Here is a 55,626-nt window from a genome sequence, read left to right on the forward strand (position 1 = left end):
CGAGTCCGGTCAGCAGCGCGGGGGCGAAGACGACCCAGATCGCGCTGTTGCGGATGGCCCGGAGGGTGGCCGGGTCCTGGAACATCTGGGTGTAGTTGCCGACCCCGACGAAGGTGTCACCCGAGGCGTCGTACAGGCTGCGGATGACCGAGAACACGATGGGGTACGCGACGAGCGCCCCCAGCAGCAACAGCGCGGGGAAGAGGAACACCGCGGCGATCCGGCGGCGGCGCCGGACGGCGCGCCGCGCGGGGGCGGCGGCCGTCCGGCGGGGAGTGCCGCCCGGGGGGAGGGGCGGGCCGCCGCGCGTGGTGGCGGGCGGCACCGCTGAAGTGGTGGCAGGCATGGCTGGAGCCTCGGTCCTTACTTTCCGTACGCCTTGGCCGCGGCGGCTTCGAGCTTCCCGGCCGTGCCCTTGGGGTCGGACGGGTCACGCAGGAAGTCCTGCAGCAGCTTCCACTCGCCGGCGCCCTGGGTGCCGCCGAAGGCCGCCGGTGCCTGGTCGGACATGTCGAAGCGGACCGAATTCCCGGCGCCGGTCAGCGACTTGGCCGCATTGCGGGTGACCTCGTCGTGGTAGGCGGACGCCGGCACCTTCTTGTTGGGCGAGATGTACCCGCCCGCCTTGGCCCAGATCGCCGAAGCCTCGGGCGTGCCCAGGTACTTGACCAGTTCCATGGCGGCCTTCTTGTTCTTCCCGGCCTTGAGCACCACCGCGGCGTCACCACCGCTGACCACCGGCGCCTTGCCGCCGTCGACCGACGGGAACGGGAAGAACTTGGCGTCCTCGCCGACCTTCTTGTGCAGCTCGTCGGTGACCAGGGCGCTGACGAAGTCGCCCTCGTAGACCATGGCGGCCTTCTGCTCGGGGCCGAAGACCTGCTGGACGGACTCGGGGAAGTCGGTGCGCAGCGCGCCCGATCCGCCGCCGGCGACCAGGTTCTTGTCGCCGAAGAGCTTGCCGAGCGTGGTCAGCGCCTTGACCACGGAGGCATCGGTCCACGGGATCTTGTGGGCGGCCAGCTGGTCGTACTTCTGCTGTCCGGCCTGGGAGAGGTAGATGTTCTCGAACCAGTCGGTGAGCGGCCAGCCGGCCTCACCGGCGACCGAGAAGGCCGGCACACCCGAGTCGGAGAGGGTGCGGCCGGACTTCAGCATCTCCTGGTACGTCTTCGCGGGCTTCACGCCGGCCTGCGAGAACGCCTCCGGGCTGTACCAGACCGTCGACTTGTGCGACGCCTTGAAGTACAGGCCGTAGTACGTCTTGTCGACCGTGCCGTAGTCCTTCCAGACCTGCGCGAAGTTCTGCTTGGCCTCGGCACCGATCTCCGCCGAGAGCGGCGCCAGCCAGCCCTTCTTGGCGAACTGCTGCAGCACACCGACCTGCGGCACCATCACCACGTCGGGCGCGTTGCCGCCCTCGATCTGGCTGCCGACGACGGTCGAGACGTTGTCGCCGGTGGAGGAGAAGACCACCTTGGCGCCGGTCTTCTCGGAGAAACCGTCCAGCACCTTCTTGAAGTTGGTCTGCTCCACGCCGGTCCAGACGCCGGCCACGGTGAGCGTCTGGCCGCTGAGTTCCTGCTTGCCGCCGCCGGCCGAGGCACCGCCGCCGCATGCGGTGGCGGACAGCGCCAGGCCGAGCACGGCCGCGCCGGAGAGGGCGGCTCGGGTGTGTCGTACGGAGGGTCGTCTCATGGTGGTTTTCCCTTCGGGAGGACTGGCGGGGCGTCGGGGGGAGGGGTGTGGGGCTATCGGGGGGCGGGGACGGACGCGGACCCGGGGGCGTGCATCCACCAGGCGGCGGTGGAGCCGGGCAGCGTCCCCGCGGGGCAGTCGCCGCTGGCCAGCAGCGGGACGCCGGGGGCGGGGGCGGCCACCGGCTCGGTGCCGAAGTTGACGGCACAGACCAGACCGTCGCCGCGTTCGAACGCCAGCACCTGGGGCGGGGAGGGGAGCCAGCGCAGCGTTCCCTCGCCGAGCTGGGGGAGGCTGCGGCGCAGCTGCAGGCCCTCGCGGTACAGGTGCCAGAACGACCGGGTGTCGGCCAGCGCCCGGTCCGTGGCGTGGTCGGCGAACCACTCCGGCTGCGGCAGCCAGGGCCGCGCCGCGTCGGTACCCGCGGTGAAGCCGAACGGGGAGGCGTGCCCGGACCAGGGGAGCGGCACCCGGCAGCCGTCGCGGATGTGCTGCCGGCTGCCCGTGCGGTGGAATATCGGGTCGGTCAGGACCTCGTCCGGCAGGTCGACGACCTCCGGCAGCCCCAGCTCCTCGCCCTGGTAGATGTACGCCGCGCCGGGCAGCGCCAGCATCAGCAGCGCGGCGGCCCGGGCCCGGGCGGGGCCCAGTCCACTCGGTCCGCTGCTGGGTTCGGTCGCGTACCGGGTGACGGTCCGGACCTGGTCGTGGTTGTTGAGGACCCAGGTGACCGTGGAGCCGGTGCCCGCGATGTCGGTCAGCGCCTCGGAGATCACCGTGCGGAAGGTGTCGACGTCCCAGCGCGCGGTCAGCAGGTGGAAGAAGAACGCCTGGTGCAGCTCGTCGGGCCGGACGTACGCGGCCTGCTCGCTCGGGGTGCGCACCGAGACCTCGCCGACCAGCAGCCGGTCGCGGCCGTCGCGTGCGGTGTACTCCTCGCACAGGGCGCGCCAGTCGCGCCACACCTGGTGCACCTCGGGCTGGTTCCAGGCCAGCGGGTTGACCGAGTCGCGGGTCCGCTCGTCGGCCGACGGGTCGGGGGAGTCCGGGAGTTCGGGGTGCTTGAACAGCCCGGCGGCCACGTCGATCCGGAAGCCGTCGACACCGCGGTCCAGCCAGAAGCGCAGCACCTTGTCGAAGTCGGCGGGCACCGCGGGGTTGCGCCAGTTCAGGTCGGGCTGCTCGGGCGTGAACATGTGGAGGTACCACTGGCCGGCGGTCCCGTCCGCCTCGGTGACCCGGGACCAGGCGGGGCCGCCGAACATCGCCCGCCAGTTGTTGGGCGGCAGTTCACCGTCCGCCCCGCGCCCGTCGGCGAAGTGGAACAACGCGCGGGCCTCGCTGCCCGGCCCGTCCTCCAGGGCGGCGCGGAACCACGGGTGCTCGCTGGAGCAGTGGTTGGGGACGATGTCCAGCAGGACCTTCAGGCCCAGCCGGCGCGCGTCGGCCACCAGCAGGTCGAATTCCGCGAGGTCGCCGTATACCGGGTCGACGTCGCGGTAGTCGGCGACGTCGTAGCCGTGGTCGTGCTGCGGGGAGGGGTAGAAGGGGCTGAGCCAGATGCCGTCCACCCCGAGCTTCTTGAGGTACGGCAACCCCGTGCGGACACCGGCCAGATCGCCGATGCCGTCACCGGTGCTGTCGAGGAAGCTGCGGACGTAGACCTGGTAGATCACCGCGTCGCGCCACCAGCGCTGAGCCGTGTCCGGGGACGTGGTCCCGGTGGCCGGCCGGACCGCGGGGGCGGCCGGGCCGGTGAGGGGGAGGGAGGGCGCGTCTTCGGCCGGGGAGCCGTTGTCTGCGGTGGCGATGAGCATCTGCCGTGATCCCGTTCTTGCATGAGCATGCCGTGCGGCCTGCCGGGGTCGCTGTTATGCATGCATGTTAAGTAGGCATGTCTTTTCGGTGTCAACGAAAAGGAGCGAACTGTTTGCTGAGTGCCCCGATTTGTCCCGCATTTTGACGCGCGTCGAAGCTCGTCCGTTACTTAACAAGTAACTAGGGAAGGGTGAGGAGAGGTCGGGCGAGGGTCAGCCGCGGCTGACGATGGCCCGCAGTTCGCGCTCCAGGCGCGCGACGGTGGCGTCCGTGCTCAGCCGGTGGACCAGCGCGTCGTGCATGACGGCCTGCACCGCCAGGCTCACCTGGTCGTAGCGCGGGCTCTTCAGCCGCGGCCGGGCGGTCAGCACCGCCCGCTTGAGCGTCGGCAGATACGGGAACCGCCGCACCAACTGCGGATCCGCGTACAGATCGGCCCACACCGGCGGCAGCGCACCCTCGGTGAGCACCCGGCGCTGCACCGGCTCGGACGTCAGATAGGAAATCAGCGCGGCGGCCGTCTCCGGATGCCGCGAATGCGCGTTGACGGCCAGATTGGAACCGCCCAGCGCGCTGGCACCCGGCCCGTCGGGACCCGGCAGCGGCACCGCGCCGAACTTCCCCGCCACCTTCGAGGTCGGGCCGCCGGCCAGCGCGTACGCGTACGGCCAGTTCCGCAGGAACAGCAGATGGCCGTCCTGGAAGGCCCGGCGGGACTCCTCCTCCTTGTACGCCAGCGCCCGCTGGGGGATCCATCCCTCGCGCACCCCGTCGAGCAGGAACGACAGACCCCGGCGGGCCGCGGGGGAGTCCACGGTCACCCGCGTGCCCTCACCGGCGAGCACCGAACCGCCCGCCGACTGCACCGCCTCGACGACGTTGGCGGTCAGCCCCTCGTACGGCAGGAACTGGCCCGCATAGCCGTCCAGTCCGTACTTGGGCGCCACCGTCCTCGCCAACTGCGCCAACTCGGCCCAGGTGCGCGGCGGCCGGGCACCCTCCCGGTCGAGGACGTCCTTGCGGTAGTAGAGCAGCCCCGCGTTGGTCACGTACGGAACCGCATAGAGGCGGCCCCGGAAGGTGGCGGTGTCCACCACGGGCGGCAGGAAGCGCTTCAGCGGGAACCGCGCGCCGTCCACCGGCCGGATCCAGCCCGCGGCCGCGAACTCCGACGTCCAGGCCACATCGATGTTCAGCACGTCGAAGCGGGCGCTGTGCGAGCGCAGCTCGGTGACCATCTGGGCCCGGACCTCGTCGGCCGCGTCCGGCAGCTCGACCAGCGTCACCTTCTCGCGCGGGTGGTGGACGTTCCAGCCGTCGAGGACGCCGCGCAGATAGCCCGTGAGGTCGCCGCCGGTCACGAGCGTGATGGGGCCGCGGCCGTCCGGATCGCCGAGCGGCTCACCGGCCCGGGCACCCGCACTCCCCGCGAACAGCAGTGAAAACACCAGCAGAGCCCTCGTCGCGGCACGCTTCCACCGCATGGGCTCCTCCTTGAACCAGGCGTCGACGGGACACTGGACCGACAGCCCGCCCCATGTATACCTGTTAGCCATGCGGGATACTAGATGTCGCAGGGAGATACGACGACCGACCGGCTCACACCCGGATGAGATCACATAACCGGCATGTAGGGCGGGGAGGGAGAGGAAGAGCGTGCGGCTGCCACTCCTTGCTCTGTTGGTCAGTGGACCCGCACACGGCTACGAACTCAAACAGGCCCTTGAGAACCTCCTCGGCGCGGCATACCCTCAGCCGAACGTCGGCCAGATCTACGTCACCCTCAGCAGGCTGGAGAAGGCGGGCCTGATCGAGGGAGAGGACGTCGAGCAGTCGGACCGGCCCAACAAACGCATCTACCGGATCACCGCCGCGGGGCGGGAGGCGGTGGACGCCTGGTTCGACGAGGCCACCGCCGAACCGAGGGTGCGGGACGAATTCTTCATGAAGCTCGCCGTCGCCTCGCAGACCGGGACCGCGGACCGGATCGCCCTGATCAACAAGCAGCGCCGCCAGTACCTCAACACCATGCGCGACCTGTCGAAACTCGCGGCGGTGGAGGACCGGGGCAACCCGATCGCACAGCTGCTGATCGAGGGCGCGATGCTGCATCTCCAGGCGGATCTGGACTGGCTGGAGCGCTGTCAAGAGGAGTTGGAATGAACCGGGACGAGCCGTCCGGCCCGATAGTGAGGGCAGCCGGCCTGGTCAAGACCCACCGGCCGGAAGGTGCCGCCCCCGTCCACGCCGTGCGGGGCGTCGACCTGACCGTCGAGCGCGGCGAATTCGTCGCCGTGACCGGCCCCTCGGGCGCGGGCAAATCCACCCTTCTGCACCTTCTCGGCGGCCTCGACCGCCCCGACAGCGGCTCCCTGTGGCTCGACGGCCGCCAGGTCGACGGCTACCGCGAGGCCCGCTGGGCGGAGCTGCGCCGCAACCACATCGGCATCGTCTTCCAGTTCTTCAACCTGGTCTCCAACCTCTCCGTCGCCGACAACGTCGAACTCCCCGCGCTGCTGGCCGGCCGCTCCCCCCGGCAGGCCCGTACCGCCCGCACCGAGCTGCTCGACGAGCTCGGCCTGACCGGCAAGGAGAACTGCACGCCCGGCGAGCTCTCCGGCGGCGAGCAGCAGCGGGTCGCCCTCGCCCGGGCCCTGGTCAACGCCCCCAGCCTGCTGCTCGCCGACGAACCCGCCGGCAGCCTGGACAGCAAGGGCACCCGGGAGGTGCTGCGGCTGCTCGCCCGCTTCCACCGGCGCGGCCAGACCATCCTCCTGGTCACCCATGACGCCAGGATCGCCAGCGCCGCGGACCGGGTGATCAGCTTCTTCGACGGCCAGGTCGTCGACGACGCCCACCTCGGCAGCGAGCCCGGCCGCCCGGCGGCCGGGGTGTCCGACGTACTGAAGCTCCGGGGCTGACCCGTGCGAGCCGCAGCACGCTGGACCCAGGCACATCTGAGAGCACACCGCCCGGCGGCCGTGCTCATCGTGCTCGCCACCGCCGGGATCACCGTCTCCCTGCTCCTGGCCACCGCCCTCTTCTCCTACGCCACCGACCCCTGGCAGCGGATCTTCACCCAGTCCTCCGGCGCCCACGTCTGGCTCCACACCCAGGCCGGGGCCCGCGCCGGCTCGCTCGCCGCACTGGACGAGGTGCGAGCCGCCGCCGGCCCGTACCCCACGGTGCGGACGACCGCGAGCCTGCAGCCCGGCGGCGCCCGGGCGGCACTCGAACTGCGCGGCGTCCGTGGGCGTCCGGCGACCGCCGCCCCGCAGACCGTCGCGGGCCGCTGGCTCGACCCGCACACCGATGCGGGGACCACCCGGGGCATCGTGCTCGACAGCTCGGTAGCCCGGGCAATCTGGGCCAAACCGGGTGATTCCCTTGCGTTGAGCGGCTTCCCGGCGCCCCTGCACGTGGTGGGCATCGCCGACACCGCCGAAGCGCCCTTCCGGGCCGGCGAGACCCCCGGCGTCGCCTGGGTGCTCCCGCAGACCCTCGCCGCCTCCGACGCGGGCGCCGACCAGCGCGGCCGCGCCATCGGCCTCCGGCTCACCCACCCCGAGGACACCGACTACGTCGTCCAGCGGGCGGTCACCCAGCTCGGCGCCGACCAGATCACCGACGTCTCCACCTGGCGCCAGGCCAAGGCCGAGGCCGCCGGCGACAACGGTCTGCTCGCCCGGCTGCTCGGCCTCTTCGGCCTGGGCGCCCTGCTCGCCGCCGCCCTCGCCGTGGGCGGCGCCATCAGCACCAGGATCCGCGGCCACCTCCGCGACATCTCCGTCCTCAAGGCCATCGGCTTCACCCCGGGCCAGGTGGTCCGGATGTTCCTCGTCCTGCACCTCGGCTTCGCGCTGCTGGGCGTCACCCTCGGAGCTCTGGTCACCCAGCTGCTCGGCCCCCTGGTCCCGGGCCGGATCGGCGAGGCGACGGCCCTGTGGGCACAGCTCCCCGAACACGCCTGGCTGCCCCTCGCCGTATGCGGTGGCGTGGTGGCCTTCATCGGCGCGGCCACCTGCCTGACCGCATGGCGCGCCGGCCGGGTGCCACCCGTCCCGGTCGCCCGCGCCGCCGCACCCGCCGCCGGCGGCGGATCCGGCCTGACCCGGCGCGCCCTCGGCCTCAAGATCCCCCCGGCCCTGGTCCTCGGCTGGCGCGGCGCCTTCCACCGTCCCCTGCGCTCCTGGGCGGCCGTGGCGCGCCTCGCCGTCCCCCTGCTGCTCATCACCATCGCCCTGGGCGCCTGGAGCACCCTGGACCGCTTCACCTCCCGCCCGGAAAGCGTCGGCCTGGCCGCATCGCTCACCGTGCGCTCGGACTCCCTGAGCGACCAGCAGGTACACCAACTCCTCGCGAAACAGGGCGAGTTGACGTCCTACCCCGGCGCCGAGGTGCAGGCGCTGGTCCCCGGCCAGACCGGCACGATCACGCTGCGCGGCCTCGGTACCGACGCCCACCCCTACCCCTTCGCCCTCGCGGAGGGCCGCGCCGCCCACGGCCCGGACGAGGCGGTCGCCGGCGCCGGCCTGCTGGAACTCCTCGACGCACACGTCGGCGACTGGGTCCGGATGACCGTCGCCGGCCGCCCGCACGTCCTGCACCTCGTCGGCCGCAGCATCGAGACCGAAGACGCCGGCCGGGTCGTCTCCACCACCCTCGACACCCTGCGCGACGAGGGCCCCGGCGCCCCGGCGGCCCGCCCCGACTTCTACAACCTGGTCCTGCACCACGGCACCGACCCCGCCGCCGTACGCGACGCCCTCACCAAGGACTCCGCGGGCCGCCTCGAAGTACGTCAGATCCCCAACCCCGCCGACCAGCTCTCCGCGATCCGCGGCGTCGCCGCCGGACTGATCGCGGTGCTCACCCTGATCGGACTCGCGGAACTGGCGACCACGGTCGGCGCCGCCGTACGCGACCGCAGCCGCGACCTGCTCGCCCTGCGGGCCGTCGGCCTCACCCCCCGCCAGATCACCGCCGTCATCGTCTCGGCTACCGCCTTCATCACCCTGGCCGCCGCGCTCACCGGCACCGCGCTCGGCCTGCTCGCCTCCCAGTGGCTCATCGACCTCCAGGGCGAAACGAGCGGCTGGGGCACCGGCATCGCCCAACTCCCGCCGGCCGGGACCCTGGCCCTGGTCGTCGCCCTCGCCGTCACGATCTCCGCGGTGGCCGCCACCCTGCCGGCCACCCGTACGGCACGCCGACGCCTGGCGGACTCGGCGGCAGAGGTGCTGTAACGGGTAGGGAAATCCACCGGCCCGGCGGTGGGGCCAGCCGCATTCTCCTGCCGAACGCCGGCTCGTAGCGTCAGCGCCATGACGACTTCCCTCCCTGCGCCGGCGGCCTTACCCCGCCCCCGCCGCGGACTGCTGATGTTCCTGGGCCTCGCCTATCTGGGCATGTGGCTGGCCATGTCGCCGCTGCTGGCGAGCGGATTCCGGCGGAGCGACGGCCGGGCGGAGACCGGAACTCTGGAGCAGGTGTGCATCTCGGTGGCGATGCTGGCGCCGGCTCTCGCCGCGGTCCTCGTCATCCGGTTCGTCGAGCCGGCCGGTAAGGGACGGGTGCGTGACGCCCTCGCCCTGCGGTGGCCCGCACCCCCGGGACGTGCTGTGCGGGCGTGCCTGTCGGCCGTTGCCGTCCCTGCCGTCCTCACCGTCACGGCTCTCTGCATCGGCAGCGCGGTCGGTGTCTACTCCTGGGGCGAGCTGCGTGGGCACGAACTCGGTACCTGGGCGGCACGGATGCTGCCGGAGCTGGTGATCTCGCTGCCCCTGTTCTTCGGGGAGGAACTGGGCTGGCAGGGATACCTGTTTCCGCGGCTGGCGCGCGACGGGCGGGGCCTGCGCCTGGTGGGGGCGTACGTGGCCACCAGCATCGCGTTCGCCCTGTGGCACCTGCCCACCCTGCTGGTCGGCGGGCAGTATCCGGGGCAGCCCTGGTACGTGTCCGTGCCCGCGATGCTGGTGAGTTGTACCCTCGGGCTGCCGATCTTCACCTGGCTGCGGCTGCGTTCCGGGTCGGTGATCCCCGCGGTCGTCGGCCATGCCTGCGTCAGCACGGTCAGCGTGAACATGGTCAGGGAATTCGCCGACCCGCACCTCACGCTGGACCCCCTGCGCATGGGTCTCTTCGGCTGGCCCGGCTGGCTCGCCATGGGCGCGTTCGTCGCCTTCCTCGCCCTGACCGGACGGCTCCGCCCACCCTCGGACCGCACACCGCCCCACGGCCACGAGGCACAGGCACCGACCTCCGTATCTCCCTGAGAACACCGGCCTTTCATGAAGAACACCGGCCGCGGCTCCGTGGCCGTCACTCCGTGGCGGGGCCGAGCTGGACGCAGCATTCCCCCGGGCGGGGTGCGAGGACGGCCTCCACGCCGCTGACCTTCAGACCCTGCAGATATCCGGCGATGAAGGCGTGGTTCATCCCGCACACCAGGTCGGGGGCCCGGGCCGCCAGCGGGTGGAAGGGGCAGTTGCGCAGCCGGAGTTGGGTGGGCGTTTCGCGAAACGGCTCGAAGCCGTGCTGGTCGAGCATCCGCTCGCAGACGTTGAGCCCGCGTTCCGTGCCGAGTCGACCGGGGCGGGTCTGCTCCCGTTCGGCCTCGCCCAGTTCCCGGCCGCGCCGGCCGGCCGTGCGGACGGCGGCGTGGGTCGCGGTTTCGCCCTCGTCCTCGCTCAGGACGGCCTCCAGCAGGAGCTCGGCGAGGAGCTCGTGGCGGCGGTCGGGGATGCTGACGCGGATCTCGCTGTCGGTGGGTTCGTAGACCTTGGGCTGACGGCCGACCTTCCGGATACCGCCGGGCGAGGCGTACCGGGCGCGCAGCAGACCGGCGTCCACCAGCTTGTCGAGATGGAAGGCGGCGAGCTTACGGGAGATGCCCACGCTGGCGGCCGCCTCGTCCCGGGTGACGGGGCGGCCCTGGCGCCGGATGAACGCGAACATCTGCCGCCGGGAGTCCTCATTGAGGACGCTCACGGACTCGATCGCGGCGTCGTCCGGGCGCCTCTGCGGTGTTGCGTCGGGATCCACCCCTCCACAATAACGCGCACACCGGTAGGTCCAACCAGTAAATCGTCGACTTGTGCGGCGCTCACCTGCCCGTCTTGACGCCCCTCCGGAATAAGACCAAGATTTGTTGGTGAAAAAGGAGGTGGTCGGCATGGCTGAACCGTTGCCCGGCCGCGCCAAGCGGCCGGTGAGTGCCGCACTGGCCGGTCCGTACGGGCACCCGTTCCATCCGATCCTGGTCACGGTCCCCATCGGCGCGTGGGTCGGCAGCGTGGTCTTCGACATCGCTTCGCACCTCGTGCACGAGCCGGCCTTCCTGGCCCAGGGCGCGATGTGGCTGATCGCGCTGGGCGTGATCGGCGCGCTGGTCGCCGCGACGGTGGGGTTCCTGGACCTGTTCGCGATTCCGCCCGGGACCCGGGCGTTCCGCGTCGGTCTGCTGCACATGACGCTGAACCTGCTGGTCACCGCCGCATACGCGGGCAACTTCCGGTGGCGGCACGCCGGCCACGGGCCCGCGGGCAGCGTCGGGGCCGGGATGCTCACGCTGAATGCCGTGAGCCTGGTGGTCCTGGGCGTCTCGGGATACCTGGGCGGGAAGCTCGCCTACCGCTACGGGGTGCGGGTCGCCGACGAGACCACGCAGGCCGAGGGCTTCGTTTCCGGACGGCCCGGAGCGGACCGAAGCGCCGACTGACCTTCCCCTCCACCGCGCTCGCGCGTCGTCGCGGACGCGGTGCCCAACCCGTTCACCAAGAGGCGTAAGAGGAGTCCCGATGGACATCGCCGCACTGATCGCTTGGCTGATCACCGCCCTGGGCGGCTTCTACATGCTCGGTACCTGGCTCTCCCGCGGAGGAGCCTCCGGCGGCACCAGCCGGCTGCCCGTCCCGGTCGTCTTCGGACACTTCGCGCTGGCCGCGGCCGGCCTGGTCGTCTGGATCGTCTACCTGGTCACCGACAAGGACGCGCTGGCCTGGACCGCCTTCGGCCTGCTCGTGCCCGTGGCCCTGCTCGGCTTCACGATGCTGGCCCGTTGGCTCCCCGTCCACCGGGCCCGCGCCGCCGCCGAGGCCACCGCGGGGACGCAGACCGCGCCCGCCGAGCGGCACTTCCCCGTACCGGTGGTGGTCGGCCACGGCCTCTTCGCCGTCCTCACGGTCGTCCTGGTCCTGCTCACCGCCCTGGGCATCGGTGGTAGCTGAGATGACCCGGCAACCTCAGGCCGCCATGGACCTCGTCCCCGAGGATCCGGAGACACCGATCCCCGCCCCGGCCGCGTTGCGCGTCGTCCACGAAACGGACGGCATCGATCTGGCCGCCGCCGAACGCGCGGCGGGACGGTTCCTGCAGGCTCTCGGCATCTCCACCGACAACGAGAGCCTGCGCGGGACCCCCGGCCGCATGGCCCGCGCGTACGCGGAGCTGTTCAGCCCCCGCCCCTTCGACCTCACGACGTTCCCCAACGACGAGGGGTACGACGAACTGGTGCTGGCCCGCAGCATCCCGGTGCGGTCGGTGTGCGAGCACCATCTGCTGCCGTTCGTCGGCACCGCCCATGTCGGCTACCTGCCCGGACGGCGGATCCTGGGCCTGTCCAAACTGGCCCGGGTGGTCGAGCACTTCGCCTGCCGCCCCCAGGTCCAGGAACGTCTCACCAAACAGGTCGCCGACTGGTTGCAGACGCAGCTGGACCCCAAGGGCGTGGGCGTCGTCATCGAAGCCGAACACACCTGCATGACCCTCCGCGGCGTCCGGGCCACCGGCTCCAGCACCCTCACCTCCACCCTCCTGGGCACCCTGCGCCACGACGCCCGCTCACGCGCCGAATTCCTCGCACTGAGCGGCCTGCCCACCCGATAGGCCGTACCCAACGGGCCCCTGAATGGCCCTCCTTCACCCCGCCGCTGCACTTCACCTCGTGACGGCACGTCACTTCGCCTCGTCCCGGAACGTACCGAAAGATCACCGCATGGAAATCTGGATCAATCCCGCTTGCTCCAAGTGCCGGTCCGCCCTGTCACTGCTGGACGCGGAAGCAGCGCAGTACACGGTGCGGTACTACCTGGAAGACCCGCCGACCGTGGACGAACTCGACGCCGTCCTTGAGCGGCTGGGACTGGAACCGTGGGACATCACCCGCCTCGGCGAACCCGCCGCGGCCGAACTGGACCTCGCCACGTGGTCGCGTGAACCCGCCGACCGCGCCCGGTGGATCGAGGTGCTGGCCGCCCGTCCCGCACTGATCCAACGTCCGATCATCACCGCCGACGACGGCACAGCGGTGGTGGCCCGCTCACCGGAATCGGTGCGCTCGGCCCTGCGGTAGCCCGGCATATCGAGTGCCCCCGCCGTGCTGCTCGCGGGCGGGGGCGCATCAGCGGCCACCGAGCAGGTGCTCGACGTTCTCGGCGGACCGCTCAGGGAGGGGTACATCCAACGCTGGCGCGGCTGAGTCGGCCGGTCGTGGGCGGCCAGCCGACCCCCCGACCCCCGACCTCCCGACCTGCTGACCTGCTGACCTGCCGGGTCAGGCGGTCAGTCGGCGGACCAGGGTGACGAGGCTCTCGCGCTGGGCCTCCGGTCCCGCCTCGGCAACGGCGGGCATGAGCATGCAGGTCAGCTGCGGCAGCGTGAACCAGGATGCGGTCAGTGCGATCACCGCGTGCATCAACTGGCCGGCGCCGACCTCGTCGTTGAGGGTCCCGGACTTCTGGGCCCGGGCGACCGCGGCGATCTTCTCGTCATAGTGGCCGGTGCGTTCGGACTCGGCGACCACCCGGTCCCGGTACTGCAGGCCCTCCCAGGCGAGCAATCGCACGAAATGCGGGTGCTCGCGGTGGTAGTCGAAGACCCGGCCCGCATAGTCGCCCAGGTCCTGGGCCTGTTCGGTGGTGAGGGGCACCGCAGCCGCGATCTTCTGCAGTTCGGATTCCTGCACCGCCACGAACAGCTTTTCCTTGCTGCCGAAGTACTGGTAGATCCGCTCCTTGTTGACACCCGCCCGGGTCGCCACCCGCGCCACCCGGGCGCCTTCCGGGCCGAACTCGGCGAACTCCTCCACCGCCGCATCGAGCAGGAGTTGTTTCGTGCGTGCTGTGTCCCAGGCCATGCCTCCACCCTAACCCACCTCCAACCAAAGGGTTGGACTTCTCTTGCGTGGCTGTGCCAGACTCCAACTCGACGGTTGGAGAACTGCTCCGACCCATCTGACCGGGGGAATCCATGTCCACATGCACGTGCGCGTCCAGGTCCACGTCCGAGTCCCTGAGCACGCCTGCTCGCGTCCCGTCCGTCCACCGTCGGGCGCTGATCACCTGGCTCGCCGTCTACCCCACGATCACGGTCGTCCTCGGTCTGCTCGGCCCGGCCACCGCCCATCTGCCGCTCGCGCTGCGGACGCTGATACTCACCGCGATCGTCGTCCCCGTCGCCGCCTACGCCCTCATCCCCCTGCTGATGAAAGCCAACGCCGCACTCACCCGCCGCTGACTCGCTTGTGGTCGACGGCGCCGATGCGGAGGGTCGCCGAGCGGGCCGGTGTGTCGAGGTGGGTGCGCGCCTGCGCGACAGGACCACCCGCGCCGTCGCCTCCTGCCAGGAACAACTCCGTGTGCCGTGCCGTCAGTTCCCGTCCGAGCTGTGACATTCCTCCGACCCGCCGCGCCTTCCCGCCGCCCCCGCCACCTGCGCATACTCCAGGACCGCCTCGCCCTCAACTGCCATGAGGCGAGGGAAGAAGGGGATGGAGCGGATGGGAAAGATGACAACGGACACGGTCTCCGCGGCGGCCGCCGGCACCTGGCTGCTCGGTGATCGAGAGGTCAACCGGCTCGGCCTGGGCGCCATGCGTCTGACCGGCAGCGCCGCCTTCCACGAGGGCGTCCCCAGCGACCGCGCCCAGGCGACCGCGGTACTGCGTCGCGCGGTCGAGCTGGGCGTGAACCACATCGACACCGCGGCGTTCTACTTCTCCCGGCTGCGCTCCGCCAACGAGCTGATCAACTCGGCGTTGGCGCCGTACCCGGACGACCTCGTCATCGCCACCAAGGTCGGCCCGGCCAGGGACGCCTCCGGTGACTGGGCCGCCCCCGCGCGGCCCGACCAGCTGCGCGGCCAGGTCGAGGAGAACCTGCGCCAACTCGGCCGCGACCACCTCGACGTGGTCAATCTGCGCCTGATGGGCCAGGAGTCCCTCAGCGAGCACATCGGTGCCCTCGCCGAGCTGCGGGAAGCCGGCCTCATCCGCCACCTCGGCATCTCCCACGCCCGCCCGGAGCACCTCGCCGAAGCCCTGGCGATCGCACCGGTGGTGTGCGTCCAGAACCGCTTCGGAATCGACGCGCCGCACGGCGCACGGATGCTGCGGGAATGCGCCGCACGCGGCATCGCGTTCGTGCCCTTCTTCTCCCTCGCCGGGGAGGGACGCGAGGCGGGAGCCGTCCGTGCCGAGCCCGACGAGGTCCGCACCGTCGCCCGCGCCCACGGTGCCTCACCGGCACAGGTACGTCTGGCCTGGACCCTGAAGCAAGGCACCCATGTGCTGGCCATCCCGGGAACGGGAAACCCGGATCACCTGGCCGACAATGTGGCAGCGGGCGCACTGCGGCTGACGGAGGAAGACTGCCGGCTCCTCGACGCGATCGGCCGCGCCGCATCCTGATGCCGGGAGCGCGGTTGAGGGCTCCGCGGCGCACGCCGGGCGCGTTCCGCTTCACCCCGGAATGCGCCACTCGTCGTCGTCCGCACCCCCGTGAACGCGGGCTGAGGTACGCGCCGGTAGCCGCGCCCGGCCTTCAACTGTTCGGTTCCACTTCACTTTTGAAGTTCTGACAACTTCACGACGGCCCTCCTACGGTTGCCTCGCTTCACACGAGAAACGCCACTCCCCGCACCGTTCACGGCTCTTTCTCGGAGGTCCGCTGTGTCCCTGTCCATGCTCGCCCGCATACGACGGCCCCGCCGGTCCGTCTCGATCTTCGGTGCCACCGGCCTCGTGGCCGCCTCGCTCGGGCTGTGGGGCAGCGCCCCCGGTGTCGCGCAGGCCGCGGCACTGCCGACGCCCGACCACGTCGTGGTCGTGGTGTTCGAGAACCACGCCTACGAGCAGGTCATCGGCAGTTCGAGCGCTCCGTACCTGAACAACACCCTCAAGGCCGGTGGTGCCAACCTCACCAACTCCTTCGCACTGACCCACCCCAGCCAGCCCAACTACCTGGACCTCTTCTCGGGCGGCACCCAGGGCGTCACCGACGACAGCTGCTACACCCCGCAGTTCTCCGGCGCCGCCAACCTCGGCTCGGAGCTGACGGCCGCCGGCAAGTCCTGGGGCAGCTACAACGAGGGCCTGCCCTCCGAGGGCTCCACGACGTGCACCAACAGCGCCACCAAGTACGCCCGGAAGCACAACCCGTGGTTCGCGTTCAACAACGTGCCGCTGAACACCGCCCACACCTTCAGCCAGTTCCCGACGAACTACAGCACGCTGCCGAAGGTCTCGTACGTCGTGCCGAACCTGTGCAACGACATGCACGACTGCTCGATCACCACCGGCGACAACTGGCTGAAGAACAACCTCGACGCCTACGCCCAGTGGGCCAAGAACAACAACAGCCTGCTCCTCGTCACCTTCGACGAGGACGACCGGGCCCACAACAACCACATCGCCACGGTGCTGTACGGAGCGCACGTCACCCCGGGCAGCTCCTCCTCCGCGACGTACAACCACTACAACGTCCTCAGGACCGTCGAGGACCTGGCCGGCCTGACCACGCACGCCGGCAACGCCGCCTCCGCCTCCGACATCACCGGCGTCTGGAACTGACCACCGTGTACGTAGCAGACAGCCGTACCACCCCTGCTCCGGCCGACCCGGGTACCCGCCCGGGCGGCCGGGGCAGGGCCCTGCCGCACACCAAGGCCGTGACCGCGCTGCGGGCCGTGCCCCGGACCGTGTTCGTCCTCGGCACGGTCAGCCTCATCACCGACATCTCCTCCGAGATGGTCACCGCCGTCCTCCCGCTGTACCTGGTCGCCGCACTGGGTCTGTCCCCGCTCGGCTTCGGCCTGTTGGACGGGGTCTACAACGGCGTCAGTGCCCTGGTCCGGCTGGTCGGCGGCCATCTCGCCGACCGCGGTGGACGGCACAAGGCCGCTGCCGCCGCGGGGTACGGGCTCTCCGCGCTGTGCAAACCGCTGCTGCTGCTGGCCCACAGCGTGCCGCTGATCAGCCTGGTCCTCGCCGCCGACCGCACGGGCAAGGGGCTGCGTACGGCACCGCGCGACGCGATGATCTCGTTGGCCTCCAGCCCCCGGACCCAGGGGCGTTCGTTCGGTGTGCATCGTGCGATGGACACCGCCGGAGCCCTGCTGGGGCCGGTCACCGCCCTCGCCGTCCTGCGGGTGGCGGCCGGGGGCTACGACGCGGTGTTCACCGTGAGCTTCTGCGTCGCCGTGACGGGTGTCCTGGTCCTGCTGCTCTTCGTGCCGGGCCGGACCCCGACGGCCGGTACCGCGGCTCCCGGCGCCCGGGTCTCCCTGGCCGCGGCGGTCGGCCTGCTGCGCCGGGCCGAGCTCCGGCGGCTGACCCTGTGCGCGCTGCTGCTGGGGCTGGCCACGGTCTCCGACTCCTTCCTCTACCTGCTGCTGCAGCGACGCCTGGACCTGGCCCAGGAGTGGTTCCCCCTGCTGCCGGTCGTCACGGCGGGCTCCTTCCTGCTGCTGGCCGTCCCGCTGGGGAAGGCCGCCGACCGCTGGGGCCGCCGGCGCACCTTCCTGGCCGGTCACCTGGGCCTCCTCGCCGCGTACGGCCTGGTGCTGGCGCCGTTCCACGCGCCGGCGTTGCCCCTGGTGGCCGTGGTGCTCGTCCTGCACGGCGGGTTCTACGCCGCGACCGACGGGGTGCTGATGGCGGCGGCTGCCGGGGTGACGCCGCCGGAGCTGCGCTCCAGCGGCCTGGCCCTCGTCCAGACCGGACAGGCCGGGGCCCGCTTCGCCTGCTCCGTACTCTTCGGCGCCGCCTGGACGGCGTGGGGGGACCGGACCGCGCTGTCCGCCGCCGCGGTGGCGCTGGCGGCGAGCGCGGCGGTGTGCGCCCTGCTCCAGCCGCTGCGTACGACGACGGAGGTGGCGACGACGGAGACGGCGGCGACGGAGGCGGCCGCGACGCAGGAAGGCCCTTCGGCACCCTCCACCGCGGTCGCCCCGCCCACGACCGCCTCTGCCGACCCTGCGCCCGCGACCACCCCTGCCGACCCCGCGCCCAAGACGGAGGCCACCGGATGACCGCCCGTACCCGCATCGTCGTCCTGCTCGTCGCCGTGCTGGTACTCGGCGGTGTCGCCGTGGGCTCCGTGCTGCGGGCCGCCGACCAGGCGCATCGCAAGGACCAGCAGCAGACCACCGGCCCGCAGGTGAGCGCGGGGCAGGTGGCACTGGCCGGAGCGGCCCCGGCGCGGAGGCCCCGGCTGGTCTTCCGCAGCACGCTGTGGGGGCCGCACCGCGACGAGCTGGTGTCCGTACCGGTCTCCGACCCCGCCGGCCCACGCACCGCATCCGGCCTCCGCTGCCTGCGCTTCCACACCGCCGCCGGCACCGGCAGTTGTCTGCGTGCGGTGCCCGGTGCGACGGCCGGCCATTATGAAGCCGTCGTGCTGGACTCCCGGCTGCGGGCCCGCAGACACGTCCCCCTGGTCGGGAGCCCCACCCGGACCCGGGTCTCGCCCAGCGGGCGGATGGTGGCGTGGACCGTGTTCGTCAGCGGAGAGTCGTACACCGGGCTCAACTTCTCCACCCGCACCTCGATCCTCGACACCCGCGACGGAAAGCTCCAGGCCGACCTGGAGTCCTACCGCGTCATCAAGAACGGGCAGCCGTACCGGAGCCCGGACATCAACTTCTGGGGAGTGACGTTCGCCGACGACGGGCACTTCTACGCCACCCTGGCCACGCGCGGCACCGCCTACCTGGTGCGCGGCGACATCGCCCGGCGCACGGTGACCGTCCTCCGCGGCAACGTCGAATGCCCGTCGCTGTCGCCGGACGGGACCCGACTGGCGTTCAAGAAGCGGGTGCCGGGCCTTCCGGCGGACGCGCCCTGGCGCCTGTACGTGCTGGACCTGCACAGCATGCGCGAGCACCCGCTGGCCGAGCGGCGCAGCGCCGACGACCAGGCCGTCTGGCTGGACGACCACACCGTCGCCTACGCCCTGCCCGGCGACTTCGAGACCGACGCCTGGTCCGTCCCCTCCGACGGCACCGGCCACCCCCACCGCCTGATGCCTGCGGCCCAGGCGCCGTCCGCGGTCCGCTGACCTGCGGTCGCGGCCGGGCCAGGGGCTCAACCCACCCCGACTGGACGGCGATTGGCCGCCCGGCTAAGGTTTTGGCCATGCGGTCAGAAAATAATCCGAGCGGCCAGGCGGGCTCCGTCTCCGTCCCGGCGGGCGGGGCGGGCGACCTGAAGTCGCAGGAGCCCGAACGCTCCTTCATCGAGAAGGCGCGTCGGGCCCAGATCATGGATGCGGCCGTCGAGACCATCGCGGTACGGGGGTTCGCGAAGGCCTCACTGGCGCAGATCGCCGAGCGGGCGGGGATCAGCAAAGGGGTGATCTCGTACCACTTCGCCGGCAAGGCCGAGTTGATCGAGCGGCTCGTCGAGCAGATCTACGACGGGATCGGCGCGTTCGTCGAGGCCCGATTGGAGAAGGAGGCCGGGGCGACGGCCTGGCTGCGGGTCTATGTGGAGTCGGTGGCCGCGTACATGCAGGACCACCGGTCCCAACTCGCCGCGCTCGGCGAGATCTTCAGCAACTTCCGTACCGAGGACGGGGCCCTGCGCTACGGCGTCGCCTCCAGCGAGCCGCTGTACGTCGGGCTGGAGGGGGTCTTCCTGGAGGGGCAGCGCAACGGCGAGTTCCGCGACTTCGACGTGCGCGTCATGGCCGTCAGCCTCCAGGCCGGGATCGACCACATGTTCGCGTACTGGAGCGCCCATCCCGAGCACGACCTGGCGGCCCATGCCCGCCAACTCGCCGACCTCTTCGAGCACGCCACCCGCGCGGACGCGCCACGGGACACGACCGGCAGCGGCACCGAACAGCACTGAACGACACACCAGCAGCACCGCACAGCCATGGACTGCACAGCTGTGAACTGCACTGAACGGGGAGAACTTTCATGACGGACGATCTGGCCCGCCCGGCCCCGGCGGTGGGGCCCGAGCCGGCCACCGGGCGGCCGAAGGCCGCCGCCCGGCTGCTCTACATCGACAATCTGCGCATCGTGCTGACGGTACTGGTGGTGCTGCACCACACCGCCGTCACCTACGGCAACATCCCGGCCTGGTACTACACCGAGCCCGCCAAGGACGGCTCCGGGCTGCTCCTGGATGTGTTCGTCATGTTCAACCAGGCGTTCTTCATGGGGTTCTTCTTCATGATCGCCGGCTTCTTCACACCGGCCTCCTACGCACGCAAGGGCACCCGGCCGTTCCTCCGGGACCGCCTCAAGCGGCTGGGCATTCCGCTCCTCGCCTTCCTCCTGCTGATACGTCCGCTGGTGGGCTTCGGCGGCTATGCCGATCTGCGGGCGGAATTCGCCGAGCAGGGCAAGGACCTTCCCTACTGGCTCTACTACCTCCTGAGCTGGGACGCGGGGCCGATGTGGTTCGTCGAGGTGCTGCTGGCGTTCTCCCTGGTCTACGCCCTCATGCGGCACCGGCGGGCGCGCCGCCGCACGGGCGTCGGCGGGGAGGCCGGCACGGCCGGGCGCGCGCCCGAGCGGGCCCCGCGGCCGCTCGCCATCGTCGTCTTCACCCTCGGCCTGGCCCTCGCGACGTACCTGTGGCGGATCGTCGTTCCGAGCGGCAGCTACCTGCCCTTCCTCGGCCTGCCCACCCCCAGCTTCATGCCGCAGTACGCGAGCTTCTTCGTCCTCGGCGTGCTGGCCCACCGCCGTGGCTGGCCGCAGACCCTCTCCCGGGTCGCGGGGCGGGTGGGGTTCGTCGTCGCCACCGTGGCGACGCTCGCGTACCTGCCCGTCGCCCTCACCGCCGGGGACGGCGCGCTCGACGGACACGGCAGCTGGCAGTCGCTGGCCGGGGCCGCGTGGGAGTCGACGTTCGCGGTCGGCGCCGTCCTGGGACTGACCGTCCTGTTCCGGGAGCGGTTCCAGCGGCAGGGCCCGGTCGCCATGTTCCTCTCCCGCCATGCCTTCGCCGTCTACCTCACCCATGCGGCCGTGCTCGTCGGACTCGGCTACGCCTTCCGCTGGCTGCACGCCCCGGCGGCCGTGAAGTTCGCCCTGGTCGCCGCCCTGGCCCTGCCGCTGTGCTGGGCCGTGGCCTACGCCGTCCGCTCCCTGCCCCGCGCGGACCGGGTGCTGTGACGCCGTAGCCGTCCTTCGGTGGCAGTGGCCCCTGTTCCTGGCCCGGGTCAGGAACGGGGGCCTTTCCGGGTCGACCGTCCCGCTCATCCCAGCGGCTTGTCCAGAACTGCCTTGGTGTGGCTGAACGTCTCCAGTGAGTACTCGCCGTGGTAGCGCCCCATACCGCTCTCGCCGACCCCGCCGAACGGCAGGTCGGGCGCGGTGAGATGGGCGACCGGCAGCCCGAAGGTGAGCGCGCCGGAGGAGGTCTCGGTCAGGAGACGGTGCTTGGTGGCGTCGGAGTCGGTGAACGCGTACAGCGCCAGCGGCTTGTCCCGGTGGTTGATGAAGGTGATCGCCGCGTCCAGGTCGGGCACCGGCACGATCGGCAGGATCGGGCCGAAGATCTCCTCCTGCATCACCGGGGCGTCGGGGGAGACGTCGGCGAGGACGGTGGGGGCCAGGTAGCGGTCGGCGCGGTCGTGGGTGCCGCCGAAGACCGTGCGGCCGCTGTCGAGGAGGGCGGTCAGACGGTCGAAGTGGCGCTCGTTGACGATCCGTCCGTACTCGGGCGCGCTGGCCGGGTCGGCTCCGTAGGTCTCGTGTACGGCCTCGGCGAGGTGCTCTTCGATGTCCCGGGCGGTGTCGCCGATGGCCAGGACGTAGTCGGGGGCGACGCAGGTCTGGCCGGCGTTGAGGAACTTGCCGGTGACCAGCCGCCGGGCCGCCGCGGCCAGATCCGTACCGGCGTCGAGGACGACGGGGCTCTTGCCGCCCAGTTCCAGCGTGACCGGTGTCAGGTGCCGGGCGGCGGCGGTCATCACGATCCGGCCGACGGTGCCGTTGCCGGTGTAGAAGATGTGGTCGAAGCGCTGGGCCAGCAGTGCGGTGGTCTCCGGGACGGCGCCCTCGACGACGGCCACCGCGTCCGCGTCCAGGTGGCGCGGCAGCAGCCGGGCGAGCGCGGCCGAGGTCGCGGGGGCGAGCTCACTGGGCTTGACGACGGCGCAGTTGCCCGCGGCGAGGGCGCCGACGAGCGGGGCGAGCGCGAGCTGCAGCGGGTAGTTCCAGGGCGCGATCACCAGGACGACGCCGAGCGGTTCGCGGACGACCCGCGCGGTCGCCGGGAGCAGCCGCTCGGGCAGTGCGGCGGGCCGGGGCGCCAGCCAGTCGTCGAGCCGGTCGAGGGTGTGGTCGATCTCCTGGAGGGTGAAGCCGATCTCGGTGCGGTACGCCTCCTCGGGGCCCTTGCCGAGGTCGGCGGCCAGCGCGGCGAGGAGCTCGTCGCGGTGGTCGGTGAGCAGCGTGCGCAGGGCCGTGAGCTGGCCGCGCCGCCAGTCGGTGCCGGTGGTGCGGCGGGTGGCGAAGGTGGTGCGGAGCCGGTCGACGACGGCGGCGGCCGCGTCGAGGGCGCCCGCGTCCGGGGCAGAGGTGGTGGTGTGGGATGTCATGTCGCCGAGGCTACTTGAAACGAAAAATTTTCGTTTCGTAATGAGGGGTCGGTAGACTCCCGGTGTGGGCGAACGCACCGAGAGCAACCAGACCGCGGCGGCCGGGCGGGGCGCCGCCCGTGGCCGCCCGCGGGACACCGAACGCGACCGGGCCCTCCTGGAGGCCACCGTCCAGGTCCTCCAGGAGAGCGGCTACGGCGGACTGACCACGGCCGCCGTGGCGAAACGGGCCGGGGTCTCCACCGCGACCCTCTACCGTCGCTGGCGTTCCAAGGAAGACCTGGTCGTCGGCACCGCCGTGCGCTGGGCGAGCGACCTCGGCCCTCAGCCCGACACCGGCAGCCTCGAAGGCGACCTGGCCGCGCTGCTCCGGGACAAGGCCGAGACGCTGGAGGGCCCCGGCGGCCGGCTGCTGCACGTCCTGATCGGTGAGTCCGCCCACAACGAGGCGCTGGCCCGGGTGCTGGACACCGCGATCATCGAGCCGGTCCGCGACCGGGCCGCCACCGTCGTGCGCCGCGCCGTCGACCGCGGCGACATCCCGCCCCTGGAGCACGCCCACGTCCTCGCCGACCTGGTCGTCGGCTCGATGGTCAGCCGCCTCTTCCTCACCCCCGATGCGGCACACCGGGCCACCGCGGACGGCCCGTCGTCCGGCGAGGCAGCGATCAGCGAGCTCCTCCCGTTCCTGCTGCGCGCCCTCGGCGCACGGACGGGGCCGACCGGGACCGGCGCACCCGTACCGCCGAACCGCTGACCTTCCTGGCCGGGCCGCCAGCTGTGCGGACTTCCCCCCTTGGGGAGGCGGGATTTGCCTTGGAGTGGACTCCAGCCTCCACACTGGCCACGACGGCAGCCCGTGCCGTGGACGGAAAGGCGGCAGCTGATGGAGACGACGAACGGGACGGGGCACCCCCTGCCCTACGACACCTATCGGCAGGCGATCGAGCGGGAGACCCTGCGCTTCGCCGAGGTGGTCCACGGCGCAGACCCGGCGACCCCCGTGCCCGCCTGTCCCGACTGGACGCTGGCCGAGCTCGCCCGGCACGTGGGATCGCTGCAGCGCTGGTTCTGCGCGCTGCTGACCCAGCTGGTGCAAGAGCCGCCGCGCAGCCGCGACGTGGAACTGGGGCTGCCGGACCGCACGGAGGAGTACGCCGGCTGGGTGGCCGCGGGAGTGCCCACCGTGGCCGCCGTACTGCGGAACACGGACCCCCAAGCGGCCATGTGGGCCTGGGGAGAGGACCAGCACGCGCGGTTCTGGGCCCGCCGGATGCTGTTCGAGACGCTGGTGCACCGGGTGGACGCGGAGCGTGCCGTCGGCCACGAGTCGGCCATCGACCCCGCGCTGGCCGCGGACGGGGTGGACGAATTCCTGGTCAATCTGCCGTATGCGGGCCTCTTCGCTCCGGAGGTGGCGAAGCTGCGGGGTGACGGCGAGGTCATCGCCTTCCGGTGCGCCGACCCCGCCGACGCCACCGGCGAGGAGTGGCGGGTGCGGCTGGATCCGGACGGCTTCCGCCTGCTGCCACGGGCGGGCGCCGACACCGACCCGGGTGACGCCGCGTCATCCGCCCCGCGGGCGACGGTACGAGGGCAGGCGGCGGACCTCCTGCTGCTGCTCTACGGGCGGCGTACGTACCAGGACACCGCCTTCACCGTCTCGGGCGAGGGCGCGGTACTCGACCGCTGGTTCGCCCAGACGGCCTTCTGAACCGCCCTGAACCACCGTGAACCGCTCGGAGGGAACGACGGAGGGCGCCTGATGGCCGCAGACGCCCTCCGTTCCTCCCGGACCCCCGCTCGGTACTCAATCGAGCGGAACCTCGGTCCTCCACTTCGTGCCGGTGAACGGGGGACCGCTGGTGGGCGCGAGGCCCACGGTGCCGTCGCCGGTCCGGCCGTCGAGGAAGCGGTTGCCTTCGACGGCGCCGAGGCACTTGTAGAACCGCACACCGCCGTCGAGCCGGGTGGCGAGCCATCTGGTGCCGGTGAACGGCGGATTGATGTGGGGTGCGAGGCCCACCGTGCCGTCGGCGGTGCGGCCGTCGAGGAAGCGGTTGCCGGGTATCTCCCCGAGGCACTCGAAGACCACCACGTCAGGTTCGTGGGAGAGGGCCCTGACGTTCCACATCGTGCCCGAGAACGGTGGGCCGGTATGGGGAGCGAGGCCCACGGTCCCGTCGCCGGTACGACCGTCCAGGAAGCGGTTGCCCGGTACGTCTCCCAGGCATCTGAGGAAAGTCATCACGGGCTCCCTTGGAGCTGGGTTCCCCTCTCCACCATGCCCTCATCCCGGCACTACCCGCAACCGGGGCGGCGGCCCATCAACTCCGGCCGCGCGGAGCCGACTTCCGTCCCGGCCGACCGCGGTTCAGGACCGGGCGCGGAAGGTGCGCAGCCGCAGTGAGTTGCCCACCACGAAGACCGACGAGAAGGCCATCGCCGCGCCCGCGATCATCGGGTTGAGCAGACCGGCCGCCGCGAGCGGCAGGGCGGCCACGTTGTAGGCGAAGGCCCAGAAGAGGTTGGTACGGATCGTGCCGAGCGTCTTGCGGGCGAGCCGGATCGCATCCGCCGCGGCCCGCAGGTCTCCTCGTACCAGGGTGAGGTCACCGGCCTCGATCGCCGCGTCCGTGCCCGTCCCCATGGCCAGTCCCAGATCGGCCTGGGCGAGCGCGGCGGCGTCGTTGATCCCGTCACCCACCATGGCGACGCTGCGCCCCTCCGCCTGGAGGCGCTTGACCACGTTCACCTTGTCCTCGGGCAGCACCTCGGCGATCACCTCGTCGATGCCGACCTCCGCGGCGACCGCCCCGGCCACCGTCCGGTTGTCGCCGGTGAGCAGAATCGGGGTCAGGCCGAGGGCCCGCAGTCGGCGGACGGCCTCCGGGCTGCTTTCCTTGACGGCGTCCGCCACTTCCAGGACGGCCCGCGCCGCACCGTCCCAGGCGACCGCGATCGCCGTACGACCCGCCGCCTCCGCCTCGGCCCGGGCACGCTCCAGTTCGGCCGGCAGGTGGATCGCCCACTCGGCGAGCAGCTTGGGCCGGCCGACGAGGACCGCGTGCCCCTCGACGACGCCCTGGACGCCGAGCCCGGCGACATTGCCGAAGCCCTCCGGCGCGGGCAGGACACCGACCTTCTGCCGGGCCCCTTCGGCCACCGCGCGGGCGATCGAATGCTCGGACGCGTGCTCCAACGCCCCCGCGAGCCGGAGGACTTCACCCTCGTCCTCGCTGGTGTGGACGCCGACGAGGGTCATCCGTCCCGTCGTGACCGTGCCGGTCTTGTCCAGCACGACGGTGTCGACCTTTCGGGTGGTCTCCAACACCTCGGGCCCCTTGATCAGGATGCCCAGCTGGGCACCACGCCCGGTCCCGACCATGAGGGCGGTCGGAGTGGCGAGCCCGAGGGCGCACGGGCAGGCGATGATCAGGACGGCGACGGCAGCGGTGAACGCGGCCGTCAGCCCCGCCCCGTTGCCGAGCCAGACGCCGAAGGTGGCGAGCGCCAGCGCGATCACGATCGGTACGAAGACCGCAGAGATCTTGTCCGCCAGCCGCTGGGCGGCGGCCTTCCCGTTCTGTGCGTCTTCCACGAGCCTGGCCATACGGGCGAGTTGGGTGTCTGCGCCGACCCGGGTGGCCTCGACCAAGAGCCGCCCGCCGGCGTTCAGCGTGGCACCGGTGACCGCATCGCCGACGGAGACCTCGACCGGGACCGACTCGCCGGTGAGCATCGACGCATCCACCGCCGCCGAGCCCTCGACCACCGTTCCGTCCGTAGCGATCTTCTCCCCGGGGCGGACCAGGAAGCGGTCACCGACCTGCAACGCGGCGGTGGCCAGGGTGACTTCATGCCCGTCCCGGAGAACGGTGACTTCCTTGGCCCCCAGCTCCAGGAGCGCCCTGAGCGCCGCACCCGCCTTCCGCTTCGCACGGGCCTCGAAGTAGCGCCCGGCCAGGATGAAGGCGGTGACGCCGGCAGCGGCTTCGAGGTAGAGGTTGCCCGCGCCGTCGCTGCGGGCGAGGGTCAGCTCGAAGGAGTGCGTCATACCGGGCATTCCGGCAGTACCGAAGAACAGCGCCCACAGCGACCACAGGAAAGCCGCCGACGTGCCGACCGAAATCAGGGTGTCCATGGTTGCCGCGCCGTGCCTGGCGTTCGTCCAGGCGGCGCGGTGGAAGGGCCACGCCGCGTAGGTGACCACCGGCGCGGCGAGGGTGAGCGAGAGCCACTGCCAGTACTCGATCTGCAGCGCCGGAACCATCGCCATCGCGACCACCGGAACCGCGAGGACCAGGGCGGTGATCAGCCGCTGCCGGAGCGGCCGGAGCTCATCGGGCGCTGCGTCCGCGCCGCCCGTCGCCGGTGCGTGGTCCGTACGGGCCGGTATCGGGGCGGGCTCCTGTGCGGTGTAGCCGGTCGCCTCGACGGTGGCGATCAGATCGCCGACCGAGACGTCACCGGCCCGGTAGCTGACCTTCGCCTTCTCCGTCGCGTAGTTGACGGTGGCTTCGACACCGTCCATGCGGTTGAGCTTCTTCTCGATACGGGCCGCGCACGAGGCGCAGGTCATACCGCCGATGGCGAGTTCGACCTCGTGGGATTCGGTGAGGGTCGTCATCACTGCTCCTCGTTCGATTGATACCCCTGGGGGGTATGGCTGGCATGGGAGAAAGATATACCCCCTCCCCGTATACGAGGCAAGCCCCTGGCCCTTCCCTCCTCCGGCCGACAGGCCCGGCACGGCCGCGACTCGCTAGGCTGAAATGGGCCACTCAGGCGCAGGGAAAGATCACCCATTCCCAGCGAGGGAGGTCGATCATGGACGGTCGGCTTGCGGAGTCGCGGATGGTCGCGGTCTACCTCAATGACCACCTGGCCGGGGCCACGGCCGGTGTGGAGCTCGCCCGGCGCATGGCCCGGGAGCACCAGGGTTCGGACCTCGGCGGTCAAGTGAAGGACCTCGCCGCGGAGATCTCGCTGGACCGGCAGGCGCTCCTGCGGCTGATGGCCGCCCTGGGCGTTCCGGTGCGGCGATACAAGATCTACGGAGCCTGGGCGGGCGAGAAGATCGGACGTCTGAAGCCCAACGGCCGGGTGGTCCGTCGTTCCGGTCTCAGCACCATCGTCGAGCTTGAGGGAATGCGTCTCGGCGTCGAAGGCAAGGCGCTCCTGTGGCGCACGCTCCTCGACTGGGCTCCGCGGGAACCCCGGCTGGACACCCCGCGGCTCCAAGAACTCCTGGCCGGAGCGCGGCAGCAGACCGAGGCACTGGATGCCCTGCACGGCAGGGCCGTCCGGAAGTTTCTGACCGAACGCTCCGACCAGTGGCAGTCGGAGGTCGCCCGATGACCCCGCCACGACCGACCGCCGCGCACGGTCCGTCCCGGCCCTGGGCAGCACCACCTCGAACGTGAGGGCCCGCCGGTGAACCCGTTGCTCGTCGCGCGTGCCCAGGGCCTGTTCAACGCAGGCGGCGGCGCCTGGGCCCTGCTGTGCCTGCGCGGCTTCGAGCGCCACTTCGGGCCGCGGAGGATGAAACAGGAACAGGACTGGCTGGTCAGAACGGTGTCCGGGCTCCTGGTCACCTGCGGCTGGAGCCAGCTCCGGACCTGCCCCGCGCCCGCATGCCTGGCCCAGGCACGCCGTATCGGCCTGGGCACGGCGCTGACCCTGCTCGCCGTCGACCTGGTCTACGTGCCGAGGGGAAAGGTGCGCCGCAGTCATGCGCTGGACGCCGTCATGGAGGCCGGCTGGCTGGTCGCCTGGTGGTGGTGCGGTCCCATTCCCCCCGCTCCGATCGCCCGCGGCTCACCTCTTGCGCTGCAGTGATCCCCAGAGTCCGGTCCGGCGGTCGGCCTCGGCCTTGGCCTGCTTCAGCACGCGGGAGGCCGTCTGCCACTACCGGCATCGAGCGATCGGCCACCGGCCGTGTTCGTGGTCAGGCCACGTCGCCGAGGTAGGCGTCGGGGTTCAACGGGGTGTGGGAGAGGTCTGCGAGGGGCTGCCGGATGGCCTGCGGCAGCAGATCGGTGGCGGGGACGTCCCGCAGCGGGACCCATTCCAGGCCGATCTGTGTGTCGTCCTGGGAGTGACCGCCGAGTTGATGGGGATCGCTGGTGGGAGTGCAGAGGAAGATCGCTTCGATGCGGTGGCTCTCGGATCCGTCGTCGGGCTCACCGTGGTGGGCGCCGATGTATTCGCGCAGCCACAACAGGCGGTCGACCGTCACGGTCAGGCCGGTCTCTTCGTGCACCTCGCGGCGGACTGCGTCACCGAAACTCTCACCGGGGCGCTGGCCTCCTCCCGGCAGGAAGTAGTACTCCTGATCTCTCCAGTGGGCGCGGGTCAGGAGGACATGGTCCTCGTGGAGGACGACGGCCTTGGCAGAGGTGCGGATGGTGGGACGCGGGGGCTGGGGCACGGTGGTGGTCACCTTCCTGTCGTGACGGCATGTCCTGTCGCGACCGCTCAGGCGGGCACCGACGAGGAACACGATGCTTCGTCCGCCCAGGAAGGGGACCACATCAGCCCGTATCGCTGCGCGGAGCCGCCCGGTTGAGGCAGCCCACCCACGGCCGGCCCGTGGGTCACGGTCGTGGGGGGGGGCTGCCTCACAGGAGGGACGCCGAGCACTACGGGATGAGATTCAGCCGGTCAGCGGCGCAGCGGGCCTTCGCAGTGGAAGGGGGACGTGCCCGCACGGCCGTTGGACCAGAGGGAGACCTCGCCGAAGGAGCAGTTCATGTCGGTGAGGTTGTTGTCGCCGTGGGCGGCCCGGTCCAGGATGAAGAAGTCGACGGTCTCGGACATGTCCTTGAAGACCCGGTCGGCGTTGCCGGCGTCGCCGAGGTTCGCCGTGATGCGGCCGTTGCAGGTGAACCGCGGCCGGTCCTTCGAGCCGGAGGCGTGGCACTCGTCGGGGTTCATGTAGGTGCTCTTGGCGAAGGACGAGCGGATCTGGCCGGGCGTGCTGTCGGTCAGCCGGGCGAGCGGGACGTGCTGGGTGTCGGGGACGAAGAGGTCGTCGACGTGGGCGATGTTGGTGTCGAGGAAGGCGTCGTACTCCCGCTGGAGTCCGGCGTCCCTGCCGAGGCGGACCCGCCAGGCGTCGAAGGCCGCCGGGTCGTCGGCCCGCAGGGTGCGGTACATCTCCTTGAGCAGGGAGGGGTGTTCGGCCCACAGGAACTCGAAGAACGTGCCCGCGTAGTTGTAGAAGCGGAAGCCGTCCCCGTCGTACGTGGCGTGCAGGAGCTGGTCGACGGTCATGCGCGGGCCGCCGTTCGCGGTGTCGGCGATGATGCCCCGCACCAGTGACTTGCGGACCTTGATGCCGTCGTCACGGGTGCCGCCGTCGAAGAACTCGGCGGTGCCCTCGTCCATCGCCGTGGTCCGGTCGCCCTCGTACCAAGGACCCTGGCCGAACGTCCCGGGCACCGCCCAGCGGCCGTTGAGGTAGTGCGTGTACTCGTGCCGGAAGAGCTCCTCCAGGGTGAGGGTGGAGTCCTGCGGGACCCTGCGCTGGTAGGTGTAGAAGGTCGCGCCCTGCTCGATGTACATGCCGCCGTTGCTGGTGCTCAGGCCGGTCAGCAGCGGCTGGAAGTTCTCGTACTCGGCGCGGGAGGCGTACAGGACGATGTGCAGCGTGGAGTTGGTGTCTCCCGCCAGCGGCTCCTCGGTTCCGATCACCCGGTGGAACTGCGCCTTGACCTGCTTGCCGGCGTAGTAGAGCTGGTCGACGGTGTTGCGGTCGAGGGCGGTGCGGACCGTGATGCCGTCCGTCCCGTCCTTGCCGTACGTGTAGGTCTGCGGGAAGAGGCGCTTCTCGATGTCCGCACGGCAGACCTTGTACGGCGTGCAGGCGTCGAATTCGATCAGCCAGGTGGCCACCTTGGCCCACGGGGCGCTGTACGCACCGAAGTTGCGGGCGGTGGTGTCCAGGAGCGGGCCGAGGCCGGCGACGATTTCGTCGTGCAGCCGGTCGATCTGCCCGGTGCGGCCGTACTCGCCGACCGCGTCGCGTACCACCCAGGCGTTGGCCGTGTCCTTGAGGTGGGTGTAGCCGGCGAAGGCCTTGAAGGCGGCGCGGTAGGACGGGTCGGCCACGACCGCGTCCCGGAAGGCGGTGTCCTGGTTGCCCGGGTAGACGCCGAGGTACTGCACGGTGAGGGCGGCGAGGGCGGCGCCGCCCCAGGAGGAGTCCTTGGCGGTGTCCGGGTGGTCCGGGCCCATGGTGGCGAGGACCCGCTTGACCAGCGGGAGTTGGTACTGGCGCAGGCCCTTGGCGCTGGCCGCGTTGAGGGCCTCGCGGAGCGTCTCGGCGTTGCTGCGGGTCACGTCGAAGGTGCGGGCGGCCGAGCCGAAGGCGTCGACGGCCCGGCGCATGGCGTCCAGGGTCGCCGGGTCGGTGATGTCGACCTCCCGGTGGGAGAAGCCCAGGTACGCGACCGCGTGGAGATAGGTGAACATCTCCAGCAGGTGGGTGCCGTTCCGGCCGTCGTGCGCGGCGGCGAGCTGGCCGATGCGGTTCGCGACGGCCTGGATGTGGTCCTTCGACATGACGGGCGCGAGGCGCTGGTCCCAGTTCCAGATCAGGGTGCGCAGACAGCCGTCGGCGCTGACCTCGGGGGCGGCGAGGAACTCGGTGAACTGTTGCGGGGAGAGGCCCGTGATGCCGTCGAGGGTGCAGGGGACGGCGGCCTTGCCGATCGTGGCGTGCGGGGCGGGGGCCTTCGCCTTCGCCTTGGCCTTGGGGGTGTGGGCGCCGGGGACGCGGCCGTTGCCGAGCCCGCCGGGGCCCGGTGTCCGCAGGGCGGAGGACGCGGGCGCCTTGGCCAGGCGGTCGACCCTGTCGTGCGGGGTGGGTGTGGCAGCCGTCGGACCGGTGAAGGCGGCCGGGTGCAGGGCCGCGGCGGTGGCGCGTGGGGCGGGGGAGGGGCTGACGGGGTATCCGGTTCCGGCCGCGGTGACGCAGAGCGTCACCGCTGTCGCGGCCGTGAGCAGGGATCTGCGAAGGGTTCTTGAAGGGAACACGAAGGTCTCCTGTGTGGGGGCGGTGAAGCGTGCACACCGGGTCCGCGGTGTTCGGGGCCCTGGCTGCCGTACAGGTGCCGACTGACGGGCAGGTGCACGCCATGTGATGCGTAACGTAATAATGTGAAATTGCACTGACAAGCCCTTTGTCGGGGTGCATTTCAGGGAAATCCCTTGCGCCGCCCGTTGGTTCAGGCCAGGGGCCGTGCCGCGTCCGGATGCCGTTGCCGCCAGCGCGCGTACGCCGGGCTGTCCGCGCAGTCGCGCAGGTAGCCCTCGCGGACCCGCCGCAGGATCGCCCCGCCGTGCCGGGCGAGCGGGCCTTCGCGGTGCCAGGCCAGCACATGGCGGTACCACAGGGGGTTGCCGGCCAGCGGGCGCACCGCCACCCCCGGCACCTCGATGAAGGTGGCCTGACAGAGGCTCACCGCCAGGCCGGCCCGGACGATCTCGATCAGCTGCCGGCCCTCCGCCTCGTAGGGCACGCGGGGCCGACGGTCGGTCAGCGCGAAGACGGATGACCAGTACTCGCGGGTGCGGTCACTGTCCGGGCGGGGCGCGGCCCAGTCCTCCCGTGCGAGCTCGGACAGGCTCACCTCCTCCCGGTCCGCCAGGCGGTGGCCGGCGGGCAGCAGGGCGAAGACGGGCTCCGTGACGAGCGGGTGCAGCAGTACGCCGTCGCGGGGCGGCGGCTCCTGGCCGGGGTGGTCACCGAGGACGGCGGCCTCCAGACGGCCGACGCAGAGGTCGTCCAGCAGCGGCCCGGGCGCGTACCGGCAACGGGCGGTCACCTCGGCGTCCGGCAGCAACTTCCGCACCGCCAGCAGGAGATGGCCGAGCAGCGGGGCGCCCACCGAGCCGACGCGGAGGCGGGCGGGCGCCGCGGCGCGCCGCGCGGCCCGGTCGGTGTCGGCGAGGAGCTGGTCGACGCCGGGCAGGATGGCCCGGGCGTGGGCCAGCACCAGATCGCCCAGCGGGGTGGGCGCGGAGCCCTCCCGCCGGCGGTCGAACAGCGCGCCGCCCAGGAGGGTTTCGATGCGCCGCAGCTGGGCGCTGAGGCCCGGCTGGGTCATCCGCAGCGACGCGGCGGCCCGGGTGAGGCTGCCGGCCTCGGCGATCGCGCACACCACCCGCAGATGCCGTATCTCCAGATCCATGGCGCGGATGTTATGGACCGGCGAGAGGTTCCCGACAGGGTGTGGCAGCCCTCAGTCTCATGTGACATCTCACACTGCACCCCCCACGGAAAGGTCCAGGACGATGAAGGCGTTGCACCCTGCCCGCCGCCGACCCGCCCCGCTGCTCGCGGCGGCACTCGCCGGGCTCCTCCTCCCCCTCACCGGGGCCCCGTCCGCCGAGGCGTCCCACGTGCCCAGGCCGGCGGACCGCGCCACCGACTGCGCGCTGCCGGGCGCCACCGGATGGACGGACGAAGGCCATGACACCGACCGCTCCGTGTTCCAGCGCCCCTCCGGGACCCGCAAGGTCGGCATGATCTTCGTGGACTTCCCGGACGCCCCGGCCACCGAGTCCCCGGCCGAGGACGCGGCACAGATCACGCCCGGCGCGGACTGGCTGTGGCAGGCGTCGTACGGCAAGGCGTGGCTGTCCATCTCCCAGCACCGGCACTGGGTACGGATGCCCCGCAACTCCACCGACTACGGCTTCGCCCGCGGCCTCAGCCACGAGGCGCACGAGGCGTACCTCAAGGACGCCGTAGCCGCCGCCGACCCGGACGTGGACTTCTCCGCGTACGACATGGTGTACGTCGTCCCGACGAGGAACGCCTCGGCCATCTCCTTCACCCCCACCTATCTGTACGAGCCGGGCACGGCGGGCGTCGTCGCCGACGGGAAGCGCATCAAATGGGCCGTCACCTTCGGACAGGACATGTGGCACTGGGGGCCCAAACTGGTCGGCCACGAGACCGCCCACACCTTCGGGCTGCCCGACCTGTACGCCTTCGACCCGGGCAGTGACGGGCACCGCTTCGTGGGCGGCTGGGACGTCATGGGTCTGATCAGCGGGGCCGGACCGCAGTACTTCGCCTGGGAGTCGTGGAAGCTCGGCTGGACCGCCGACAGCCAGGTCGTCTGCCGGGCCTCGGCGGGCAGCGACACCGTCCGGCTCACCGCCGTCGAGTACGGCAGCGGCACGAAGATGGCCGTCCTCCGCACCGGCCCGACCTCGGCGTACGTGGTCGAGTCCCGGCGGGCGGCCCGCGCGGACACCGGCCTGTGTGCGACCGGTGCGCTCGTCTACAAGGTCGACTCGTCCGTCGAGACCGGCAAGGGCCCCGTCCAGGTCATGGACGCCAGGCCCGACGCCACCCCGGCGCAGGGCTGCCGGCCTCTGGACGACGCGCCGTACGGGCCCGGCGAGTCGTTCACCGACGCGGCCGCGGGGGTGCGGATCGACGTGCTGGAGGCCGGCACCTACGGCGACACGGTGCGCCTCACCAAGTCGTAAGTCGCCCTGAGGACAAGCCAGTTGGCTGTGCTCCGGTGCCGAGGCGGGCGCCGGGGCACAGCCGTGTGCGGGGGCGGTCAGACCGACTCGGGGAAATGGCAGGCGACCTGGTGCCCGGCCCCGGACTGCTCCGCCCCGCTCAGGACCGGGGCCTCGGTCCGGCAGACGGCCTGTGCCTTGGGGCAGCGCGGGTGGAAGGTACAGCCGGGCGGGGGCGCCGCGGGGCTCGGCGGATCGCCGAGCAGGGTGATGCGCTCCCGGGCCCGTTCGGCGACCGGATCGGGCAGCGGTACGGCGGACAGCAGCGCCCGGGTGTAGGGGTGTGCGGGAGCCGTGTAGACCCGTTCCTTCGGGCCGATCTCGACGATGCGGCCCAGGTACATCACGGCGACCCGGTCGCAGACCCGTTTGACCACGGACAGGTCGTGCGCGATGAAGAGGTAGGCGAGACCCAGTTCGCGCTGGAGGCGCTCCATCAGGTTGACGATCTGCGCCTGTACGGAGACGTCGAGCGCCGAGACCGGTTCGTCCGCGACGACCAGGCGCGGCCCGGTGGCCAACGCCCGGGCGATGCCGACCCGTTGGGCCTGGCCGCCGGAGAACTCGTGCGGATACCGGTCGAGGTGCTCGGGGATGAGCCCGACCAGCTGCATCAGTTCGGCGGCCCGGCGGCGGGCGTCGGCCGCCGGACTGCCCTGCGCCAGAAGGGGTTCGGCGATGATCCTGGCCACGGTCTGGCGCGGGTTGAGGGAGGCGTGCGGGTCCTGGAAGACCATCTGGAGGTGGCGGCGCAGCGGGTGCAGCTCGCGCTGGCCGAGGTGGCTGATGTCGCGGTCGTCGAAGGTGATCGAACCGCTGGTCGGCTCCAGGAGCCGCACGATCATCCGGCCGGTGGTGGACTTGCCGCAGCCCGACTCCCCGACCAGACCGAGCGTTTCGCCCGCGGCCACCTCGAAGCTGACGCCGTCGACGGCCCGGACCGGCGCCGTACGGCCCCGCTTGCCGGGGAAGGTCCGGGTCACCTCGCGTACGGACAGCAGCGGCGCCGGGCCCCGGGACGGGGAGCCGGCGGCGGCCGGGGGCGGGGACGTACGGGGCGTCGTCATGGTGTGACCTTTCGGATCTGGTCCGGGCCCTCGGACCGGGGGTGGCCCGGGACGCCGGGCGCGGTGGCCGGGCCGAGCGGCAGATGGCAGGCGACCGCGTGCCCGCCGGAGGCGACCAGCCCGGGTCGGTGACGGGTGCACCGCTCGCGGCCGGCCCGGTCGGCCGCCGCCGCCCGCGGACAGCGGGGCGCGAACGCACAGCCCGGTGTGGGGGTGAGCAGCGAGGGCGGGCTGCCGGGGATCGCGCGCAACGGGGCGTCGTCGGCGTCGTCGAGCCGGGGGAGGGAATCGAGCAGGCCGCGCGTGTAGGGGTGGGCCGGGGCGGCGAAGAGGGTCTCCACCGGCGCCTGTTCGGCCGCCCGGCCGCCGTACATGACCAGGACCTCGTGGGCGACGCGGGCGACCACGCCGAGGTCATGGGTGATCAGGACGACGGCGAGCGAGCGTTCCTCCTGGAGCCGGGCGAGCAGCTCCAGGATCTGGGCCTGGACGGTGACGTCCAGGGCGGTCGTGGGCTCGTCCGCGATGAGCAGGTCGGGTTCGCAGACCAGGGCCATGGCGATCATCACCCGCTGCCGCATGCCACCGGAGAACTGGTGCGGGTACTCACCCGCCCGGCGCTCCGGCTCCGGGATCCCGACCTCGGCGAGCATCTCCACGGCCCGCCGTCGGGCGGCGGCGCGGCGCGAGCCGAAGTGCACCCGGTGGTGCTCCGCGATCTGCTCGCCGACCGTGTAGTAGGGGTGGAGGCTGGAGAGCGGGTCCTGGAAGACCATCGCCATCCGGCGGCCGCGGAGCCGGCTCAGCTCGCGCTCGGAGAGCCCGACCAGCTCCCGGCCCTCCAGGGTGATCGAACCGCTGACCTCGGCCGCGGTGTGCAGGCCCAGCACGGCCATCGAGGTGACCGACTTGCCGGAGCCGGACTCGCCGACGATGCCGAGGGTGCGGCCGCGGCGGACGTCGAAGGACAGGGAGTCGACGGCGTGTACGGGGCCGTGCTCGGTGGCGAACGTCACCGCCAAGTCCCGCACGGCCAGCAGGGGTTCGGTGGCGGTGGCCATCACAGCCTCACTCGGGGGTCGACGACGGCGTACAGGAGGTCGACGGCCAGGTTGGCGACGACGATGAACGTGGCGGCGAGCAGCGTCACCCCGAGGATCACCGGCTGGTCACCGGTGGTCAGGGCGCCGTAGAAGAGCCGCCCGATGCCCGGGAGGCCGAAGAGCGACTCGGTGATCACCGCACCGGCGAGCAGCCCGCCCAGGTCCATGCCGAAGAGGGTGAGGAGGGGCGTCATCCCGGCCCGCAGGCCGTGCTTGACGACGACGGTTCGGCGCGGCAGGCCCTTGGCGCGGGCCGTGCGGAGGTATGGCTCCGCCATCGTCTCGATCATCGAACTGCGGCTCTGCCGTGCGTACATGGCCGCGTACAGGAGGGCGAGCGCCAGCCAGGGCAGCAGCAGGTTCGACGCCCAGTGCGCGGGGTCCTCGGCGAAGGAGACGTACCGCGGGTACGGGAGCAGGCCGGCCACCCGGATGAGGCCGTAGATCAGCATCATCGAGGTGAAGTAGACGGGCAGCGAGGCGGCGCCGACCGCCCCGACCATCAGGACCCGGTCGATGAGCGTGTCCTTGCGGAGGGCCGCGACCACCCCGGCGCTCAGCCCGAGCACCAGCCACAGCACGGCCGCACCCACGGCGAGGGACGCGGACACCGGAAGCCGGTCCACGAGGAGGTCCCAGACGGCCTCGCTGTTCTCGTAGGAGTAGCCCAGGCACGGGAAGTGGCAGTGCAGGGTGTACCGGCCGCTGCCCATCGTGCGGCCGGTGAAGATCCCGGAGACGAAGTCCCAGAACTGCCGCCACACGGGCTCGTCGAGCCCCATGTGTGCCCGGATCGCCTCCAGGCGCTCGGTGCTGCACGACTTGCCGCAGGCCGCGGCGGCCGGGTCGGAGGGCAGGACGTAGAAGATGGTGAAGGTGACCGCGGCGACGGCGATCAGCACTCCGACGACGGCCACCAGGCGCCGCAGCGTGTAGCGGATCATGTGCGGCTTCCCCTCGGGTCGAGGACGTCGCGCAGGGCGTCGCCGAGCAGCGTGAACGCGAGGACGGTCAGGAACAGGCAGGCGCTCGGGATGACGAAGTACATGGGGTCCGTGTCGTAGAAGGAGACGCTCTCGGCGATCATCTGGCCCCAGGAGGGGGTGGGCGGCCGCACCCCGACGCCCAGGTAGCTCAGGGCCGCCTCGGTGGCGATCATCCCGGGAATGAGGAGGGTGGTGTACGCGATGACGGGACCGGCGACGCCCGGGAGAATGTCGCGGGTGAGGATCCGCCAGGGGCCGGAGCCGCCGACGCGGGCGGCGTCGACGTACTCGCGGTGCTTGAGGGAGAGAGTCTGGCCGCGCACCACGCGGGCGATGCCGGGCCAGCCGAAGAGGCCGATGACGGCCGTCATCAGCAGGATCCGGTTGACGTCCTTGGCCACCGACATCATCGCGATCATGAAGATGAGGGACGGAAAGGACATGGTGAGGTCCATCAGGCGGGAGAGCAGGGCGTCGGTGCGGCCGCCGAAGTAGCCGGCCGCGATACCGGCCGCGGTCCCGGTGAGGACGACGATCGCGGTGGCGGTGAGGGCGATGAGCAGGGAGACCTGGGCGCCGTGCACGACCCGGGCGAACAGGTCACGTCCGGTGACCGGTTCGACGCCCAGCCAGTGGTCGGCGGAGATCCCGCCGAGCGGTCCGAGGGGCGTGCCGCCGAGGTACGGATCGACGGCGGACTTGTCGAACGCATCGGGCGACCAGCCGCCGAGCGCGCTCAGCAGCGGGGCCGCGGCTGCCATGAACAGGAACAGCCCGATGACGGCGAGGGAGATCTTCACCGAGGCGCGGCGGCGCAGTTCGCGGCGGACCAACTGCCCGGGGCGGCCGGGTGCGGCGGACAGGGGGGCCGCCTCCGGGGCGAGCGGCTCGGGTGCGGGGGAGGACATGATGGGCCTGCCCCTCCTCAAGTCCGGCTCTTGGCGGGGTCTTTGAGGCCGACGGAGGCGTAGTCCAGCTGGCCGCCGAAGGAGGTCTGGCCGTAGGCGCCCGCGATGTTGCCGCCGACCACCAGGGGCCAGCGGCGCACCAGGACCGGGACGGCGGGGGCCTTCTTGAGGATCTCCCCGTCGAGTTGCCGCCACGCCCGGTCGGCCCGCCGGGGGTCGGTCATCGCGGCGATCTCGTCCATCCGCCGCATGGTCGGCCGGTCGCGGAAGAGCGAGTGGTTGCCGGAGTTGCCCTTCTCCTTGATGTACCGGCCGTCGAAGACGAACGGGAGGAACGTCGAGCCGGAGGGGTAGTCGGGGCACCATCCGGTGAAGACCAGATCGGTGCGGTTCTTGGTGTCGCCGATGGTGGCGTAGAAGGCGGACGGGTCGACGGTGTTGATGGCGACCTTGATGCCGGCCTTGGCCAGGGACTGCTGGATGGCCTCGGCACGTCCCTTGTCGCCGGAGGACACGGTGATCTCCGTCGAGAAGCCGTCCGGCTTGCCCGCCTCCTTGAGCAGTTGCTTGGCCTTGGCGACGTCCCCGCCGGCCGGGACCTTGACGGTGTCGGGCTGCCGTCCGCCGAAGAGCGCGGCGGGCATGTAGGCGGTGGACAGGTCGTTGAAGGCCGGGCCGCCGGACGCGGTGAGCACCGAGTCCTTGTCGAGGGCGTACTGCACCGCTCGACGCACCCGCACATCGGTGAAGGGCTTTCGCCCGGTGTGCATCTGGACCATGTCCGTGCAGTTCGTCGACTCCGCCAGCAGGCGCGCCCGGACGTCGGCCCGCGGCAGCACCTTGGCCGCGCTTTCCGGGCGCAGTGCGTACCAGGGGACGGCGGAGGCGTCCGGGCCCTGGTCGGCGATGAGCCGGTCGTCGATCTGGTTGGCCTTCAGGCCCATCTCCACCACCAGCCGGTCCGGATACGCCTTGCGCACCGGGTCGGTCTTCGCGTCCCAGTACGGATTGCGGACCAGGACGAGCCGCTTGCCCCGCCCGTACGACTCGATCTTGTACGGCCCCGAGGAGAACGGCCGGTTGTCGTAGCGCGGTCCGTCGTCCCGGGCCCGGGGGACGGGCGCGAACGTCGGCATCACGGTGGCGTCGGGGAACTCCGCGAAGGGCTTGCGCAGTTCGAAGACGATCGTGTGGTCGTCCGGCGTCTTGACGGAGGCGAGGTGCCGGCCGTCCGCGGGGCCCTGGTATCCCTCGGCGCCGGCGAGGTAGCGGGCCGCGTAGTCGGCGCCGCCGGGCAGGTCGGGGGAGAAGGACCGCTCCACGTTGTACTTGATGTCCTGCGCGGTGACGGGTGTGCCGTCCTCGTATCTGACGCCCTTCTTGAGATGGAAGGTCCAGGTCCGGGCGCCGTGGGACGGCGTGCCGAGGTCGGTGGCGAGGTCGGGGACGAGGGTGCGGCCCGCGGGGCCGGGGGCCGCCCGGTAGGTCACCAGGGTGCGGTAGAGCAGGCGGGTCCCGAAGTCCATGTCGTTCATGACCCAGTTGCGGGCCGGGTCGAGGTGGGTGAAGTCCTGGTTGGACAGGACGGTGAGGGTGCCGCCCCGCTTCGGGGTGCCGCCGACGACCTTGCCCTGGTTGACCAGGGCGGGGTTCTTGCCGCGGCCCCTGCCGTCCGCGGAGTCCTTGCCGCCGGCACAGCCGGCCGTGCCGAGGGCGAGGGCCGCCGCCAGGGAGACCGCGGCGGTACGGGTGCGCTTGTTCATCAAGTGGTCACTCCGAGAACAGTCGGACAGCCGTCAGGCTGGAATGTGACCCGTAACATAGTAATGTGAAATTGCACTGACAAGATGTCGATCGCCCCGTTACCCAGCTGTGCCCGAGTGAACTGCCGTCAGGAAGGGCGCATTTGCCCGCAACCCGCTTCTGCGACCCGCTCTGCGACGCGCACCGCACCCGTTCCGCAACCGGCACCCCGGCCGGCACCGCAACCGAGGAGGAGACCCCATGACGGAAGCTGTTCCCACCGCCCCGCGCACCGTCAGCCATGACCTGCCCGTCACGCCGGAGCTGGAGCGGTTCCTGGCGAGCGGCTGGGCGGCGACGCCGCTGCCGGACGCCCTCCGGCTGCCCGCCGCCGACGTCACCCCCGCCCGCCGGCAGCGCCTCTCCGCCCGCTTCCCCGGCGAACGGCTGATCGTCCCCGCCGGTGAACTCACCGTCCGCTCCAACGACTGCGACCACCGCTTCCGGCCGCACAGCGCCTACGCCTGGCTCACCGGCCTGACCGGCGAGGACCAGGCGGGGCACGTCCTGGTCCTGGAGCCGGACGGACCGCACCGGCACGAAGCGGTCCTGTACATCCGCCCCCGCTCACCGCGCACCGACAGCGGCTTCTGCCGGGACCGGCGGTACGGCGAATTCTGGGTCGGCCGCCGCCCCGACCTCGCCGAGGCCGAGCGGATGACCGGCATCCGCTGCGTCCACCTGGACGGCCTCGGCGCCCTGCCCCCGGGCCGCAACGCCGCCGCGGACGCCCAACTGGCCTCGGTGTTCAGCGAGTTGCGACTCGTCAAGGACGCCTGGGAGGTCGAGCAGTTGCAGCTCGCCGTCGACCACACGACCGCCGGGTTCGAGGACGTCGTCCGCAGCCTTCCGCGCGCCCTCGCCCATCCGCGCGGCGAGCGCTGGATCGAGGGCGTCTTCGGGCTGCGGGCCCGCGCCGAGGGCAACGGCACGGGCTACGAGACCATCGCGGCCGGTGGCGCCCACGCCTGCGTCCTGCACTGGATACGCAACGACGGCCCGCTGGACGCCCGCCAGTTGCTGCTCCTGGACGCCGGCGTGGAGACCGACACCCTCTACACCGCCGACATCACCCGCACCCTGCCGCTCTCCGGACGCTTCTCCCCGGTGCAGCGGCAGGTGTACGACCTGGTGCTCGCGGCCCAGGAGGCGGGCATCGCCGCGCTGCGGCCGGGTGCGCGGTTCCGCGACTTCCACCGCGCGGCGATGCGGGTGATCGCGGAGGGGCTCACCGAATGGGGCGTCCTGAAGAACCCGGAAGGGGACTTCCACCGCCGCTACACCCTCTGCAGCAGCGGGCACATGCTCGGGCTCGACGTGCACGACTGCGCGCAGGCGCGGGCCGACGCCTATCTGGACGGGGTGCTGGCGGAAGGTCAGGTGCTGACGGTCGAGCCGGGGCTCTACCTCCAGCCGGACGACGAGACGCTCCCGCCCGACCTGCGTGGCATCGGCGTACGGATCGAGGACGACCTGGTGATCACGGCGGACGGGGCGCGGCTGCTGTCGGGTGCCCTGCCGCGGACGCCGGAGGCGGTGGAGGCGTGGATGGGTGAGCTGATGGAGGGCTGAGCCCACCGGCCACCTGGGGCGTTTCCGGGCCGTGGCAAGGGAATTGTCTCCGGGCCGGGAGATCTCTTGGCAACGCGGGTGCAATGTGAAATATTACTGACGTGCCCACGAGAAACTCTCCGGATCTCCTCGTCATCGGGGCGGGCGTGGTCGGCGCCGCCTGCGCCTACTACGCGGCCCGGCGGGGCCTGAAGGTCACCGTGCTCGACCGCGGCTCCGTCGCCGGCGGCACCACCGGCGCCGGCGAAGGCAACCTCCTGGTCTCCGACAAGGAACCCGGCCCCGAGCTCGAACTCGCCCTCTACTCCACGCACTTGTGGCGCGAACTGGCCGAGGTGCTGCCGTCACGGATCGAGTACGAGGCCAAGGGCGGCCTCGTCGTCGCCTCCGACGGGAAGAGCCTGGCCGCGCTGCGGGAATTCGCCGCACGACAGACGGCGGCCGGGGTCGCCGCGGAAGTGGTGCCGGGCGGGCGGCTCCGCGACCTTGAGCCGCACCTCGCCCCCGGCCTCGCGGGCGGCGTCCACTACCCGCAGGACGCCCAGGTGCAGCCCGCCCTCGCCGCCGCCCACCTGTTGCGCGCGGCCGGCGACCGGGTGAGCCTCCGGCTCGGCGAGGAGGTCACCGAGATCCTCACCGGCGCCCACGGCGAGGTGCGGGGCGTGCGGACGCCCTCCGGTGACCTCCATGCCCCCTACGTCGTGAACGCCGCGGGCACCTGGGGCGGCGAGCTGGCCCGGCTCGCCGGCGTGGCTCTTCCGGTGCTGCCCCGGCGCGGCTTCGTGCTGGTCACCGAGCCGCTGCCGCGCCTGGTGCGGGGCAAGGTGTACGCCGCGGACTACGTCGCCGACGTCGCCAGTGACTCGGCGGCCCTGCAGACCTCCGCCGTCGTCGAGGGCACCCCGGCGGGCCCGGTCCTGATCGGCGCGAGCCGGGAGCGGGTCGGGTACGACCGCTCGCCGTCCGTCGAGGTGCTGCGCCGCCTCGCCGCACAGGCGGTGGAGCTCTTCCCGGTCCTCGCCACGGTGCGGGCCGTGCGGACGTACGCGGGCTTCCGCCCCTATCTGCCCGACCACCTGCCCGCGATCGGGCCCGACCCGCGCCGGCCGGGGCTGCTGCACGCCTGCGGCCACGAAGGAGCGGGCATCGGCCTCGCCCCGGCCACCGGACGGATCATCGCGGAGACCCTGACGGACGGCGAACTCCCGCTGGACATCAGCCCGTTCCGACCCGACCGGTTTGGCTCGGGAGAGGCGGAATGACCGCCTCCCCGGCCCCGGGCCGACCCCGCACCGACCCCCTGCGAAAGGAGCCGTGTCATGGCGCGTGACCGCAGCCCCGCCGAGCTCGTCGGCGCGGTGCCCGACGCCGCGTTCGAGATCACCTTCGACGGCCGCCCGATCGTCGCGCTGCCCGGCCAATCCCTGGCCGCCGTGCTGTGGGCCGCCGGCATCCTCGCCTGGCGCACCACCCGCGTCGGCGGCCGGCCGCGCGGCGCCTTCTGCGGCATCGGGCACTGCTTCGACTGCCTCGCCACCGTCAACGGGGAACCCAACCGCCGGGCCTGCCTGGTCCCGGCGCGACCCGGCGACGCCGTCACGACCCAGGAGGGACACGGCCATGCCGAACTCGGCGACCGATGACCCGGAGTACGACCTCGCGGTGATCGGAGCCGGCACCGCGGGCCTCGCCGGTGCCGTCACCGCCTCCGAACGCGGCCTGTCCGTCGCGCTGTTGGACACCGCCGCCCAGCCGGGCGGGCAGTTCTACCGGCACCCCGCCCCCGCCCTCGGCGCCACCCGTCCTGAGGCTCTGCACCACGACTGGTCCACCTTCGCCGGCCTGCGCCGCCGGCTGGCCGACAGCAGCGTGACCCTTCTCGCCGGCCACCACGTCTGGACCGTCGTCCGCGCGGAGCCGGGCGGCCTGTGGGACGTGCACGCCGTCACCGGAGCGGACGGCGACGGGGAGCGCCCGGTCCGGGTGCGGGCCCGCGCGGTGCTGCTCGCGACCGGCGCGTACGAGCGTCAACTGCCGTTCCCCGGCTGGACGGTGCCGGGCGTGGTGGGCGCGGGGGGAGCGCAGGCGATGCTGAAGTCCGGCCTGGTGCTGCCCGGGATCGGGGCCTCCCCTGGTCGAGCGAAGTCGAGAGCTGGGGGAAACGTGGTGGTGGCGGGCAGCGGGCCGCTGCTGCTGGCCGTCGCCGCCTCGCTCGCCAAGGCGGGGGCCCGCGTCCCGGCGGTGGTCGAGGCATCCGGCTACCTCGGCTACGCCCGCCACCCCCGCACCCTCGCCGCCAACGCGCACAAGATGGCGGAGGCGGCGCTGCACGGCACCGCGCTGCTGCGGCACGGGGTGCGGCTGCGCACCCGCAGCGCGGTGACCCAGGTGCACGGGTCCGACCGGGTGGAGGCCGTCACGGTCTCCCGGCTCGACCGCGACTGGCGGCCCGTACGGGGGTCCGGCCGCCACATCGCCTGCGATGCCCTGGCGGTCGGCTTCGGCCTCGTCCCGCAGCTCGAACTCGCCACCGGCCTGGGCTGTACCACCCGGCGCACTCCGGACGGCAGCCATGCCCTCGACCTCGACGCACAGCAGGAGACCTCGGTACCCGGCATCTGGGCGGCGGGCGAGACGGGCGGCATCGGCGGCGTGCAACTCGCCTGTGTGGAGGGCGAGTTGGCGGGTCTCGCGATTGCGGCCCGACTGGGCGGGCGGCCCGCGCCCGCCGGGAGCGGCCGGGTCCGTGCCCTGTGCCGACGGCGCGACCGGATGCGCGCCTTCGCCTCCGTGATGGCCGCGGCGCACGCACCCGGCGCCGGGTGGAGCGGGTGGCTCGACGACAGCACGGACGTGTGCCGCTGCGAGGAGGTCAGCGCGGGCCGCATCCGTGAGGCGGTCACCGATTTCGGCGCCCGGGACACCCGCACCGTCAAACTCCTGACCCGCGCCGGCATGGGCTGGTGCCAGGGCCGGATCTGCGGCGCGGCCGTGGCCTGCCTGGCCGCGGAGGGGCGGGGGGAGGGGCTGCCGCCGTCTCCCGAGCGCCGGCCGCTGGCGGTGCCGGTCCGGCTGGAAGTGCTCGCCGCCCTCACCGGGACGGCCGCGTCGGAATCCGGCAGGCCGGGGGGAGGCGCCGATCCGGAGGAGGGTGCCGGCGCCTGACCGACGGCCCGCGCCCCGCGGCACTACGCACCACCTCATGCAATGTCACACGCCACAGTAAGCGCCATACGTCACAGAAGGGTTCCTTCATGACCACCGCCTCCACCGCCACGACCTGGAGCGCCGAACGCCCCTGGCGCGGCATCATGGTCGCCACCGCCCTCCCCCTGCGTGCGGACCGGTCCGTCGACCACGACGCCTACGCCGCACACGTCCGCTGGCTCCTCGACAACGGCTGCGACGGCGTCGTACCCAACGGCTCCCTGGGCGAGTACCAGACCCTGACCGACGAGGAACGTGCCGGCGTGGTGCGCACCGCCGTCGCGGCCGCCGGCGACGGTGCGCGCGTGATGCCCGGAGTGTCCGCATACGGCAGCGCCGAGGCACGCCGCTGGGCCGAGCAGGCCGCCGAAGAGGGCTGCGGCAGTGTCCTGCTGCTACCGCCCAACGCCTACCGCGCCGACGAGTCCGCCGTACGCGCCCACTACGCCGAGGTCGCACAGGCGGGCCTGCCGGTCGTGGGCTACAACAACCCCATCGACACCAAGGTCGACCTGACGCCCGCGCTCCTCGCCCGCCTCCACCACGAGGGCAGCATCGTGGCGGTCAAGGAGTTCACCGGCGATGTGCGCCGGGCGTACGAACTGGCCGAACTCGCCCCCGGGCTGGACCTGTTGATCGGCGCCGACGACGTGCTCCTGGAGCTCGCACTGGCCGGCGCCGTCGGCTGGATCGCCGGATACCCCAACGCCTTCCCCGCCGCCTGCGCCGAGCTCTACCGTGCCGCCGTGGCCCAGGACCTGGACACCGCCCTGCCGCTGTACCGGTCCCTGCACGGCCTGCTGCGCTGGGACTCCAAGACCGAGTTCGTGCAGGCCATCAAGCTGTCCATGGACATCGTCGGCCGCCCCGGCGGTCCCACCCGGCCGCCGCGCCTGCCGCTGTCCGGCACCATTGAGGCCGAGGTGCGGGCAGCCACCGAGAAGGCCGTCGCCGCCGGCCACCGCTGACCGGGAGGAGATCATGCGCACCCGCCACGTCTTCCACGCCGTCGACTCCCACACCGAAGGCATGCCCACCCGCGTGATCACCGGTGGCGTCGGGGTGATCCCCGGCACCACCATGGCCGAGCGCCGGCTGCACTTCATCGAGCACCTGGACCACCTGCGCACCCTGCTCATGTACGAGCCGCGGGGCCACGCCTCCATGAGCGGCGCCATCCTCCAGCCCCCGACCCGGCCCGCCGCCGATTACGGCGTGCTGTTCATCGAGGTCTCCGGCCTCCTGCCGATGTGCGGACACGGCACCATCGGGGTGGCCACCGTCCTCGTCGAGACCGGCATGGTCGAGGTCACCGAGCCCGTGACCACCGTCCGCCTCGACACCCCCGCCGGCCTGATCAGCGTCGATGTGCAGGTCGAGGACGGACGGGCCACGGCCGTCACCCTCACCAACGTGCCCGCCTTCTGCGTCGGCCTCGACCTCACGGCGGAGGTGCCGGGCCACGGCACGGTGACGTACGACCTCGCCTACGGCGGGAACTTCTACGCCTTCGTCGACCTTGACGCCCTGGGGCTGCCGTTCGACCGCGCCCGCAAGGACGATCTGCTCGCCGCCGGCCTCGCCCTCATGGACGCGATCAACGCCTCGCCCGACCGGCCGGTCCACCCGACCCGGCCGGAGATCGCGGGCGTCAAACACGTCTACCTCGCCGCCCCGGGCTCGGACGCCCACCACTCCCGGCACGCCATGGCCATCCACCCGGGCTGGTTCGACCGCTCGCCGTGCGGCACCGGCACCAGCGCGCGGATGGCCCAGTTGCACGCCCGCGGCGCCCTCCCCCTGCACCGCGACTTCGTCAACGAATCCTTCATCGGCACCCGGTTCACCGGGCGGCTCGTCGAGGAGACGGAGATCGGGGGAGTGCCCGCCGTCGTACCGCGCATCACCGGGCGGGCCTGGATCACCGGCACCGCCCAGTACTTCCTGGACCCCGACGACCCCTTCCCCGGAGGTTTCCTCCTGTGAGCACCGCCCTGGCCCCGGTTGTCTCCCGCAACCCGGCCGACCCCTCCGACGTGGTCGTGGAGACCGCCGCGCCCGGCGCGTTCGCCGCCGCCGACGCCGTCGAACGCGCCCGCACCGCACAGCCCGGCTGGCTGCTCGGCGGCGCGGCCGCCCGCGCGGCCGCCCTCGGTACCATCGCCACCGCCGTCGAGGCGGCCGCGGACGAGCTGACCGCGCTCGCCGTACGCGAGGTGGGCAAACCGGTCACCGAAGCCCGCGCCGAGGTGGCCCGCACCGCCGCGATCTGGCGCTACTACGCCCAGGCCCCGTACGACCCCACCGGTGCCGTCCACGAGACGGCCGCCGGCCCGGGACTGCTGGTGACCCGCCGCCGTCCGCACGGCGTCGCCGGCCTGATCACCCCCTGGAACTTCCCGTTCGCCATCCCCACCTGGAAGGCGGCCCCCGCCCTCGCAGCCGGCAACACGGTCGTACTGAAACCCGCACCCGACGCCACCGCCTGCGCGCTGCGCCTGGCCGAGATCGTGCAACAGGGCCTGCCCACCGGGGTGTTCACCGTGCTGCCCGGCGGTGCCACCGAGGGGGACGCCGTCGTCTCGTCCGCCGACGTCGTCTCCTTCACCGGCTCCACCGCGGTCGGCCGGGCCGTCGCAGGGACCGCCACCGCCCGGGGCGTCCCCGTACAGGCGGAGATGGGCGGGCTCAACGCGGCGATCGTCCTGCCGGACGCCGACATGGACACCGCGGCCGCCCACATCGCCGCCGCGATCGCCGGATACGCCGGCCAGAAGTGCACCGCCACCAGCCGCGTGATCGCCGTGGGCGCCGCCCTCGCACCGCTGCGCGAGGCGCTCGCCGCCCATCTGCGGGCCCTGCCGGTGGGCGCCCCCACCGACCCCGCCACCGTCTGCGGCCCGCTCATCAACGAGCCGGCCCGCGACCGCGTCGTCGAGGCCCGCCGGGGACTGCCCGACCTCGTGACCACCCCCGCGCCCACCGGGAGCGACGGCTGGTACGCGGCACCGTCCCTGCTGGAGAACGTCCCCCCTGACCACCCGCTCCTACGGGAAGAGACCTTCGGCCCGGTCGCCGTACTGCTCCGCGCCGACGACCTGGACGGGGCGGTGCGGATGACCAACTCCGTGCCGTACGGCCTGGTCACCTCGGTGCACACGGCATCCCTCGACACGGCCCTGCACGGACTCGACCGGCTCGACACCGGCATGATCCGGATCAACGCCCCCTCCACCGGCGTCGACTTCCACCTGCCGTTCGGCGGTACCAAGGCATCCAGCCACGGACCGCGCGAACAGGGCCGCGCCGCCCTGGACTTCTACACCTCGACCCGCACCTACACCCTCGCTCCCGCACACCCGTAGCCACCTGCGAAAACAACGTGACATTGTACGCTGGTGATCCGCTCGGCCACGAGGGACAGGGCACGAAGGGAAACACCACGTCATGGGCCACCTCACGCAGCGCAACCTCAACACCACCAGGGAGCGCCTGCGCGACCAGGTCGCCCACCACCTCCGGGCGGCCCTCATCTCGGGCGAACTCCGCCCCGGCGAGGTCTACTCGGCGCCCGGCCTCGCGGAGGACTTCGGCATCTCCGCGACGCCGGTGCGCGAGGCGATGCTCGACCTGGCCCGCGAAGGTCTGGTCGAGCCCGTCCGCAACAAGGGCTTCCGGGTCACCGAGGTCAACGAGCGCGACCTCGACCAGTACACCGAGATCCGCACCCTCATCGAGGTCCCCATGATCGGCCGCATCACGCGCAGCGCGTCCCGCGAGGACCTGGAGGCGCTGCGCCCGGTCGCCGAGGAGATCGTGCGCGCCGCCCGCGATCACGACCTCATCGGTTACCTCGACGCCGACCGCCAGTTCCACCTCTCCCTCCTCGCCCTCGCCGGAAACGACCGGCTCGTGGAGACCGTCGGCGACCTGCGCAAGCGCTCCCGCCTGTACGGCCTGACCGCCCTGGACGAACGCGACCAGCTGCTCCCCTCGGCCGAGGAGCACATCGAACTCCTCGACCTGATGGTGGCCGGGGACGCCAAGGCCGCCGAGAAGTGCATGGCCCGCCACCTGGGCCATGTGCGCTCCCTGTGGGCGCGGAGCGCACAGGACCGCATCCCCGCACGGCGCGGCCGCAACGCCCGCCTGAGCTCCCGCTGACGACCGGACCACGCCCGGGGCGTGCCCGGGCAGTGCCGGGCCGCGCCGGACCGGGCACAACACGGCGTGATGGCCGAGCGGGAGTTCCCCCGGCGCCGGCGGTGACCACAGACTGTCCCGGATCGCCCGGACCACACCTCACCCACGCCCCCGGGAAGGGCCCATGAACCCCGCATACACCACCGTCGACCACACCTTCACGGTCCCCCTGGACCACGCCGCCCCCGGCGGCGAGACGATACGCGTCTTCGCCCGCGAGATCACCGACCGCTCCCGCGCCGGCGAGGAACTGCCCTGGCTGCTGTATCTGCAGGGCGGCCCGGGCGGCAAGTCCCCCCGCCCGTCGACCACCTCGCCCGGCTGGCTGGCCCACGCGCTGACCACGCACCGCGTCCTCCTCCTCGACCAGCGCGGCACCGGCCGCTCCACCCCCCTCACCGCACGGGCCGCCGCGCGCTTCCGCGACCCGGCCCAACTCGCCGCCTACCTGGGCTACTTCAGGGCGGACTCGATCGTCGCCGACGCCGAGCTCATCCGCCACGCGCTGTGCGGCGGGAAGCCCTGGGAGACACTCGGCCAGAGCTACGGCGGCTTCCTCACCCTCACCTACCTCTCCCAGGCCCCGGAAGGACTCCGGGCCTGCTACGTCGCCGGCGGCCTGCCCGGCCTCACGGCCACCGCCGACGACGTCTACGCCCGCACCTACCCACGCGTGCGCGACCGCGTCCACGAGTTCTACGCCCGCTACCCCGACGACGCCCGCTGCCTGCGCCAGGTGGCCGAGCTGCTCACCGCGCAGGACATCCGCCTGCCCGACGGGGACCGGCTCACCGTCCGCCGGCTGCGCACCCTCGGCCTGCTGCTCGGCATGGGCGACGGGTTCGAGCGCCTGCACTGGCTGCTCGACGAAGCACTGGACGGCGCCGGCGAACCGACCGACACCTTCCTCTACCAGGTGATGAACCTGACGGGCTTCACCGACAACCCGCTCTACGCCGTCCTCCAGGAATCCCTGTACGGCCAGGGCGCCGGCCCCACCGGCTGGGCGGCCTCCCGGGCCCTCGCCGCGTTCCCCGAATTCACCGAGGCCGCGGACCCGCTGCTGCTCACCGGCGAGATGATCTACCGCTGGATGTTCGAGGACATCCGCGGTCTGCGTCCCTTCGCGCAGGCCGCCGACCTTCTCGCCCGGCGCACCGACTGGCCGCCCCTGTACGACCCGGACCGCCTCGCCGCCAACCGGGTCCCGCTCGCCGCGATCGTCTACCACGACGACATGTACGTGGACGCGGGCCTGTCCCTGGACACCGCCCGCAAGATCGGCGCCGCCCGGGTCTGGGTCACCAACGAGTGGGAACACGACGGGCTCCACGCCTCCGGCGACCGGGTCCTCGCCCGCCTGATGGACCTCGCCGCGGGCCGCGCCTGACGCCACCCCTTCGGGCCCCGCTCCGGAGCCGCTGTCCTTCCGGAGCCTCTGTCTTTCGGTAGAGGGCGGGTCGCCCCCAAGGAGTAAGGGGACGCCGTACCGGGCCCCCGATAATCGACCTCATGTCCTCCAGCGCACCGTCCGCCTCCGCAATCCCTCCTCCTGGCCGCAGCCTCTTCGCGGGCCCCGGCGAGGACGGGCGGCAGCTGTGGCGGGCGGCGGGCGAGGCGGTGGCGGCCCTGGCGCTGGTACTGCTCACCTACCAGGGCGAGTCGGAGCTCGACGCCAGGCTGCGGGGCGCGGCGGCGGCCCTGGGACTCATCGGCGTCGCACTGGTGGTGGTGCGGCGCCGCTTCCCGGTGGCCGGCGTGGTGGGGCTGGCGGCGCTGATGGGAGTGGTGCCTTCGGTGGCGCTGCTGACCGCGGTCGCCGCCCACACCTCGACCCGACAGCGCGAGACGCCGCGGCGGCGGGTCGCTCTTCTGCTGGTGGCGGCCGCCTCGGCGATGGCGACCTGTGCCGTGTCCGCTCCCGTACGGGGGCCGGGCAGCTGGTCGTTCGGTCTTGCGCTGGGTGCGGTGCTCGCCGTGACCACGGTGATCGTGCCCGGGCTGGTCGGTGCCGCCGCGGGCCAGCAGGACCGGCTGCTGCGGGCGTGGCGGGAGCGTACGGCCGCTGCCGAGGAGGCGCGGCGGCTGGCGGACAGCGAGGCGCGGGTGCGCGAGCGGTCGCGGATCGCCGCGGAGATGCACGATCTGGTCGGGCACCGGCTGAGCCTGGTCTCCCTGCACGCGGGTGGTCTGGAGATGGCGCTCGGCAGGACCGCGCCCGAGCTGCGGGACGAGGCCGCCGTGGTGGGCCAGGCCAGCCGGGACGCGATGCAGGAACTGCGGGAAGTGCTGGGCGTCCTCGGCCCGTTGGGCCGGGACACCGGAACCGATGCGCTGACGGATGCCACGGGTACGCGTGCGGACATCGAGGCGCTGATCGCGGAGTCGCGCAGCGGCGGTATCCCCGTCGAGTTCCGCTGGGAAGGGCCGGATCTCGAGGCGCGGCCGGCCCGGGTGCGCCGGGCGGTCCACCGGGTGGTGCGCGAGTCGCTGACCAACGTCCACCGGTACGCGGCCGGGGCCCAGGTCACCGTGACCGTGCGCCACGGCGACGCGCTGGTCGAGGTGCGGGTGCGCAACGGCGTGCCGCCCGTCCCGCCCGCCGCCACGACCGGGCTCGGCACCGGGCGCGGGCTGATCGGGCTGCGGGAGCGGGTGACACTGCTCGGCGGCGACCTGGAGGCCGGCCGCACGCCGGACGGCGGCTTCGCCCTGGCGGCCGACATCCCTGCCGACCCCCGGTTCGGTGCGGAAACGGCGGACGTGGAGCCGGACGAGAACGAGCCGGCCCGCACCGTCGGGTCCGACGGCGGGCTCTCCACCCTCCAACGGCGCCTCGCCGGGGCCGTCACCGGGCTGCTCGGCCTCGTGGGGGTGGGCGTGATGATGCTGTTCGGCGCCGCGCTGGTGGTCGACGCGTACGGTCCGGTCTACCGCAGCCCCGAAAAACCCCGGGTGGGCATGAGCCGGGAGCAGGTGCAGCGGGTGGTGTCCGGGGACGACGACACGGTGCGCGCGGCCGCCGCCGGGCGCGAGCCGCCCCGGCCGTCGTCCGCGACCGACTGCATGTACCCGTGGGGCGCCGGGGTGGCCAAGGGCGGCCGACTGGAGATCGTCCGCTACTGCTTCCGGGCCGACACCTTGATCGCGATCGACCGTTTCACCGTGCCGATCGTGACCGAACAGCCGACCCCACCCCACCCTGGGAGAACGACACATGACTGACCAGGCCAACTCCGCGGGCCTCCGGCCGGGCACGGCGATCCGGGTGCTGCTCGCCGACGACGAGGAGATGATCCGGCACGGCATCCGGCTGATCCTCCGGCACGCCGACGGCATCGACGTGGTGGCCGAGGCCGTCAACGGCGCCGAGGCCGTCCGGCGCACCGCCGAACACCGGCCCGACGTGGTGCTCCTCGACATCCGCATGCCCGTGCTCGACGGGCTGTCGGCCGTCGAACCACTGGTCGCCCTCGACCCCACGCCGCAGGTGGTCATGCTCACCACCTTCGGCGAGGACGACAACGTCCTCCGCGCGCTACGGTCCGGCGCCACCGGCTTCCTGCTCAAGGACGCCGGCCCGCAGGAGCTGATCAGCGCGGTACGGGCGGCGGCCGCGGGGGACGCGGTGCTCTCGCCCGGCGTCACCGGCACCGTCATCCGCCGGATGCTGAGCGGCGGCGGAGCGACCGAACCGGGCAGCAGGGTGGCGGGCCTGACCGGCCGGGAGCGCGAGGTCCTGGTGATGCTGGGCGAGGGACTCTCGAACCCGGGGATCGCCAAGCGGCTCGGCATCGGCGTGGGAACGGTCAAGACCCATGTCAGGTCGATCCTGGAGAAGACCGGCTGCGGCAGCCGCGTCCAGGCCGCACTGCTGGCGCACCAGACAGGACTCATGAACTGACCACCCGGCGGGAGTCGTCGGCTCTCTCCGCGCCACGCCTCCGCCACGTCTCTGCCGCGCCTACGCCACGCCTCCGCCCCGAGCCTCAAGGGCGTGGCCGTCTCACTGGAGTGGCCCCGCATTCCTGTCTGGCCGTATTCGTGCCCGTATTCCCGCCCGCATTCCCACAGCGGATGTATGGGTGCGGGCCACCGCCTCTATGACCCTCCGTCGACACTCCGACCACGCTGCGAAGTTCCGCCGCCGCGAAGGAACCGCGGCGTTGATCAACCCCTCTCACAGGACGTCCCGATAGGGGGCGTCTGGGCAATAATCGCGATTGGTTCAGTTATGCGGGAATTCAGCCGTAGGGGCATGCTCGGTCTCGGCGCAGGCGCGGCAGCGGCGCTGTCGGTCGCCGGCTGCTCCTCCGCCGGGTCGGACTCGGACAAGGTCGGGACCGAGTCCGCGACGAAGCGTGGAAAGGGGCCGCAGGGCAAGCCGATAGGCGACGGCTCGACCGCGTACACCGGTAAGCAGCCCCATCAACCGCCCAGGCCGGAGCGGTTGGCGCCGGGGCAGAAGCCGCCGCAGTTCGTGGTCTTTTCCTGGGACGGTGCGGGGGAGGTGGGAAATGGTCTCTTCCCGCGGTTCCGCAAACTCGCCCGGGACCACAATGCCTCGATGACGTTCTTCCTTTCCGGGCTCTATCTGTTGCCCGAGTCGAAGAAGCGGATGTACCGGCCGCCGAACAACCCCGTCGGCGCGTCCGACATCGGTTACCTCAAGGACGACCACATCCGGGAGACGCTGAAGAATGTGCGGGCGGCGTGGCTGGAGGGCCATGAGATAGGCACGCACTTCAACGGGCATTTCTGCGGTGAGAGCCGTGGTTCGGTGAAGCATTGGACGCCTGCCCAGTGGGACGATGAGATAGAGCAGGCGGTGTCGTTCGTCACCAAGTGGCGGACGAACACCGGCTTCACCGACCTTGAACCGCTGCCGTTCGACTACGGCAAGGAACTGGTCGGCGCCCGTACGCCGTGTCTGCTCGGCCAGGACAATCTGCTGCCCACGGCGCGGAAGCGCGGCTGGCGCTACGACGCCAGCTCGCCCGGCGGCCTGCAGGTCTGGCCGGTCAAGAGGCAGGGGGTGTGGAACTTCCCGCTGCAGCAAATGCCCTTCCCCGGCCACTCCTTCGAGGTCCTCTCGATGGACTACAACATCATGGCCAACCAGTCGAAGAACTCCACCAAGGCCCCGCCGGTCAACTATCCGGGCTGGCGCCAGCAGGCCGCGCAGGCGTACATCGCCGGTTTCCAGCGGGCCTATGAGACCAACCGGGCGCCGTTCTTCATAGGCAACCACTTCGAGCAGTGGAACGGCGGCATCTACATGGACGCCGTCGAGGAAGCGCTCAAGCACATCGCCGACGAAAAGCGCAAGGACGTCCGGCTGGTCTCCTTCCGCCAGCTCTGCGACTGGCTCGACGCCCAGGACCCCAAGGTCCTCACCGACCTGCGCCGCCTCGGTGTCGGGCAGCAGTTCACCGGCCGCGGCTGACGGCAACGGCAGCGGGCGCGGGCACGGGCACGGGGCCGAACCTCCGGGAGGCAGCCAGGCAACCAGGCAGTCGGGCAGTCGGGCGACCCGGCAGCCGGGCTGAACTAAGGGGTTCGCGTGCCCGTTGCCCAGGAACGGAGCTTCTCGGGGTTGAGTACGGCCCAGATGTGCTGGATCCGGTCGCCGGCGACGTCGAAGGCCATCACCGATACGGTGACGCCGTCCAGTTGAGCCACCAACCCTGGCTGACCGTTGACCGTACGTTCCACGAGCGTCATGCCGGGCGCCGCACCCGGCCGGTCGGCGAAGAAGCGTGCGACCTGCTCGGCGCCTTCGACGGGGTGGGGCGCCGCGGTGACGAGTCCGCCGCCGTCGCCGGTCGCGGTGGCGTCGGGGGCCAGCAGGGGGTACCTGCTCGCATCACCATGGCGTGGCTGTCTGGCTGGCCGGCGTGCCTTCGTAGAGGGGTGCCTTCCGCCTTCTTGGCGCCTCCTGGGATCAGGATGCTCCCGGGAGGCGGTGGAAGAGCCGGCCGGCGAGGTCGATGCCGGTGATGGTGCCGTCGACGTCGCGGGAGAAGTAGCCGCGCTGCCCCTTGAGGCCGCCTTCGATGACGATGTACTCGTCGCCATCGCCGGGAAGGAAGCCGATGGCCGCGGCCGGGTAGTCCGGGGGCATCTCCTCGTCCGATGCCTCCCGGATCTCCGGCTTGATGCCGACCGCCAGGGTGAGGCGGGTGCCGTCGGTGGCGAGGTCGAGGTTCATGGCGTCGATGTCGTAGCGGCCGACGACCTGTTGGGCTTTTTCCCCGTCGTACGGGAGCGGCTCCGCCGTCTTCTCGACGACCCCGAGGTAGTGCTCCAGCGCCCACCGCACGACGGACTGGTTGAAGGGGTAGCCGTCCGGGCCGGCGTTGGCCAGGGAGACCACCGCGAAGTTGCGTTCGGGCACGATGAGCAGTTCGGCGAACTGTCCGTTGCCCGAGCCGCCGTGGCCGATGCCGTGGAGGCCGTCCAGGTCGTGCAGGAACCAGCAGATGCCGAAGCCGTCGCCGAGGGTACTGGCGCGCAGCGCGACCGTCTGCTCCCGCATGCGGTGCAGCTCTGTGGCGGGCAACACGCCCTGCCCGTCGCCGAGTTGGAACCGCGCCCAGCGCAGCAGGTCGCTCACCGAGGAGGCGAGGCCGCCCCCGGGGTTGTCGCGACGCGCGCCCTCCCTGAACGCTCCCCAGGGCCGGGCGGCGCGCAGTTCGCCGTCGTCGCCCCGGTTGTGGCCCACGGCGAACTTGCGGACCATCACCTCCGCCAGTCCGTACACGGTGTCGGACAGGCCCACCGGCTCCAGGACGAGTGAGGCCATGGCCTGCTCGAAAGGCAGGCCCGTGACCTTCTCGACCACCCGCCCGGCCAGGTTGTATCCGGCCTGG

52 protein-coding genes (2 of these 52 cut by a window edge) are annotated in these 55,626 nt (G+C 72.1%); 32 read left to right on the plus strand and 20 right to left on the minus strand.

Annotated elements, in window-relative coordinates:
- The 4 genes from ACZ7MX_RS16555 to ACZ7MX_RS16570 form a co-directional block, all read right to left on the minus strand.
- On the minus strand, window positions 1–346 hold the 5' portion of the coding sequence (locus ACZ7MX_RS16555; protein ID WP_472132644.1) for an ABC transporter permease. It extends 1,061 nt beyond the left edge of the window; 346 of the gene's 1,407 nt are visible here — the first part of the coding sequence; the start codon lies at window positions 344–346; its stop codon lies beyond the left edge, outside the window.
- Window positions 347–363: 17 nt separating this feature from the next.
- Entirely contained in the window at window positions 364–1,698 is a 1,335-nt protein-coding gene (locus ACZ7MX_RS16560) for an ABC transporter substrate-binding protein (protein WP_472132646.1), read from the minus strand.
- 53 nt (window positions 1,699–1,751) lie between these two features.
- Complete coding sequence (locus ACZ7MX_RS16565; RefSeq protein WP_472132648.1) at window positions 1,752–3,515, minus strand: glycoside hydrolase family 13 protein; 1,764 nt, start codon at window positions 3,513–3,515, stop codon at window positions 1,752–1,754.
- Window positions 3,516–3,728: 213 nt separating this feature from the next.
- Window positions 3,729–5,000, minus strand: coding sequence for an ABC transporter substrate-binding protein (locus tag ACZ7MX_RS16570; RefSeq protein WP_472132650.1), 1,272 nt, complete (start codon window positions 4,998–5,000; stop codon window positions 3,729–3,731).
- A 172-nt stretch (window positions 5,001–5,172) separates the two neighbouring features.
- On the opposite strand from ACZ7MX_RS16570, the gene ACZ7MX_RS16575 reads away from it, so the two are divergent.
- The 4 genes from ACZ7MX_RS16575 (at window position 5,173) to ACZ7MX_RS16590 (ending at window position 9,791) form a co-directional block, all read left to right on the plus strand.
- Entirely contained in the window at window positions 5,173–5,679 is a 507-nt protein-coding gene (locus ACZ7MX_RS16575) for a PadR family transcriptional regulator (RefSeq protein WP_472132651.1), read from the plus strand.
- A complete protein-coding gene (locus tag ACZ7MX_RS16580) occupies window positions 5,676–6,437 on the plus strand; it encodes an ABC transporter ATP-binding protein (RefSeq protein WP_472132653.1) in 762 nt (253 codons plus the stop codon). The genes ACZ7MX_RS16575 and ACZ7MX_RS16580 overlap by 4 nt, the downstream gene beginning before the upstream one ends.
- Before the next feature lie 3 nt (window positions 6,438–6,440).
- Window positions 6,441–8,762, plus strand: coding sequence for an ABC transporter permease (locus ACZ7MX_RS16585; RefSeq protein ID WP_472132655.1), 2,322 nt, complete (start codon window positions 6,441–6,443; stop codon window positions 8,760–8,762).
- 78 nt (window positions 8,763–8,840) lie between these two features.
- Window positions 8,841–9,791, plus strand: a complete 951-nt coding sequence (locus ACZ7MX_RS16590) for a CPBP family glutamic-type intramembrane protease (protein WP_472132657.1) — start codon at window positions 8,841–8,843, stop codon at window positions 9,789–9,791.
- A gap of 46 nt (window positions 9,792–9,837) precedes the next feature.
- On the opposite strand, the gene ACZ7MX_RS16595 is transcribed toward ACZ7MX_RS16590, so the two are convergent.
- A complete protein-coding gene (locus ACZ7MX_RS16595; protein WP_472133260.1) occupies window positions 9,838–10,473 on the minus strand; it encodes a helix-turn-helix transcriptional regulator in 636 nt (211 codons plus the stop codon).
- A gap of 217 nt (window positions 10,474–10,690) precedes the next feature.
- On the opposite strand from ACZ7MX_RS16595, the gene ACZ7MX_RS16600 reads away from it, so the two are divergent.
- From ACZ7MX_RS16600 to ACZ7MX_RS16615, 4 genes are all read left to right on the plus strand, one after another.
- Window positions 10,691–11,236 (plus strand): DUF2231 domain-containing protein, encoded by a 546-nt coding sequence (locus ACZ7MX_RS16600; RefSeq protein WP_472132659.1) that lies wholly within the window; start codon window positions 10,691–10,693, stop codon window positions 11,234–11,236.
- Window positions 11,237–11,315: 79 nt separating this feature from the next.
- Window positions 11,316–11,744, plus strand: a complete 429-nt coding sequence (locus ACZ7MX_RS16605) for a hypothetical protein (protein WP_472132661.1) — start codon at window positions 11,316–11,318, stop codon at window positions 11,742–11,744.
- Window positions 11,745–11,769: 25 nt separating this feature from the next.
- Window positions 11,770–12,402, plus strand: coding sequence for a GTP cyclohydrolase I FolE (gene folE, locus ACZ7MX_RS16610; RefSeq protein ID WP_472133262.1), 633 nt, complete (start codon window positions 11,770–11,772; stop codon window positions 12,400–12,402).
- Window positions 12,403–12,511: 109 nt separating this feature from the next.
- On the plus strand, window positions 12,512–12,868 hold the full coding sequence (locus tag ACZ7MX_RS16615) for an ArsC/Spx/MgsR family protein (protein ID WP_472132663.1): 357 nt from the start codon (window positions 12,512–12,514) through the stop codon (window positions 12,866–12,868).
- A 201-nt stretch (window positions 12,869–13,069) separates the two neighbouring features.
- Here ACZ7MX_RS16615 and ACZ7MX_RS16620 read toward each other — a convergent pair whose 3' ends face one another.
- The gene (locus ACZ7MX_RS16620; RefSeq protein ID WP_472132665.1) at window positions 13,070–13,651 is read right to left on the minus strand and encodes a TetR family transcriptional regulator; all 582 of its coding nucleotides are present in this window, start codon (window positions 13,649–13,651) and stop codon (window positions 13,070–13,072) included.
- Between the two features lie 113 nt (window positions 13,652–13,764).
- Between ACZ7MX_RS16620 and ACZ7MX_RS16625 the strand changes: the two genes are divergently transcribed.
- Window positions 13,765–14,031: a putative antibiotic biosynthesis monooxygenase gene (locus ACZ7MX_RS16625; protein ID WP_472132667.1), complete on the plus strand. Its 267-nt coding sequence runs from the start codon at window positions 13,765–13,767 to the stop codon at window positions 14,029–14,031.
- Here the strand turns inward: ACZ7MX_RS16625 and ACZ7MX_RS16630 are convergent.
- Complete coding sequence (locus tag ACZ7MX_RS16630) at window positions 14,018–14,188, minus strand: hypothetical protein (protein ID WP_472132669.1); 171 nt, start codon at window positions 14,186–14,188, stop codon at window positions 14,018–14,020. The two genes, ACZ7MX_RS16625 and ACZ7MX_RS16630, sit on opposite strands and share 14 nt — an antisense overlap.
- 114 nt (window positions 14,189–14,302) lie before the next feature.
- Between ACZ7MX_RS16630 and ACZ7MX_RS16635 the strand changes: the two genes are divergently transcribed.
- The 6 genes from ACZ7MX_RS16635 to ACZ7MX_RS16660 all read left to right on the plus strand — a co-directional run bounded on the left by ACZ7MX_RS16635 (window position 14,303) and on the right by ACZ7MX_RS16660 (window position 20,925).
- On the plus strand, window positions 14,303–15,202 hold the full coding sequence (locus ACZ7MX_RS16635; protein ID WP_472133264.1) for an aldo/keto reductase: 900 nt from the start codon (window positions 14,303–14,305) through the stop codon (window positions 15,200–15,202).
- 273 nt (window positions 15,203–15,475) lie between these two features.
- The gene (locus ACZ7MX_RS16640) at window positions 15,476–16,363 is read left to right on the plus strand and encodes an alkaline phosphatase family protein (RefSeq protein WP_472133266.1); all 888 of its coding nucleotides are present in this window, start codon (window positions 15,476–15,478) and stop codon (window positions 16,361–16,363) included.
- A 5-nt stretch (window positions 16,364–16,368) separates the two neighbouring features.
- The gene (locus ACZ7MX_RS16645) at window positions 16,369–17,823 is read left to right on the plus strand and encodes an MFS transporter (RefSeq protein WP_472132671.1); all 1,455 of its coding nucleotides are present in this window, start codon (window positions 16,369–16,371) and stop codon (window positions 17,821–17,823) included.
- Window positions 17,820–18,851, plus strand: a complete 1,032-nt coding sequence (locus tag ACZ7MX_RS16650; protein WP_472132672.1) for a TolB-like translocation protein — start codon at window positions 17,820–17,822, stop codon at window positions 18,849–18,851. Before ACZ7MX_RS16645 ends, ACZ7MX_RS16650 begins: the two co-directional genes overlap by 4 nt.
- Window positions 18,852–18,928: 77 nt before the next feature.
- Window positions 18,929–19,645 carry a TetR/AcrR family transcriptional regulator gene (locus ACZ7MX_RS16655; protein WP_472132674.1) on the plus strand — a complete coding sequence of 239 codons (717 nt, stop codon included), beginning with the start codon at window positions 18,929–18,931 and terminating at the stop codon, window positions 19,643–19,645.
- Between the two features lie 71 nt (window positions 19,646–19,716).
- The gene (locus ACZ7MX_RS16660) at window positions 19,717–20,925 is read left to right on the plus strand and encodes an acyltransferase family protein (protein ID WP_472132676.1); all 1,209 of its coding nucleotides are present in this window, start codon (window positions 19,717–19,719) and stop codon (window positions 20,923–20,925) included.
- A gap of 83 nt (window positions 20,926–21,008) precedes the next feature.
- Here the strand turns inward: ACZ7MX_RS16660 and ACZ7MX_RS16665 are convergent, their stop codons facing one another.
- Window positions 21,009–22,355 carry an aldehyde dehydrogenase family protein gene (locus ACZ7MX_RS16665; protein WP_472132678.1) on the minus strand — a complete coding sequence of 449 codons (1,347 nt, stop codon included), beginning with the start codon at window positions 22,353–22,355 and terminating at the stop codon, window positions 21,009–21,011.
- Between the two features lie 64 nt (window positions 22,356–22,419).
- On the opposite strand from ACZ7MX_RS16665, the gene ACZ7MX_RS16670 reads away from it, so the two are divergent.
- Both ACZ7MX_RS16670 and ACZ7MX_RS16675 read left to right on the plus strand, forming a co-directional pair.
- On the plus strand, window positions 22,420–23,112 hold the full coding sequence (locus ACZ7MX_RS16670; protein WP_472132680.1) for a TetR/AcrR family transcriptional regulator: 693 nt from the start codon (window positions 22,420–22,422) through the stop codon (window positions 23,110–23,112).
- 129 nt (window positions 23,113–23,241) lie between these two features.
- Window positions 23,242–24,069, plus strand: a complete 828-nt coding sequence (locus tag ACZ7MX_RS16675; RefSeq protein ID WP_472132682.1) for a maleylpyruvate isomerase family mycothiol-dependent enzyme — start codon at window positions 23,242–23,244, stop codon at window positions 24,067–24,069.
- Window positions 24,070–24,165: 96 nt separating this feature from the next.
- On the opposite strand, the gene ACZ7MX_RS16680 is transcribed toward ACZ7MX_RS16675, so the two are convergent.
- Both ACZ7MX_RS16680 and ACZ7MX_RS16685 read right to left on the minus strand, forming a co-directional pair.
- A complete protein-coding gene (locus tag ACZ7MX_RS16680) occupies window positions 24,166–24,603 on the minus strand; it encodes a hypothetical protein (RefSeq protein ID WP_472132684.1) in 438 nt (145 codons plus the stop codon).
- A 126-nt stretch (window positions 24,604–24,729) separates the two neighbouring features.
- Window positions 24,730–26,985 (minus strand): heavy metal translocating P-type ATPase, encoded by a 2,256-nt coding sequence (locus tag ACZ7MX_RS16685; protein ID WP_472132686.1) that lies wholly within the window; start codon window positions 26,983–26,985, stop codon window positions 24,730–24,732.
- 200 nt (window positions 26,986–27,185) lie between these two features.
- Between ACZ7MX_RS16685 and ACZ7MX_RS16690 the strand changes: the two genes are divergently transcribed.
- Together ACZ7MX_RS16690 and ACZ7MX_RS16695 are read left to right on the plus strand one after the other, a co-directional pair.
- Window positions 27,186–27,716 carry a hypothetical protein gene (locus ACZ7MX_RS16690; RefSeq protein WP_472132688.1) on the plus strand — a complete coding sequence of 177 codons (531 nt, stop codon included), beginning with the start codon at window positions 27,186–27,188 and terminating at the stop codon, window positions 27,714–27,716.
- 75 nt (window positions 27,717–27,791) lie between these two features.
- Entirely contained in the window at window positions 27,792–28,196 is a 405-nt protein-coding gene (locus ACZ7MX_RS16695) for a hypothetical protein (RefSeq protein WP_472132690.1), read from the plus strand.
- A 109-nt stretch (window positions 28,197–28,305) separates the two neighbouring features.
- Here ACZ7MX_RS16695 and ACZ7MX_RS16700 read toward each other — a convergent pair whose 3' ends face one another.
- The 3 genes from ACZ7MX_RS16700 to ACZ7MX_RS16710 all read right to left on the minus strand — a co-directional run bounded on the left by ACZ7MX_RS16700 (window position 28,306) and on the right by ACZ7MX_RS16710 (window position 32,554).
- Entirely contained in the window at window positions 28,306–28,800 is a 495-nt protein-coding gene (locus tag ACZ7MX_RS16700; RefSeq protein ID WP_472132692.1) for an NUDIX domain-containing protein, read from the minus strand.
- 221 nt (window positions 28,801–29,021) lie between these two features.
- Window positions 29,022–31,397 carry a collagenase gene (locus ACZ7MX_RS16705; protein WP_472132694.1) on the minus strand — a complete coding sequence of 792 codons (2,376 nt, stop codon included), beginning with the start codon at window positions 31,395–31,397 and terminating at the stop codon, window positions 29,022–29,024.
- 191 nt (window positions 31,398–31,588) lie between these two features.
- Window positions 31,589–32,554, minus strand: coding sequence for a LysR family transcriptional regulator (locus tag ACZ7MX_RS16710; RefSeq protein ID WP_472132696.1), 966 nt, complete (start codon window positions 32,552–32,554; stop codon window positions 31,589–31,591).
- Window positions 32,555–32,657: 103 nt separating this feature from the next.
- Here ACZ7MX_RS16710 and ACZ7MX_RS16715 point away from each other — a divergent pair, with 103 nt between their 5' ends.
- Window positions 32,658–33,866 carry a M6 family metalloprotease domain-containing protein gene (locus ACZ7MX_RS16715; RefSeq protein WP_472132698.1) on the plus strand — a complete coding sequence of 403 codons (1,209 nt, stop codon included), beginning with the start codon at window positions 32,658–32,660 and terminating at the stop codon, window positions 33,864–33,866.
- A gap of 77 nt (window positions 33,867–33,943) precedes the next feature.
- On the opposite strand, the gene ACZ7MX_RS16720 is transcribed toward ACZ7MX_RS16715, so the two are convergent.
- From ACZ7MX_RS16720 to ACZ7MX_RS16740, 5 genes are read right to left on the minus strand one after another with little or no spacing between them, the layout of a single operon-like run.
- On the minus strand, window positions 33,944–34,972 hold the full coding sequence (locus ACZ7MX_RS16720; RefSeq protein WP_472132700.1) for an ABC transporter ATP-binding protein: 1,029 nt from the start codon (window positions 34,970–34,972) through the stop codon (window positions 33,944–33,946).
- Window positions 34,969–36,033 carry an ABC transporter ATP-binding protein gene (locus ACZ7MX_RS16725; RefSeq protein ID WP_472132702.1) on the minus strand — a complete coding sequence of 355 codons (1,065 nt, stop codon included), beginning with the start codon at window positions 36,031–36,033 and terminating at the stop codon, window positions 34,969–34,971. The genes ACZ7MX_RS16720 and ACZ7MX_RS16725 overlap by 4 nt, the downstream gene beginning before the upstream one ends.
- Entirely contained in the window at window positions 36,033–37,019 is a 987-nt protein-coding gene (locus tag ACZ7MX_RS16730) for an ABC transporter permease (protein ID WP_472132704.1), read from the minus strand. Before ACZ7MX_RS16730 ends, ACZ7MX_RS16725 begins: the two co-directional genes overlap by 1 nt.
- Window positions 37,016–37,969 carry an ABC transporter permease gene (locus tag ACZ7MX_RS16735; protein ID WP_472132706.1) on the minus strand — a complete coding sequence of 318 codons (954 nt, stop codon included), beginning with the start codon at window positions 37,967–37,969 and terminating at the stop codon, window positions 37,016–37,018. Before ACZ7MX_RS16735 ends, ACZ7MX_RS16730 begins: the two co-directional genes overlap by 4 nt.
- 17 nt (window positions 37,970–37,986) lie before the next feature.
- Window positions 37,987–39,732, minus strand: a complete 1,746-nt coding sequence (locus ACZ7MX_RS16740) for an ABC transporter substrate-binding protein (RefSeq protein ID WP_472132708.1) — start codon at window positions 39,730–39,732, stop codon at window positions 37,987–37,989.
- Window positions 39,733–39,973: 241 nt separating this feature from the next.
- Here ACZ7MX_RS16740 and ACZ7MX_RS16745 point away from each other — a divergent pair, with 241 nt between their 5' ends.
- The 12 genes from ACZ7MX_RS16745 (at window position 39,974) to ACZ7MX_RS16800 (ending at window position 54,200) form a co-directional block, all read left to right on the plus strand.
- The gene (locus tag ACZ7MX_RS16745; RefSeq protein ID WP_472132710.1) at window positions 39,974–41,344 is read left to right on the plus strand and encodes an aminopeptidase P family protein; all 1,371 of its coding nucleotides are present in this window, start codon (window positions 39,974–39,976) and stop codon (window positions 41,342–41,344) included.
- Window positions 41,345–41,445: 101 nt separating this feature from the next.
- Window positions 41,446–42,606 (plus strand): NAD(P)/FAD-dependent oxidoreductase, encoded by a 1,161-nt coding sequence (locus tag ACZ7MX_RS16750; protein WP_472132712.1) that lies wholly within the window; start codon window positions 41,446–41,448, stop codon window positions 42,604–42,606.
- 57 nt (window positions 42,607–42,663) lie between these two features.
- The gene (locus ACZ7MX_RS16755) at window positions 42,664–42,987 is read left to right on the plus strand and encodes a (2Fe-2S)-binding protein (RefSeq protein ID WP_030413894.1); all 324 of its coding nucleotides are present in this window, start codon (window positions 42,664–42,666) and stop codon (window positions 42,985–42,987) included.
- Window positions 42,965–44,509: an FAD/NAD(P)-dependent oxidoreductase gene (locus ACZ7MX_RS16760; RefSeq protein ID WP_472132714.1), complete on the plus strand. Its 1,545-nt coding sequence runs from the start codon at window positions 42,965–42,967 to the stop codon at window positions 44,507–44,509. The genes ACZ7MX_RS16755 and ACZ7MX_RS16760 overlap by 23 nt, the downstream gene beginning before the upstream one ends.
- Window positions 44,510–44,598: 89 nt before the next feature.
- Window positions 44,599–45,519, plus strand: a complete 921-nt coding sequence (locus ACZ7MX_RS16765) for a dihydrodipicolinate synthase family protein (RefSeq protein WP_472132716.1) — start codon at window positions 44,599–44,601, stop codon at window positions 45,517–45,519.
- Between the two features lie 13 nt (window positions 45,520–45,532).
- Window positions 45,533–46,537, plus strand: a complete 1,005-nt coding sequence (locus ACZ7MX_RS16770; RefSeq protein ID WP_472132718.1) for a proline racemase family protein — start codon at window positions 45,533–45,535, stop codon at window positions 46,535–46,537.
- Window positions 46,534–47,916, plus strand: a complete 1,383-nt coding sequence (locus ACZ7MX_RS16775) for an aldehyde dehydrogenase family protein (protein WP_472132720.1) — start codon at window positions 46,534–46,536, stop codon at window positions 47,914–47,916. Before ACZ7MX_RS16770 ends, ACZ7MX_RS16775 begins: the two co-directional genes overlap by 4 nt.
- Before the next feature lie 82 nt (window positions 47,917–47,998).
- On the plus strand, window positions 47,999–48,715 hold the full coding sequence (locus tag ACZ7MX_RS16780; protein ID WP_472132722.1) for a GntR family transcriptional regulator: 717 nt from the start codon (window positions 47,999–48,001) through the stop codon (window positions 48,713–48,715).
- A 163-nt stretch (window positions 48,716–48,878) separates the two neighbouring features.
- Complete coding sequence (locus tag ACZ7MX_RS16785) at window positions 48,879–50,144, plus strand: alpha/beta fold hydrolase (RefSeq protein WP_472132724.1); 1,266 nt, start codon at window positions 48,879–48,881, stop codon at window positions 50,142–50,144.
- Window positions 50,145–50,266: 122 nt separating this feature from the next.
- Window positions 50,267–51,979, plus strand: a complete 1,713-nt coding sequence (locus ACZ7MX_RS16790) for a sensor histidine kinase (RefSeq protein ID WP_472132725.1) — start codon at window positions 50,267–50,269, stop codon at window positions 51,977–51,979.
- Entirely contained in the window at window positions 51,972–52,658 is a 687-nt protein-coding gene (locus ACZ7MX_RS16795) for a response regulator (RefSeq protein ID WP_472132727.1), read from the plus strand. Before ACZ7MX_RS16790 ends, ACZ7MX_RS16795 begins: the two co-directional genes overlap by 8 nt.
- A 330-nt stretch (window positions 52,659–52,988) precedes the next feature.
- Complete coding sequence (locus ACZ7MX_RS16800; RefSeq protein ID WP_472132728.1) at window positions 52,989–54,200, plus strand: polysaccharide deacetylase family protein; 1,212 nt, start codon at window positions 52,989–52,991, stop codon at window positions 54,198–54,200.
- Window positions 54,201–54,304: 104 nt separating this feature from the next.
- Here ACZ7MX_RS16800 and ACZ7MX_RS16805 read toward each other — a convergent pair whose 3' ends face one another.
- Together ACZ7MX_RS16805 and ACZ7MX_RS16810 are read right to left on the minus strand one after the other, a co-directional pair.
- The gene (locus tag ACZ7MX_RS16805) at window positions 54,305–54,478 is read right to left on the minus strand and encodes a hypothetical protein (protein ID WP_472132730.1); all 174 of its coding nucleotides are present in this window, start codon (window positions 54,476–54,478) and stop codon (window positions 54,305–54,307) included.
- A 220-nt stretch (window positions 54,479–54,698) separates the two neighbouring features.
- Window positions 54,699–55,626, minus strand: partial view of a serine hydrolase domain-containing protein gene (locus ACZ7MX_RS16810; RefSeq protein WP_472132732.1) — the 3' portion only. It continues 449 nt past the right edge of the window; the window shows 928 of its 1,377 coding nt (coding positions 450–1,377); the start codon falls outside the window, past its right edge — the gene reads right to left on this strand; its stop codon occupies window positions 54,699–54,701.

Source organism: Streptomyces sp. NPDC107765 (assembly GCF_055657085.1).

Coding starts and splice junctions, on each gene's coding strand:
- ACZ7MX_RS16655 (WP_472132674.1), top strand. CDS start 18,929: ATGCGGTCAGAAAATAATCCGAGCGGCCAGGCGGGCTCCGTCTCCGTC.
- ACZ7MX_RS16800 (WP_472132728.1), top strand. CDS start 52,989: ATGCGGGAATTCAGCCGTAGGGGCATGCTCGGTCTCGGCGCAGGCGCG.
- ACZ7MX_RS16735 (WP_472132706.1), bottom strand. CDS start 37,969: ATGTCCTCCCCCGCACCCGAGCCGCTCGCCCCGGAGGCGGCCCCCCTG.
- ACZ7MX_RS16640 (WP_472133266.1), top strand. CDS start 15,476: ATGCTCGCCCGCATACGACGGCCCCGCCGGTCCGTCTCGATCTTCGGT.
- ACZ7MX_RS16680 (WP_472132684.1), bottom strand. CDS start 24,603: ATGACTTTCCTCAGATGCCTGGGAGACGTACCGGGCAACCGCTTCCTG.
- ACZ7MX_RS16765 (WP_472132716.1), top strand. CDS start 44,599: ATGACCACCGCCTCCACCGCCACGACCTGGAGCGCCGAACGCCCCTGG.
- ACZ7MX_RS16790 (WP_472132725.1), top strand. CDS start 50,267: ATGTCCTCCAGCGCACCGTCCGCCTCCGCAATCCCTCCTCCTGGCCGC.
- ACZ7MX_RS16635 (WP_472133264.1), top strand. CDS start 14,303: ATGACAACGGACACGGTCTCCGCGGCGGCCGCCGGCACCTGGCTGCTC.
- folE (WP_472133262.1), top strand. CDS start 11,770: ATGGACCTCGTCCCCGAGGATCCGGAGACACCGATCCCCGCCCCGGCC.
- ACZ7MX_RS16740 (WP_472132708.1), bottom strand. CDS start 39,732: ATGAACAAGCGCACCCGTACCGCCGCGGTCTCCCTGGCGGCGGCCCTC.
- ACZ7MX_RS16685 (WP_472132686.1), bottom strand. CDS start 26,985: ATGACGACCCTCACCGAATCCCACGAGGTCGAACTCGCCATCGGCGGT.
- ACZ7MX_RS16725 (WP_472132702.1), bottom strand. CDS start 36,033: ATGGCCACCGCCACCGAACCCCTGCTGGCCGTGCGGGACTTGGCGGTG.
- ACZ7MX_RS16760 (WP_472132714.1), top strand. CDS start 42,965: ATGCCGAACTCGGCGACCGATGACCCGGAGTACGACCTCGCGGTGATC.
- ACZ7MX_RS16720 (WP_472132700.1), bottom strand. CDS start 34,972: ATGACGACGCCCCGTACGTCCCCGCCCCCGGCCGCCGCCGGCTCCCCG.
- ACZ7MX_RS16570 (WP_472132650.1), bottom strand. CDS start 5,000: ATGCGGTGGAAGCGTGCCGCGACGAGGGCTCTGCTGGTGTTTTCACTG.
- ACZ7MX_RS16780 (WP_472132722.1), top strand. CDS start 47,999: ATGGGCCACCTCACGCAGCGCAACCTCAACACCACCAGGGAGCGCCTG.
- ACZ7MX_RS16580 (WP_472132653.1), top strand. CDS start 5,676: ATGAACCGGGACGAGCCGTCCGGCCCGATAGTGAGGGCAGCCGGCCTG.
- ACZ7MX_RS16710 (WP_472132696.1), bottom strand. CDS start 32,554: ATGGATCTGGAGATACGGCATCTGCGGGTGGTGTGCGCGATCGCCGAG.
- ACZ7MX_RS16600 (WP_472132659.1), top strand. CDS start 10,691: ATGGCTGAACCGTTGCCCGGCCGCGCCAAGCGGCCGGTGAGTGCCGCA.
- ACZ7MX_RS16620 (WP_472132665.1), bottom strand. CDS start 13,651: ATGGCCTGGGACACAGCACGCACGAAACAACTCCTGCTCGATGCGGCG.
- ACZ7MX_RS16625 (WP_472132667.1), top strand. CDS start 13,765: ATGTCCACATGCACGTGCGCGTCCAGGTCCACGTCCGAGTCCCTGAGC.
- ACZ7MX_RS16605 (WP_472132661.1), top strand. CDS start 11,316: ATGGACATCGCCGCACTGATCGCTTGGCTGATCACCGCCCTGGGCGGC.
- ACZ7MX_RS16805 (WP_472132730.1), bottom strand. CDS start 54,478: ATGACGCTCGTGGAACGTACGGTCAACGGTCAGCCAGGGTTGGTGGCT.
- ACZ7MX_RS16730 (WP_472132704.1), bottom strand. CDS start 37,019: ATGATCCGCTACACGCTGCGGCGCCTGGTGGCCGTCGTCGGAGTGCTG.
- ACZ7MX_RS16650 (WP_472132672.1), top strand. CDS start 17,820: ATGACCGCCCGTACCCGCATCGTCGTCCTGCTCGTCGCCGTGCTGGTA.
- ACZ7MX_RS16595 (WP_472133260.1), bottom strand. CDS start 10,473: ATGTTCGCGTTCATCCGGCGCCAGGGCCGCCCCGTCACCCGGGACGAG.
- ACZ7MX_RS16745 (WP_472132710.1), top strand. CDS start 39,974: ATGACGGAAGCTGTTCCCACCGCCCCGCGCACCGTCAGCCATGACCTG.
- ACZ7MX_RS16785 (WP_472132724.1), top strand. CDS start 48,879: ATGAACCCCGCATACACCACCGTCGACCACACCTTCACGGTCCCCCTG.
- ACZ7MX_RS16615 (WP_472132663.1), top strand. CDS start 12,512: ATGGAAATCTGGATCAATCCCGCTTGCTCCAAGTGCCGGTCCGCCCTG.
- ACZ7MX_RS16755 (WP_030413894.1), top strand. CDS start 42,664: ATGGCGCGTGACCGCAGCCCCGCCGAGCTCGTCGGCGCGGTGCCCGAC.
- ACZ7MX_RS16590 (WP_472132657.1), top strand. CDS start 8,841: ATGACGACTTCCCTCCCTGCGCCGGCGGCCTTACCCCGCCCCCGCCGC.
- ACZ7MX_RS16665 (WP_472132678.1), bottom strand. CDS start 22,355: ATGACATCCCACACCACCACCTCTGCCCCGGACGCGGGCGCCCTCGAC.
- ACZ7MX_RS16675 (WP_472132682.1), top strand. CDS start 23,242: ATGGAGACGACGAACGGGACGGGGCACCCCCTGCCCTACGACACCTAT.
- ACZ7MX_RS16795 (WP_472132727.1), top strand. CDS start 51,972: ATGACTGACCAGGCCAACTCCGCGGGCCTCCGGCCGGGCACGGCGATC.
- ACZ7MX_RS16715 (WP_472132698.1), top strand. CDS start 32,658: ATGAAGGCGTTGCACCCTGCCCGCCGCCGACCCGCCCCGCTGCTCGCG.
- ACZ7MX_RS16690 (WP_472132688.1), top strand. CDS start 27,186: ATGGACGGTCGGCTTGCGGAGTCGCGGATGGTCGCGGTCTACCTCAAT.
- ACZ7MX_RS16660 (WP_472132676.1), top strand. CDS start 19,717: ATGACGGACGATCTGGCCCGCCCGGCCCCGGCGGTGGGGCCCGAGCCG.
- ACZ7MX_RS16770 (WP_472132718.1), top strand. CDS start 45,533: ATGCGCACCCGCCACGTCTTCCACGCCGTCGACTCCCACACCGAAGGC.
- ACZ7MX_RS16565 (WP_472132648.1), bottom strand. CDS start 3,515: ATGCTCATCGCCACCGCAGACAACGGCTCCCCGGCCGAAGACGCGCCC.
- ACZ7MX_RS16560 (WP_472132646.1), bottom strand. CDS start 1,698: ATGAGACGACCCTCCGTACGACACACCCGAGCCGCCCTCTCCGGCGCG.
- ACZ7MX_RS16630 (WP_472132669.1), bottom strand. CDS start 14,188: ATGTCACAGCTCGGACGGGAACTGACGGCACGGCACACGGAGTTGTTC.